This window comes from Variovorax sp. PEI5, from assembly GCF_056679935.1.
This window is the reverse complement of record NZ_JBWXPH010000004.1, coordinates 340,127-393,750: the sequence shown is the minus strand read 5'-3', so window position 1 is coordinate 393,750 and position 53,624 is coordinate 340,127. Positions and strand designations below refer to the sequence as shown.

Here is a 53,624-nt window from a genome sequence, read left to right as displayed (position 1 = left end):
CGACGGCGACGTGCCACAGCGCCATGACGCCGACGAAGAAGGCCGCCATCAGCAGGCGGCGGCGCGTCGGCGTGAGGCCGGCCGGGCCGGGCGCCGGCGCCGCGGGCGCCATCGGGGCGGCGGCCGACGTGGCGCGGGAGGGGACGGCCGCCGGCTCCGGCGCGCCGGGCCGCAGGGCGAGGGTGGGGGTGTCGTTCATCAGTCGAGTCCTCCGGCCGCGTTCAGGTTGGCGCGGATGCCCGAGACATAGGTGCCGAAGCGGTCGGTGTTGATCATGGCCAGCGAGCGCGGATGGGGCAGGTCGACCTCGACGATCTGCGTCACCCGGCCCGGGCGCGGCGACATCACCACCACGCGGTCGCCCAGGAACACCGCCTCCGGGATGCTGTGGGTCACCAGCATGATGGTGGCGCCGGTGCGTTCCTTGAGCTTGTGGAGTTCGAGGTTCAGGGTCTCGCGCGTCATGGCGTCGAGCGCGCCGAAGGGCTCGTCCATCAGCAGCAGCATGGGATCGTTGACGAAGGCGCGTGCGATGCCCACGCGCTGCTGCATGCCGCCGGAGAGCTCGCCCGGGTACTTGGTGGCGAACTTCTCCAGGCCGACCAGCGCCAGGTAGTGCAGGGCGCGCTCGGTGGCGGCCTGGCGGTCGCGGCCCTGGATCTCGGCGGGCACCAGCACGTTCTGCAGCACGGTGCGCCAGGGCAGCAGCACCGGCGCCTGGAACACCACGCCGATGTCGCGGCTCGGCCCGGTGACCTGGCGGCCGCCGAGCGACACGGTGCCGCCGCTGGCGCGCTCCAGTCCCGCCAGGATGCGCAGCAGCGTGCTCTTGCCGCAGCCGCTCGGCCCGACCACGGTGACGAACTCGCCGCGCCGGACCTCGAAGCCGACATCCTGCAGGGCGACGACGTCGACGCCGTCCTTGGCGCGGAACAGCTTGTGCACGCCGTCGAAGGCGAAGGCCGGGGTCCCGTCCGGGGCCGTGGCCGTGGCGGGGGCACGGGCCGCGACCGGCGCGCGTTCCAGGGTCGAGGGGCTGTTCATGCGGTCTCCAGTTGCGTGAATTCCTGCTTCAGCGTCTCGATGAAGACGGCGGCGATCGGGCTGGGGGTGCGGCCCTCGCAGGTGCAGAGGGTCAGGCGCTGGTGCTTGACGCGCGAGTCGCGGATCGGCACGTAGCGGAAGCCCGGCATGTCCGCGCTGTCGCCCGGCCGGGCATTGACCAGCGCGACGGCCATGCCGGTCTCGGCCACCGAGCGCATCAGCTCGTAGGAGTTGGTGACCAGCACCTTGCGCGGCTCGATGCGCGCGCGGGCGAACATCTCGTCCTGGTCGCGCTTGGCGCTGATGGTCTCGTCAGGCATGGCCAGGCCATAGGCGGCGCAGTCCGACAGCTTGAGCGTCTCCAGCCGCGCCAGCGGATGGTGGTGGGCCACCAGCACGCAGGTCTCCAGCGTGCGCTCGTAGACGTGCTTCACGCGCAGCGAGGGCGGCGGGTTGAAGGTGATGGCGACATCGAGCTCGTCCTGGCCGATCAGCTCGATCAGCCGCGTCGTCGGCGCCACCTCGACCTGGTAGGTGATGCCGGGGTAGCGCGCGTTGAAGCGCTGCAGCAGGTCCGGCACGACCTCGCGCACGAAGGTCTCGACCACGCCCAGTCGCACATGGCCCTTGCGCAGGCCCTTGAGCGCCTCGATCTCCGAGCGCACGCGGTCGACCTCGTGGTCGACGTGCCGCACGTGGCGCATCAGCAGTTCGCCGGCCGCTGTCAGCCGCAGCACCGTGCGGCCGGGACCGCGCTCCAGCAGGGGCGCGCCCAGCTCGTCCTCCAGCAGGCCGATCTGCCGGCTGATGGCGGAGGCGGCCACGAACAGGCGTTCGGCCGCGGCGCGGATCGAGCCGGCGCTGACGACCTCGGCGAAGTAGCGCAGCGAGACCGCGGTGATCATGGGCAAGCGGGGCTCGCCGGGGTCGTCCAGGCGGGGCTGTCGCGGTCGTAGGCGTCGATGGCGGCCAGCGCGGCGGCGCGCTGCGCCGAGGGGATGAAGGCGGCGACGAAGCTGTTGCGCGCCAGCGCCACCAGGCGTTCGCGCCCCAGGTCCAGCGCTTCCTGGCAGGCCAGGTAGTTGTCGTTGACATAGCCGCCGAAGAAGGACGGGTCGTCGGAGTTGACGGTGACGCAGAGTCCGGCATCCATCAGCCGCTTCAGCGGATGCGCCGCCATCGATGGCACGACCCGCAGCTTGAGGTTGGACAGCGGGCACACCGTCAGCGGGATCCGGCGCCGCGCCAGCAGTTCCATCAGCGCCGGATCGTCGAGGCTGGCATTGCCGTGGTCGATGCGCTGCACCCGCAGCAACTCGACCGCCTCGCGCACATAGGCGGCGGGGCCTTCCTCGCCGGCATGGGCCACGACCCGGAAGCCGCGCTCGCGGCAGCGGCGGAAGAAGGTGGCGAACTTCGATGGCGGGTTGCCGACCTCGGCGCCACCGAGTCCGAAGCCCAGCAGCCGGTCGGCCCAGGGCATGGCGGCCTCCAGCAGCGCCAGGGCCTCCTCCTCGCTGCGATGGCGCTGGGCCAGCAGGATCAGGCCGCTGGTGATGCCGTCCTCGCAGCGGGCCTCCTCCATGGCGGCGAAGGTGCCTTCGAGCACGGTCGCCAGCGCCACGCCGCGCGCGGTGTGGCCCTGTGGGCCGAGGAACAGCTCCGCGTGGAGCACGCGGTCGGCATGGGCGCGCGCCAGGTAGGCGCGCGTCACGTCGCGGAAGTCGGCCGCGCGCAGCAGCACGCGGCAGCCGTCGTAGTAGAGGTCGAGGAAGGACTGCAGGTCCTGGAAGTGGTAGGCCTCGCGCAGCGCGGCCTCCGAGCTCCAGCCGATCCGCACGTCGTTGCGCCGCGCCAGCTCCAGGAACAGGCCGGGCTCGATCGAGCCCTCGATGTGCATGTGCAGCTCGGCCTTGGGCAGGCCGGCGATGAAGGCGGCCGGGGTCATGCGCCGGCGCCGGCGCAGGCCTTGGCGGCGTCGACGACGGCCTGGTGGTCGAAGCGGTTGATGGCCTCGACGAAGCCCGGGCGGTCGATCAGCAGCGTCGCCGGGGGCACGGTGCGCTTGATGGTGCCGTCCTTGCGCATGAAGTCCTGCATGCGGCCATAGGCCGCCGGATCGAGCGCGCCGATCAGCTTGCCGCCGTTGAGCTCGAAGGCGCCCTTCATGGCCTGCAGCTGGGCCTCCAGCAGGCGCATGTCGGCGCGCACCAGCGTCGCCTCGTCGGCGCCGGTGGGCCTGGTCGAGGGATAGTTCTTCCAGTGCAGCCGCAGCGCGCACATGGGGTTGGTCTGCGCGAACAGCGTGGCCTTGGCGGCGCCGCGCGAGATCGCCTCGACCATGGCCGGATCGGCGTCGATGGTCTTCTGCAGCGTGCCGAAGGTGAAGTCCGGCAGGGTGCGCCAGGCCGGGTCGACCAGCACGCGCAGCCGGGCGCCGGCGTTCTCGAAGCCCGCCAGGGCGGAGCCCCAGAACATCAGGGCCTGCACGCGGTCGGACTTGAGCGCTTCCAGGGCCGGCGCGCCGGCGCCGGTGGCGATCAGCTGGACGTCGGTGTCGGGGTTGAGGCCATTGGCGCGCAGGTAGCCCTTGAGCAGCGAGACGCCGCCGGTGCCGAGGCTGAAGATGCCGATCCTCTTGCCCTTGAGATCGGCCACGCCCTTGATCGGGCCGTCCTGCATCACGCCCACGCCCCAGTCGATCACGCCGGTGCCCATCAGGCCGCGCACGGGGACGTTGTTCTCGGTGTTGGCCTGGATCAGGCCGGTCGAGTTGAGCTGCGCGAAGTCGACCGCGCCACCGACCATCTGCTGGATGCCCTGCAGCGAGCCGGCGACCGTGATGACCTTGACGTCGTAGCCCTCGTCACGCCAGTAGCCCAGCACCACCGGCAGCGTCAGCCAGGGATAGGTGACGTTGAGCACCTGCGTGCCCACCGCGATGGTCACGGGCCGCAGCGCCTTGGCCGGCGCCTGCGCGGCGGCCTGGCACGTGGCCACCAGGGCCAGGCAGAACAGGGCGAGCGCGCGCGCTCCGGGGAGGTTGAATGAGGGCATGGGGAGGCGGTCCGTGAGGGGCGAGACGAGGGGGAGCGGCAAAGCTAACAGGGGGTCGGTGATTCCTAAACCACCCATTTCAGCGGTCTATGTGCACCGGATTCGCACATCGGGCGGGAGGGCCGGCGGCCGGGGAGCCGAGCGGGGGTTTCAGCCGGGGTGGCCGGCATCGACGACCACGAGGATCGTCTCGTCGAGCACGAACTCCTCGAGGTTGGTGCCCGGTCCGCCCCGGTCGACGACGATGAAGTCGCGCACCTCGTCGAGCGCGAGCAGCGGGTGGTGCCAGATGCCGCGCGCGTAGTTGACGCCCTGCCAGCCCTGGCTGACGAAGGCGCGCGGCGGGCCGGGCCGGCCACCGGCATCCGGCGCCACCACCACCAGGTAGGGCGCCGCCACCAGCGGCACGAAGGCCTGGGAGCCCAGCGGATGGCGCTCCATCAGGCGCAGGCGCACCGGCGGCGCGTGGGGCTGCGCCCGGAACAGGTTGATCAGCGGCCGGCCACCCTCGGCCGCGACGTCGACCGTGGCCAGGTCGTGGAAGCGGATCGTGGTGCCGGCGTTGATCGGCAGCTGCGTCGCGCCGGCCAGTTCGATGACGTCGCCGAAGGGCGCGAAGGCGATGGCGTCGAGCGGCTCGGCGCGCAGGACCGTGGTGCCCGTCATGGCCGTGGCGACGCCGGCAGCGATCCGCCGGCACCGTCGCCATCGTCCTCGCGCTCGCGCACCGGACCGATCGAGGCGAAGCGCTGGCGCATGAAGTTGGCCACGTGCGGGGTGAATTCCATGAAGCCCTTGGCGGCGTGGAACTCCGGCGTGTCGTAGACCCAGTCGCCGGCGATCTCGTAGATCGCCGCATAGCGCGGGCCGCCTTCGAGCGAGACGAAGCGCCGCGCCGACAGCCAGCCCGGGCAGGCCAGCAGGGCCGGCAGGTGGACCTCGTCGTACCAGCGGTTGAAGGCCGCGTCGTGCGCCGGGTCGACGTCGACGCGCACCATGTGCAGTTGCACGGGGCGATCGGCGCTCATGCCGCCTCCCGCGCCGCGACGTCGACGCGCGGCTTGAGGCGCGGGAACTTCAAGGTCGCCTCGGCCTTGAGCACTTCCAGGCCGGCCTCGTTGGTGGCGCTGGCCTGCCAGACCACGCTGCGCGTCTGCGCGTTCATCTGGGCGATCCAGACCTTGAACTCGATGGTGTCGCCATAGAACACCGGGCCGGTGAACCAGAAGCGGTCCTCGATCGACACCCCCAGGGTGCCGGCCAGCTCGGCCGAGAGCACGCTGGTGCAGATGCCCGCGACCATGATGCCGGGCGCCAGGCGGCGGCCGAAGCGGGTGGTGGCGGCATAGGCATCGTCGACGTGCACCGGGCCGAAGTCGCCGGTGGCGGCGATGTAGAGCGCGCCGTCGGCTTCGGTGATGGTCTTGCGCACCGCCACCGTGTCGCCGAGGTGGAGGCTGTCAAAGGGCTTGAGTTCGTACATGGTGGATGGCTCTCCGGGGACTCAGTCGCGCGCCGGCAGCGGCGCCGGTCGCGCGGGCACGAGGGTGGCGCCGCCCTCGGCCACCACGGCGCCATCGGCGCGGGTGCAGCGCACGGCGCAGGCGACGTTCGCCGCGCCGATCTCCAGCACCTCGACGCGCGACTCGACGGTCTCGCCCACCAGCACCGGCAGCGCGAAGTCGATCCGCAACCCGCCCAGGCGCCAGGCCGGGCCGGCGATGCGGTTCAACGCCGTGGTGGCCAGCGCCACGGCATGGAGCTCGAAGGCCAGCATCTGCTCGAAGCCGGCCTCGGCGGCGGCGCGGCGGTCGACGTAGAGCGGCGCCATGTTGCCGCTGATGCCGGTGTACATCGCCTGCTCGGCGACGGTGAGGGTCTTGCGAAACGACATGCTGTCGCCGACCTGGAGCGGTGGGGTCATCGGGTGCGTCCGGACGATGGGAGGGCGGAAGGAGGGCGGAGCGACGCTCACAGCATCAGGCCATTCTTGATGACCGCCTTGGCGATCAGCATGCGGTGGATCTCGGAGGTGCCGTCGTACAGGCGCGTGACGCGGCTGTCGCGGTAGATGCGCTCGAGCGGCAGGTCCTTGCAGAAGCCCATGCCGCCGAAGACCTGGATGCCGAGATCGGCGACGCGGCCGATCATCTCGGAGGCCTGGAGCTTGACCATCGAGACCTTGTCGCGCGGCTCGCGGCCCTGGTCGAGCTCCCAGGCGGTGTTGAGCACCATCATCCGCGTGGCGAAGATCTCGGTGGCCGAGTCCGCGATCATCTGCTGCACCATCTGGAAGTCGCCGATCGGCTGGCCGAACTGGCGGCGCTCGCCGGCATGGACGCGCATCAGCTCCAGCACGCGCTGCGCCATGCCCACCGCGCGGGCGCCGATGTGCGCCAGCCGGATGCCCGCGACGCTGTTCATGATCAGCTTGAAGCCGCCACCGACCTCGCCGAGCACGGCATCGGCCGGGATGGCGCACTCGTCGAACGACAGCTCCGCGTGGCCATAGCCCCGGTGGCCCATCATCGACTGCACCCGCGTGACCTCGAAGCCCGGCGTGCCCTTGTCGACCAGGAACAGCGTGATGCCGCCGCGCGCGCGCTTCTCGCGGTCGGTCAGGGCCATGACGATGACATAGTCGGCGATGTCGCCGTCGCTGATGAAGTGCTTGCCGCCGTTGAGGATCCAGCGGTCGCCCTCCAGGCGGGCGGTGGTCGAGATCGACGCCGCGTCGGAGCCCGCGCCGGGCTCGGTGATGGCCATGGCGCAGATCTTGTCGCCGCGCACCGTGGGCCGCAGATAGCGCTCGGACTGGTCGGCGTTGCAGGCCAGCAGCATCGGATAGACCTGGCCGAAGACGCGGCGGATCAGGGCGTCGGAGGTCTTGCCGAACTCCTCCTCGACCAGGCACATGGTGACGTGGTCGAGCCCGCCGCCGCCGCAGGACTCGGGCATGTTCATGGCGAACAGGCCGAGCTCCTGCGCCTGGCCGCGCACGCGCGCCAGGGCCTCGGGCGGCACGTGGCCGAGCCGCTCGGTCTCGTTCTCGAGCGGCTGCACCTCCTGGGTGACGAAGCGGCGCACGGTGTCGACGAGCAGTTGCGTGTCGGAGGGGATGGAGAAATCGAACATGGCGGGGAGGGGGGTCAGAGGGAGGGAGCGGCCGCCGGGGCCGGGGCCGGGGCCTCGCCGACGGTCCGGTCGGCGAGCAGGGCATCGATGGCCGGGGTGTCGTAGCCGAGCTCGGCCAGCACCTCGCGCGTCTGCGCGCCCAGGCGCTGCGGTGCCCAGCGCACCGGCGGCGCCTGGCCGTCGTAGCGCAGCGGATGGTTCAGCAGCGTGATCGGCGCGCCCTCGACGCTCTGGGCATCGATGAACACGCCCAGGTGCGCCAGCTGGGCATCGTCGCGCAGCTGGTCGTAGTCCTGGACCGGCATGTGCCAGATGCCGTGCGCGGCCAGCAGGGGCAGCCACTGCGCGGTGGTGCGCGCGGGCAGGCGATCGGCGACGACGCGGGTGATCTCGGCGCTGCGCGAGAAGCTGTCGGCGGTGTCGAAGCCGGCGAGCTCGGGCAGGTCCAGGGCGCGCGCCAGATCGGCCGGCGCCGCCATCGAGATCGCCAGATGGCCATCGGCCGTCGCGTGGATGCCCGAGGGCCCCGAGCCGCACCAGCTGGCCAGCCCGTGCGGGCCGCGCGAGGTGGCCGAGCGCGCGCCATTCATCCAGGCCGTCATCGATTCGGCCTGCAAGTCGATCGCCGACTGCAGCAGGCTGCCCTCGACCCGGCGGCCTTCGCCGGTGCGCTCGCGCGAGAGCAGGGCCGCGAGGATGCCCATGGCCAGCAGCGAAGCCGCGTGCTGGTCGACGATCACCGGGCCGGCTGGCGTCGGCGGGCCGTCGGCGCGCCCGGTGCGGGCCGCGAAGCCGGAGCGCGCCTGCAGCAGCAGGTCCTGGCCGGGCAGGTCGCGGTCGGGTCCGCTGCTGCCATAGCCGCTGACCGAGGCATAGACGATGCCCGGGCGGAAGGCGCGGATCTGCTCGTAGCCCAGGCCCAGGCGCTCCATGGCGCCGGGGCGGAAGTTCTCCATCACGACATCGGCGCCTTCGATCAGGCGCCGCGCCACCTCCTTGCCGCTGGCGGACTTCATGTCCAGCGCCAGGCTGCGCTTGTTGCGCCCGGTGGTCAGCAGGTTGACGCTCTGCCCGGCGACGAAGTGGTTGGCCACCGCCCAGTTGCGGTGGAACGCGCCATCCAGGGGTTCCACCGCGATGACGTCGGCGCCCATGTCGGCCAGCAGCTGGGCCGCCATCGGCCCGGCGTGGAAGTGGTTGAAGCTGATGACCTTGAAGCCCGAGAGCATGCGTGTTCCTGAGTGAGCGTTGCGGCGCTTTCAGGATAGGTGCTGGGCTTGTCGCGCAGGGTGGCGCGGCCTATTCAATAACCGGGGGGCACTATCAGCGGGGTGTATAGGACGGCGGGACGCTGGCGCGCCGCGCCCTATTCGGCCCGCTTATAGTCCGCCCCCCAAAACGCATGGTCCATGGCGGCGACGCGCGGCTAAGGTGGTCGGCATCCCTTCCTCGCCGACCGCGCCATGTCCCCTGCTGCTTCCGTTGCATCCCATCCTTCGCCCGACGACCCCGACCGCTTCCGCGGCATCCATGCCGCCACCGTGTGCCCGCTCCTGGACGACGGCGCCATCGACGAGGACGCGCTGGCCGCGCACCTGTCGGCCGTCTCGCGCACCGAGGGCATCACCGGCCTGCTGATCAACGGCCACGCCGGCGAGAACTTCATGCTCGGCCGCGCCGACAAGCGCCGCGTGACCGAGATCGCGCGCGCGTCCTGTCCGCCATCCACGCTGCTGGTGTGCGGCATCAACGCCGAGGACAGCCTGGAGGCGCAGCGCCACGTCGACGATGCCCAGGCCGCCGGGGCCGATGCGGTGCTGGTCTTTCCGCCGTTCTCCTGGGCGCTGTCGCAGGATGCCGAGGTGGCGGTGCGCCACCACGCCATCGCCACGGCCCACAGCACGCTGCCGCTGTTCCTCTACCAGGCCGGCGTGCGCGCCGGTTCGCTCGGCTACACGGCCGACGTGCTGGAGCGCCTGGTGCGGCTGCCCCGCGTGATCGGCGTCAAGGAGGGCAGCTGGGAGAGTGCCGTCTACGAGGCCAACCTGCGCCTGGTCGCGCGCGTGGCGCCGCACGTGATGGTGATGGCGTCCGGCGACGAGCACCTGATGACCTGTTTCGCGGTCGGCACTACCGGCAGCCTGGTGAGCCTGGCCTGCGTCGCGCCGGCGTTGGTGGTGGGGCTGTATCGCGCCATGCAGGCCAACGACCTGCCGGCGGCGCGCGAGTTCAACGAGCGCATATATCCGCTGGCCAAGGCGATCTATGGCACCGCCCCCGGCGGCCATGCCAACGCGCGCCTGAAGACGTGCCTGAAGCTGCTCGGCCACATCCCCAGCGACGCCATGCGAGCGCCGATGGGGCCGCTGCCGGCGGACGAGGTCGCAATGCTGGCACGTGCCCTGCATGCCGCCGGCCTGGAAACCACCCACGGAGCCGCCGCATGAGCCACCGCACCCTGATCCGCAACGGCCGCATCGTCACGGCCGTGGACGACTACCACGCCGACGTGCTGCTCGAGGACGGCCAGATCGCCATGATCGGCAAGCGGCTCGACGTCGGCCCGGACACCCGGGTGATTGACGCCACCGGCCTGCTGGTGCTGCCCGGCGGCGTCGACTGCCACACCCACCTGGACAACACCTTCGGCGACTCGACCACCTGCGACGACTACGAGTCCGGCACGCGCGCGGCGGCCTTCGGCGGCACCACCACCATCATCGACTTCGCCTTCCAGGGCAAGCACGAGGGCCCGCTCGACGCCATCGCGCGCACGCAGGCCCGGGCGGCGGTCGGCGCCGGCATCGACTATGGCTTCCACGTCATCCTGACGCACGTCGACGAGACCGTCCTGGGCGACATGAAGCACGCCATCCGCCACGAGGGCGTGAGCAGCTTCAAGATGTTCATGGCCTATCCGGGCAGCGTGATGGTCGACGATGCCGCCATCTTCCAGGCCATGCGCCTGGTCGGCGAGCATGGCGGCATGGTGGCGCTGCATGCCGAGAACGGCAACGTCATCGAGCTGCTGATCCGCGAGGCGCTGGCGCAAGGCCACACCTCGCCGCGCCACCACGCATTGACGCGGCCGGCGATCCTGGAGGGCGAGGCCACGCATCGCGGCATCAAGCTGGCGGAGCTGGCCAACGCGCCGGTGTACTTCGTGCACCTGTCGGCGCGCGAGGCCCTCAAGCACGTGGTGGAGGCGCGCGACGCCGGCATCCCGGTCTTCGCCGAGACCTGCCCGCACTACCTGTTCTTCGACGACTCGGTCTACGACAGCGACGACTTCTCGATCGCCAAGTACGTCATGACGCCACCCCTGCGCGACAAGCGGTCGCAGGATGCGCTGTGGACCGCGCTGAAGACCGACGACCTGCAGATCGTCTCGACCGACCACTGCCCGTTCTGCATGAAGGAGGGCCACATGGGCCGCGTGCACCAGAAGGAGCACGGCCGCCACGACTTCTCCAAGATCCCCAATGGCGCCCCCGGCATCGAGACGCGCATGACGGTGATCTACGACGGCGGCGTGCGCACCCGGCGCATCTCGCTCAACCGCTTCGTCGAGCTGACGGCGACGGCGCCGGCCAAGTTGTTCGGCCTGTTCCCGAGGAAGGGCACCATCGCCGTCGGCAGCGATGCCGACATCGTGCTGTTCGACCCCGATGGCGAGCAGACGATCTCGGCCCACACGCACCACAGCAATGTCGACTACAGCCTGTTCGAGGGCCGCCACGTGCATGGCGTGGTGCGCCGGGTGTTCTCGCGCGGCGAGCTCATCGTCGATGGCGAGCAGTGGCTGGGCCGGCCCGGACGCGGCCAGTTCCAGCGGCGTGGCGAAGTGGGAGGCTTCTGATGACCACGACGATGGTGCGATCCAACGTGGCGCGACAGCGCATGGAGGCTGGCGAGACCGTGCTGGGCCTGGGCGTGCAGCAGGTCGCGGGAGCGATGGTGGCGGGGCTGGCGCGGCGCTGCGGTTTCGACTTCCTGTTCATCGACATCGAGCATTCGCCGATCGATGCCGCCGCCGCCGCCAACATCGCCGCCGCGGCATTGCCGCTGGGCATCGCGCCGCTGGTGCGGGTGCCGGGCAAGAACTCGCCCGACATCTCGCGCCTGCTCGACGGTGGCGCGCAGGGCATCGTGGTGCCGCACGTGGACGACGCGATCGAGGCCGCCGCCGCCGTGCGCGCCTGCAAGTACCCGCCACTGGGCCTGCGCTCGTTCTTCGGCTTGCAGCCGCACTTCGACTACCAGCGCCATCCGGCAGCCGAGGCCATGGCCGCCGCCAACGCGCAGCAGCTGTGCATCGTGATGCTGGAGTCGCCCCGGGCGATCGAGAACGCCGATGCCATCGCGGCGGTGCCGGGGGTGGACGTGCTGCTGGTGGGCAGCAACGACCTGTCGCTGGAACTGGGCATCCCGGGCCAGCTGCAGCATCCGGCGATGGAGGCGGCCTTCGCCGCCGTGATCGCGGCCTGCGGGGCGCATGGCAAGCATGCCGGGCTGGCCGGCATCGTCGACCCCGTGCTGCTGCGACGCCATGTCGACGCCGGCATGCGCTTCGTGCTGACGGCCAACGACATCGACCTGCTGCTGGCCGCCGGCGAGGCCCGCGTGGCCTCGCTGCGGGGCTGAGGAACCGGGGGCGATCCCCGGTCCTCGAGCGTCTCAGACCGGGCCGTTGCCGCGGATCGCGATGACGCGATCGGGCAGCTTGGTCATGCCGTACTGGTCGAGGATGCGGTCGTAGGTGCCATCCTTGATCATGTCGTTGAAGGCCTTGACCACGGCATCGGCGACCGGCCGCGAGCGGAAGCTCATCATGGTCGGCGAGGCGCCCTGGGCCGGCAGCAGCATGGTCGCCTGGCCGGCCTTGACGAAGGCGCCGCCGGCGTAGTTGGGGAAGGCGGCGAGGTCGAACTGGCCCGCGCGCAGGCCGGCCATGACCTCGCTGGCGGTCGGGAACGACAGGATGCGGATCGACTTGCGGCCCTTGGCCACGTTGTCCTTCTCGCGTTCCTTGAGCCAGCGCTCCTGGTAGGAGTCGGCCTCGACGCCGATGCTGAGGTCGCTCAAGGCATCGGCCGAGGCCAGCGTGCGCTTGCTGCCGGGCAGCGCGACGATATCGATCGCCGCCATGGCGTAGGGGATGGTCCACATGACCTTGGAGCGTTCCTCGGTGAAGAACATGCCGGTGTTGATGCCGTCGAAGCGCGCCGCCTTGAGCGCCGGGATCATGGCCGGGAAGTCCATGCGCACGGTCTCGGGCTTCAGGCACAGGCGCTTGCCCAGCTCGGCCGCGAGTTCGAGGTTCATACCCTTGAGCTCGCCACTGGCGTCGACGAACTGCAGCGGCGGCAGGGTCGGATTGGTCGACAGCATGATCCGGCCTTCGGAGATCAGCTCGCTCCTGGGGATGGTCGGCGTGCAGGCCTGGGCCGAGGCGAGCGTGGCGGACAGCGGGCCGGCGAGTGCGGCCGTGGCGAGTGCGATGCGCAGGAGGGCGAATGTCATGAGAGATTTCCGGGGTGTGGAGGCGACCGCGCGATGCGGACTTCGAGGGCTCGAAAAGACAGAATAGCGAGCGCGGCCCGGATGGCTCAATTCAGTTCAGGGGCCGGACTATAGCCCGCGCATATACGCCGTGATGGTGCGTCCGATGCACCTGGATCGACCGCTATCATGAAGCGTCACGTGGCCCTTTCCGGGCCCTCACCGACCCCGATGTCCGACCCGCAATTCCGCTCCCTGATCAACCTGCGCCAGCTCGAAGTCCTGCGCGCCGTGATGCGCTGCCGCACCACCATCGGCGCGGCCGAGGAGCTGGGCATGTCGCAGCCCGCCGTCAGCAACGCAATCAAGCTGGCCGAGACCAAGCTGGGCATCGCGCTGTTCGATCGCGTCAGCAACCGGCTGGTGCCCACCGCCGACGCGCGCATCCTGATGGCCGATGCCGAGCCGCTCTTCGTGGTGCACGAGGCGGTGCAGCGCAAGGCCTGGGACTTGCGCACCGGCCGCGCCGGCGTGCTGCGCATCCACGCCACGGCCGAGCTGTCGCAGCACCTGGTGCCGCCGGTGCTGGCGCTGTTCATGGCCGAGCACCCCGACGTGCAGGTGACGATCGAGTCGGTGCGCATGGATGCGCTGCTCGAGGGCGTGGAGAGCGGCAGCGCCGACATCGGCATCGCCATGAAGCCACCGGCGCGCCCCAACCTGATGCGCGAGGTGCTGATCGAGGCCGAGATGACCTGCATCACGCCCAAGGGCGATCCGCTGGGCCACTTGCCGGTGCTGACGCCGTTCGACCTGCGCGGGCGCCGCATCGTCGGGCCGGGGCCGGCGAGTCCGCTGGGCGCGATGCTCGCGCAGGCCTTCGAGCGCTCGTCGGACCACTATCACCCCGACATCGAGGCGCGCTTCGCCAACATCGTCAGCGCGCTGGTGGCACGCGGCCTGGGCATCGGCTTCGTCGACGAGATGACGGCGCGCCATGTCAAGGATCCGGGCTTCGACATCCACCGCTTCCGCCCGCGCGTGGCGGTGCCGGTGTGCGGGCTGTTCGTGCGCGACAAGCCGCGCGCCCGGCTGGCGCAGGTGTTCCTGCAGCGCGCGCTGCAGTACATGCAGGCGCAGATCGGGCGGCGCGGCGACGCCGACGACGGCGAGGCCGGGGCCTCGGGCGCCTAACCCGCCGGCGCGGTCAGGGCGCCCAGACCACCACCACGCGCTTGGCCGGCGCCGGCCCGGTGCCTCAGGCCGGCACCGGCACGCCGGCCGCCGGCGCCTTCTTCTGCATCGGCGCGTAGCCCTTGCCATAGTGGCGTTCGAGCTTGCGCTGCACCACGTCCCACAGCGAGGTCAGCACCAGGTAGAAGACCGCCGCCACGCAATACAGCTCCAGCACCTCGAACTTGGCCTGCATCAGCACCTGGCTGCGGCGCATCAGCTCCTCCATCGAGATGACGGAAGCCAGCGAGGTCGCCTTGAGCAGGCCGTTGACCGAGTTGCCCAGCGGCGGAATGATGATGCGGATGACCTGCGGCAGCGTGACCAGCCGCAGGGTCGCGAACTTCGACAGGCTGAGCGCCTTGGCGGCTTCGATCTGCCCCTTGGCGACGGCCGAGAAGCCGGCGCGGATGGTCTCCGACAGGTAGGCCGCCTCGTTCAGGCTCAGCGCCAGGATGGCCGAGGTCAGCACGTCGAAGCGCAGCCCCAGCTGCGGCAGGCCGGTGTAGATGATCACGATCTGCACCAGCAGCGGTGTGCCGCGGAAGACCCAGATGTAGAACTTGGCCGGCGCGCGCAGGAACCGGTTGTGCGACATGCTCGCCAGCGCCAGGGGCAGCGCCAGCGCCAGGCCGATGAGGATCGTGGTGATCGTCAACCCGATCGTGATGCCGACCCCGCCCAGCAGGTAGGGGTTGACCAGGTAGGACAGGAAGGCGTCGACATTGAACACGGCCTGGATCTCCTTGCGGCTGCTCGCTCGGTGGCGGGGTTACTTGGGGGCCGGGCCGGGACCGCGGATGGCGAACTGGGTGTCCTTCAGGCGCGTCATCTTGAACTTGTCGAACAGCTTGTCGTAGGTGCCGTCGGCCTTGAGTTCGTTGAGCGCCATGGCGGCGGCCGTGGCCGTGGCCTTGTCGCGGTAGGTGACCGTGATGTCGGTGCCGTTGATGCCGTTGACCCACACCTTGGCGATGCCGCGCTCGGCGAAGTTGGCGGCGGTCTCGTCGATGTTGACGCCGGCCTCCAGCTGGCCGGCGCGCAGCGCGGCCATGGTCTCGGAGGCGGTCGTGAAGGTGCGGAAGTCGATCGTCTTCAAGCCCCGGGCCACCATGTCGGCGTTGTACTCGCGCGACTTGCGCTCCTGGTAGGTGCCGGTCTCGATGCCCACGACGTGGCCGGAGAGATCGTCGAACTTGGTGATCTTCAGGCTGCTGTTGGGCAGCGTGTAGATGCTCATCGCCTGCTGGGCATAGGGGATCATGAACATCAGCTTGGCGCGTTCCTCGGTCCAGAACATGCCGGTGTTGATCATGTCGAAGCGGCCGGCCTGCAGCGCCGGGATCATCGGCGGCATGTCCATGCGGATGAACACCGGCTCGAGGCACAGCTTCCTCGCGATGGCCTTGCCGAGCTCGACGTTGAGGCCCTGCAGCTCGCCCTTGTCGTCGACGAACTGCTGCGGCGGCAGGGTCGGGTTGATCGACATCTGCAGCTTGCCGGCGGACACCAGGTGGTCGGCACCGACCTTGGGCGTGCAGGTCTGGGCCAGGGCGGAGGTCGACAGCGCGGTGCCCAGGAGGAGCGCGAGGGCCGTGAGGGAGAGTTGCATGGCGGGCTTTCGTGGAGACGGAGGAGGGGAACGGTTGGAACGGAAGGACGTGGTGCGCGGCGCTCAGTGCTGCGATGCGGCGTCGCGGCATGCCAGCAGGGCGCTGTGGCGGGCCTCGATGACGCATTCGTCGCGCTGGTTGAGCAGTCGCAGGGTCTCGGTCACGACGCCGCGACCGGGTCGCGAGGAGGCGCGCTTGTCGACGAACTCGAATTCCACGCGCACCACGTCGCCCGCCACCACCGGTCGCAAGAACCGTACCCCGTCCCAGCCGAGCGAGGCGATCGAGCTGTGGCGATACAGACCGAGCTCGGTCTTCAGCCCCTCCATCAGCGCCAGGCCATACAGACCGTGCGCGATGACGCCATCGAAGCCGCGCGCGCGGGCGTACTCGGGGTCCTGGTGCAGCGGGTGGTGGTCGCGCGTCAGGTCGCAGAAACGCGCGATGTCGGCCGCCGTGATGGCATGCGTCGCGCTGGTGAAGGAGGCCCCGGGAACGACATCCTCGAAGTGGATGTCGGGGGCGTCGGCCGGGTCGGCCGGGTCGGTGGGGAGGGTCATGGCGGGCGTGGCGTCGCTGGGGTGGGCGCGGACGTGGGCGCGGGTGTCGTCAGCCGGCCGGCACGTCGATGTGGCGCGGCGAGCGGGCCATGAAGGCCTCGCGCAGGCCCATCGGTCCGGGGCGGAAGATGCGCGCGTCCATGGTCCTCAGGGTCGGGCTGACGCGGACCTCGAAGCCGATGCGGTCAAGCACGTCCTCCCGCAGCCGGGCGCCGGGGGCGATCTCGGTCAGCACCAGGCCATCGGCCGCCATCTCCAGCACGGCGCGGTCGGTGATGAAGGTCACGTGCTGGCCGCGCGCGCGCGCCAGTTGGCCGGAGAAGCTGATCTGGTCGACCTCGGGCACGAACTTGTCGAAGCGGCCGTCGCGCCGGATCGCCAGCGCGCCATCGGCCACGCCGATGTCGAACTCGCCGCCAGTCAGCGAGCCGCTGAAGACCAGGTGCTTGGTGTTCTGCGTGATGTTGATGAAGCCACCGGCGCCGTCGTAGCGATTGCCGAAGCGCGTGACGTTGACATTGCCGTGGCGGTCGACCTGGGCGAAGGACAGGAAGGCGCAGGACAGGCCGCCGCCATCGTAGAAGTCGAACTGGTAGGCCTGGTCGAGGATCACGCGCGGATTGACCGAGGTGCCGAACTCGCGCGCGTGGCCGGGCACGCCGCCGACCGCGCCGGACTCGACCGTCAGGGTGATCATCTCGTCGATGCCTTCCTCGGCCGCGACGTTGGGGATCATGGCCGAGATGCCGACGCCGAGGTTGACGACGTCGCGCGGGCGCAGCTCGAAGGCGGCGCGGCGCGCCACCACGCGGCGGGCGTCGAGGCGGTCGGGCGCGATGCTGGAGCCGGGCACCGTGGTCTCGCCGCAGCGCGCCGGGTCGAACTGCGTCGCGTAGGTCTGCATCTGGTCGGGCTGGACCACGAAGTGGTCGATCAGGAAGCCCGGGATCTTCACCATGTGCGGGTGCAGCGTGCCGCGCCGCACGATGCGCTTGACCTGGCAGATCACGATGCCGCCGGCGTTGTGCACGGCCTGCGCCATCGACAGGTCCTCGCGCGCGGTGGCCTCGTGCTCCATGCTGACATAGCCGTCCTCGTCGGCCGAGGTGCCGCGGATCAGCGCCACCGAGGGCACGCCCGGCGCGCGGTAGAACAGGTAGTCCTTGCCGCCGATGGGCACCAGCTCGACCAGCGGCTCGGTGGTGCGGGCGTTCATGCGGCCGCCCTCCTGGCGCGGGTCCATGTAGGTCTCCAGGCCCACGTGCGTCAGCACGCCGGGCTGGCGTCCGGCCATGGCGCGGCACAGGTGCGTCATCACGCCCTGGGGGAAGTTGTAGGCCTCCAGCTGCTGCTCCAGCACCAGCTTCATGAACGGCAGCTGCATGCCGAAGTTGCCGCCGATCACGCGCCGCACCAGGCCCGGGTGGGCGAAGCGGCACAGCCCCTTCTCGGTCAGCGCGCCGACGCCGGTGATGTGGAACAGGGTGATGCCGTGCGGGCCGTCGCCGGCCAGGAAGCGGCGCTCGACGGCCTCGAACACCGCCTCGGGCACGCCCGAGCCGCCATTGCCGCCGGCCAGCACCATGTCGCCGTCCTTGAGCAGGGCGGCGGCGGCGTCGGGGGTAATGCAGTCGATCATGGTCGCGTCTCCCGTGCCTCAGGCCAGCTCGCGCTCGACCTGCTTGGCGATGATCAGGCGCTGGATCTGGTTGGTGCCCTCGTAGATCTGCGCCAGCCGGACGTCGCGGAAGATGCGCTCGATGCGGTACTCGCGCGAGTAGCCGTTGCCGCCATGCACCTGCAGCGCGTTGGAGACGTGCTTCATGGCCATGTCGGTGGTGAACAGCTTGGCCTGCGCGGCTTCCTTGGCGTAGGGCAGGCCGGCGTCGAAGACGCGCGCCGCGTGGTGGATCAGGAGCCGCGCGGCGGCGATATCGGTCGACATGTCGGCCACCATGAACTGGATCGCCTGGAATTCCATGATCGGCTGGCCGAACTGGCGGCGCGTGGTGGCGTAGGCCACCGCGTCCTCCATCGCGGCCTGCGCCATGCCCAGCGCCATCGACGACATCAGCAGGCGGCTGAAGTTGAAGTTGCCCATGGCGGTCTTGAAGGCCTGGTTCTCGGCGCCGATCAGCGCGGTCTGCGGCACCCACACGTCCTGCAGCACGATCTGGCAGTCCTCCAGGCCATGCATGCCCAGCAGTTCCTCGTTCTTGCCGCGGCCCACGCCCAGCGATGCGGCATCGACCAGGAAGCAGCTGATGGCGCGATGGCCGGCGCCCTCGCCGGTGCGCGCGAAGACCATGATGCGGTCGGCCACGCCGCCGAGCGTGACCCAGGCCTTGGTGCCGTTGAGCACCCAGCCATCGCCGCTGCGGCGCGCGGTGGTCTGGATGCTGGCCGCGTCGGAGCCGAAGTCGGGCTCGGTCATGGCGGTGGCGAAGACGATCGAGCCGTCCAGGATGCCGGGGATCAGCGCGCGCTGGCTCTCGTTGCCATGGTGGTGCAGGAACAGCGCCGCCTCGACGGGAATGGCGAAGGCGTTGCCGATGGCCGCCGAGCAGCGCGCCAGTTCCTCCATCACCAGGCAGACGCTGACCGTGTCCAGGCCCGAGCCACCGGCCGCCTCCGGCAGGCTGACGCCGAACAGGCCGAGTTCGGCCATGCCGCGGTAGAGGGTGCGGTCGAACATGTCCTCGCGGTCGATGGCGGCGGCGCGCGGCAGGATCTCGCTCTCGGCGAAGCGGCGCGCGGTGTCGCGCACCGAGGTCTGGTCTTCGGTCTGGAAATGGCTCATGGTGCGATGGCGTGGTCGGTGGTTTCGTCGCTGGCGAGGTGGCCCTCGTGGGCGACCTCGTCGCGCTCGCGATCGAGGAAATAGATGGCGACGTTGTGCGCCGGCGTGTCGAAGCAGGCCGCCAGGGCCGGCGTCATGGCCTCGGCGGCGGCGCGGCGCCGGTCGGCCGAGCGGCGATAGGCATGGACCTTGACGAAGACGCGGGCGCCACGTTCCGGCAGCCCGAAGATGCCTTCGTGGGCATAGTCGTCGGCCCCCAGCGGCACGAAGTAGATCGTCACGGTCGATGGCGCGACATCGAAGCCGCGCACGATGCCGTCGGTGACGGCGGGAACCAGGAGCGCCTTGCGCTCGGCGGCGGCGCGGGGCGCCAGGATCTCGACATAGGGCATGGGAGGCTCGATCTCAGGAGGTGGGCAGGGCGGCGCAGGAGGCGCGTTCGAGCAGCCGCGAGCCGATGCGGTACTCGCGCCCGCTGTTGGCGACGCCGCCGATGCGCGACATCAGGCGGTCGACCGCCAGGTTGGCCATGTCGGCCGCGCCGCTGTCGACCACGCTGAGGGCCGGGCGCTGCCACTCGAACCAGGGCGAGTCCTCGTAGAACAGCAGCGACAGGTCCGAGGGGATCGACAGCCCGCGCTCGGAGATCACGCGCAGCACGCCGAGCGAGGACTCGTGGTTGGCCACGAACAGCGCCGTCGGCGGCACGCCCAGGGCGAGCAGGGCATTGGCGCCGGCCACGCCGGTCTCCGGCAGGTAGCGGCCGCGGTGGATCAGCGCCGGATCGACGGTCAGGCCCGCTTCCTGCATGGCCCGGGTGTAGCCCGCCAGACGTTCCTTGCCGGAGGTGGTGTCGCCGGGGCCGACGATCAGGCCGATGCGCCGGTGGCCCAGCCCCAGCAGGTGCTGCGTGCCGGCATAGGCGCCCTCCATGTCGGCCGCCAGGATCGATTCGAGCGTGGCGCCGACGACGCGGCGCACGGCGCAGACGACCGGGATCCCGGCGTGCTCCATGGCCAGCAGCGCGGCGCCGTTGCCGCCGGTGGGCACGGCCACGAGGCCGTCGACGCCGTGGTCGACCAGGGTCTGCAGGATCTCGCGCTCCTGGGCGACGTCGTCGTTGCTGATGCTGAGGATGACCTGGTAGCCCAGCGCCTGCAGGCGGGCCTGGACGACCGAGGCGAGGACGCGGAAGGAGGCGTTCTCGAGGTTGTGAACGGTCAGGCCGACCAGGCGCGACTTGCGCGTCTTGAGGGCGCGGGCCACCGTGTTGGTGCGGTAGCCGATGGCCGCGGCGACCTGGACCACGTGCTTCTGCGTGGCCTGGTTGATCAGGCTGGAGCCGGCCAGGGCGCGCGAGGCGGTGGCGATGGAAACATCGGCGGCACGGGCCACGTCGCGCAGCGTGACGGTCATGGGGCTGCTTTCGGGAGAGGTTTGATTGCAAACGATTGCATTGATGGACTGTAGAGCAGTTGCCAATACAGAGTCAACACGTTGTTGAGAAGATCAGAAGGTTTGGAGATCCGATATTGCAAACGATTGCAATGATGTTGCATACTGCCGGCCATTCATCCGATCGAGCTCCCATGACATTTCCCATCACCGGCATCGGCGGCGTCTGGCCGGCCACGCTCACGCCCTTCGACCCCGACGGCGCCATCGACGACGCCGCGCTCGCCACCCACGTGCGGGAGGTCGCGGCGACGCCCGGCGTGCGCGCCGTGGTGGTCAACGGCCATGCCGGCGAGACCTCGTCGTTGAATCGCGCCGAGCGCGCCCGGGTGGTGCGGCTGGCGGTCGGCGCCGCCGGCCGGGTGCCGGTGGTGGCGGGCGTGGTGGCCGAGGACCCGCGCGATGCCCGCGACCTGGCCGCCGATGCCGCGGAGGCCGGCGCCTCGGGACTGCTGCTGTTCCCGCCACTGATGTTCGCCGGTGGCGCGGCGCTGCGCCCCGAGATGGTGCTGCGCTTCGTGCGGGACGTGGCGCGGGCCTCGGCCTTGCCGATCGTGCTGTTCCAGCTGTCGCGCGCCTCCGGCCTGGCGTTCTCGACCGAGCTGCTGGTGCGCCTGTGCGCCGAGGTGCCGGAGATCGTCGCCATCAAGGACGGCACCGACGTGCCCGAGGTCTACGAGGACAACCTGCGCGCCCTGCGCCGGCTGCCGCGTCCGCCGACCGTGCTGGCCACCAACAACACCTGGCTGATGGCCTCGCTGGTCTATGGCGCCAACGGCATCCTGTCGGGCCTGGGCAGCGTGGCGCCGCAACTGCTGGTCGAGCTGCACGATGCCGTCGCGGCCGGCGACCTGGCGGCGGCCCGCGCCGTCAACGACCGCCTGGTGCCGCTGTGCCGCGCCTTCTATCGCGCGCCCTACCTCGATGCCCACAACCGCATGAAGACCGCGCTGCACCTGCTCGGCCGCCTGCCGCATCCCGATCCGCGCGCGCCGCTGCTGCCGCCGGACGACGACGACCGGCGCCGCATCCAGGCCGCGCTGGTGGCCGCCGGCCTGCTGGCCGACGAGCGCTGAGGCGCCGCCCGCCCCTCCGATCCTCCCCTCGATCCACCGAACCCCATCCCCCCGACATGACCGACTTCCGCGGCACCTACACCATCATGGTCACGCCCTTCGACAGCGAGGGCGCCGTCGACGTGCCGACGCTCGAGCGCTATGTCGACTGGCAGATCGAGTCCGGCATCCACGGACTGATCCCGCTCGGCTCGACCGGCGAGTTCCTGTCGATGGACGACGACGAGATCGAGCTGGTCGCGCGCACCGTCGTCGAGCGCAGCGCCGAGCGCGTGCCGGTCATCATCGGCACCACGGCCGAGGACACCCGCGTGGCGGTGCGCAAGAGCCGCCTGGCCGAGTCGCTCGGCGCCGATGGCGTGATGGTGCTGCCGCCGTTCTACTGCACGCCCACCGACGACGAGATCGAGCGGCACTACCGCACCATCTCGGATGCCATCGGCATCCCCATCATGGTCTACAACAACCCGGCCGTGACCAATGTCGACCTGCGCCCGCCGATGCTGGCGCGGCTGTCGGAGATCGACAACTGCCGCTACGTCAAGGAGTCGACGATGGAGGTGACCCGGGTGCGCGACATCGCCCGGCTCACGGATGGGCGCATGGCGGTCTTCGGCGGCGTCATGGGCTTCGAGTCCTATGTCGAGGGCGCGGTGGGCTGGGCGGCGGTGCCATCGAATGGCGCCCCGGCCGAGATGGCGCGGCTCTACGACCTGGTGCAGGCCGGCGAGCTGGCGCAGGCCCGCGCGCTGTCGTTGAGGTACTTCCCGATGATCGATTTCGTCTTCGGTCAGGCCTACGTGGCCGGCACCAAGGCGATGCTCGCGGCCATGGGCCTGCCGGTCGGCGCGCCGCGTCCGCCGCGCCTGCCGATGGGCCCCGAGGGCCACGCCGCCGCCCGCCGCCTGGTCGACGACCTCGGCCTGCAGATCGTCCACCCCGCCTGAAGGAGTCCGCCATGAACGCCATCCCGTCGATGCCGCCGTCCGCCGCCCCCGAGGCCGGCGCCCCGAATCCCGAACTCGTCATCCGCATGGTCGACGTGCAGAAGTGGTATGGCGACTTCCAGGTGCTGCGCGACATCAACCTGGAGGTCCGGCGCGGCGAGCGCATCGTCATCTGCGGGCCCTCGGGCTCGGGCAAGTCGACGCTGCTGCGCTGCATCAACCGGCTGGAGGAGCACCAGAAGGGCCAGATCGTGGTCAACCGCGTCGAGCTCACCGACGACATGCGCCGCATCGATGCCGTGCGGCGCGATGTCGGCATGGTGTTCCAGCACTTCAACCTGTTCCCGCACCTGACCATCCTGGAGAACTGCACGCTGGCGCCGGTGTGGAGCAAGAAGTACTCGCCCAAGCAGGCCAAGGAGGTCGCCATGTCGTACCTGACCAAGGTCAAGATCCCCGACCAGGCGCACAAGTACCCGTCGCAACTCTCCGGCGGTCAGCAGCAGCGCGTGGCGATCGCGCGCGCGCTGTGCATGAGCCCCAAGGTCATGCTGTTCGACGAGCCGACCTCGGCGCTCGACCCGGAGATGGTCAAGGAGGTGCTCGACACCATGGTCTCGCTGGCCGAGGAGGGCACCACCATGCTGTCGGTCACGCACGAGATGGGCTTCGCGCGGCAGGTCGCCAACCGGGTGATCTTCATGGACCGGGGCACCATCGTCGAGGAAGCCGCGCCGGCCGACTTCTTCGGCGCGCCGAAGCACGAGCGCACGCGCCTGTTCCTGAGCCAGCTGCTGCACTGAGGCGGCGAGGGCGGCGCCGGACACCCGGCCGCCCGGTCCGCGTCAGCCCCGCGCCGTCGCCAGGATCGCGCGCGCCCGGTCGATGTCGATGTCGACATCGGCGCCGGCCCAGGCGATGAACTGGTCGGGCCGCACCAGCACCAGGCGCGCGGCATAGCGCGCGGCCTCGCTGCCATCGCCGGCCTCGTCGACCACCACGTGCAGCGGCAGTCCGACGGCCTCGGCGGCGGCGCGGAAGGCCGCGACGGCCGCCGCGTCGGCATCCAGCGCCAGCAGGGTGTAGCCGGCGTCGAAGGTGTCGTAGACGTCCCGGCCCGAGCCCAGCACCGCCGGCGCCAGGTGATGACCAGCGCGGGCCTCGAAGCGATGCGAGCCCATGGCGCTGGAGACGCGGGCGGCGCCGGCGGCCGGTGTCACCACCGGGGAGCCCTCGTAGTGGGGTTCGAAGGCATGCACCTCGCCGACGGCGCCCTGGGCGCGGGCCTGCCAGGCGGCTTCGAAGGCCGGCCGGTCGCGCGCCGGATCGAAGGTCTCCAGGAAGTCGCGGTCGGCCTCGATCGAGCGGGCGATGAAGTCGCGCATGGTCGAGGCGAACACCGGCCGGCGTTCGGCATCGTAGGAATCCAGCAGCGCCTCGCCGCCCCAGCCACGCAGGGTCGCGGCCAGCTTCCAGCCCAGGTTGCGCGCGTCCTCCAGGCCCGAGTTGACGCCATAGCCGCCATAGGGCGGATGGCTGTGCGCCGCGTCGCCGGCGACGAAGACGCGCCCGGCGCGATAGCGGTCGGCCATCATGAAGCGCAGGTCCCAGAAGCCGATGTGCTCGAACTCGACATCGAACGGCGCGCCGACGGCCTCGTGCAGGTAGGCCTTGAAATCGAAGTTGTCGCGCGTCGTGCCCGGCGGCACCGGCGCGTGGAAGAACCAGGTGGTGCCGAGGTCGACGCGGCCGAAGAACTTCCAGTAGCCCTGGAGGCCGGGCTGCAGCACGTTGTAGTAGGACTTGCCGGGATAGCGCTCCAGCAGCCGGTGCAGCTCGTGCGACCTGAACACCAGCAGCACCATCACGCGGTCGTGGTCGGTCTTGGTCTGGGTGATGCCGGCCTGCTCGCGCACCACCGAGCGGCTGCCGTCGCTGCCCACCGCATAGGCCGCCCGGACGACGCGCCGGCCGGCGCCGTGGCGCTCGCCGATGGTGACCGACACGCCGTCGTCGTCCTGCGTCAGCCCCAGCCCGTCCCAGCCGTAGATCGTCGTCACCGAGGGCAGCTCGGCCACGCGCTGGCGCAGCACGGCTTCCGTCGCGTACTGCGGCAGGCGCTCGTTGGCGGTGTGGTAGTAGGGCTTGACCAGGTCGCGCTGCAGCCAGTCGTAGGTGTAGGGTCCCAGCAGCGAGCCATGGGCCGTCAGGCCGCCGATGCCATAGTCGCGCGGGATGGTGCGCGCCGCGCGCAGGGCCGCCTCGGCGCCCCAGAAATGGAAGTGCTCCATGGTGCGCTGCGTCAGGTTCTGGCCCTTGGGGATGGGCTGGGGCTGCGGATAGCGCTCCACCACCACGGTGCGGATGCCGCGCTGTCCGAGTTCGATGGCCAGGCCCATGCCGACGGGGCCGCCGCCGACGATGAGCACTTCGGCCTGTTGCGGCGCGTTCGCGCCGGTGGTGGCGCTGTCTAAGTTGTCCGATGTCATGGATGGGTTCATTCCGCGGTGATGTTCTGGGCCTTGATGAGATCGGCCCAACGCCTGGCGTCGGTGGCCATGAGGCGCCCGAATTCCTCGGGCGTGCCGTGCGCGGGCGTCATGCCCTGCGACTCGAAGGCCTTGGCGACCTCGGGCTGGGCCAGGATGCCGCCGAGCGCCTGGTTCAGGCGGTCGATCGCGGGGCGGGGCGTGCCGGCCGGGGCGAGCACGCCGTACCACATGTCGACATTGAGGTTGCCCAGCTTGAGCGTCTGCAGCGACGGCACGTCCGGCAGCAGGGCGTTGGGCTGGTCGGAGCTGATGCCCAGCGCCTTGAGCTTGCCGGCCCTGACATGCTGCAGCGCGACGTGGATCGGCAGGAACATGACGTCGATCTGGCCGCCCAGCAGGTCGGTCACGGCCGGCGCGGTGCCGCGATAGCCGATGTGCGTGAGCGACACCTTCGCGCGGTTCTTCAGCAGTTCCATGGCCAGGTGGTGCGGCGTGCCGGTGCCCGGCGAGCCATAGTTGAGCGCACCCGGACGGGCCCGGGCGGCGCTCAGCAGCCCGGCCAGCGAATCGATGCCCGCGCGCGGACTGGCCACCAGGATCAGCTGCCCCCAGCTGGTCAGGCAGACCGGCGCCAGGTCGGTCAGCGGATTGAAGCCCAGCCTGGGGTAGAGCGCGGAGTTCATGACCAGCGTGTTCACGCTGACCAGCAGCGTGGTGCCATCGGGGGTCGCGCGGACCACCTCCTGGGTGCCGATGTTGCCGGCCGCGCCGGGCTTGTTGTCGACGAAGATCGGCCGCTTCAATTGCGCCGTCAGTCCCGGCGCGACCTGGCGGGCGATCAGGTCGATGCCGGTGCCGGGGGTGAAGGGCACCACCAGTCGGATCGGCGCCTCCGCGTTGCCCTGCGCCCAGCCCGTGGTCCAGGCCGCGGCGCCGAGCGCGCCCAGCACCAGGCCGCGGCGACGCGTGATGCGCGTCGATGCGATGTCATTGCTCATGGGTTGTCTCCGGATTCTTGAAAGAGAATTACAACCAAACGCCTGGCTTGCATCAAACGGAACTTATTGATGAACTCGTCAAGAAAGCTGATGAATCTCAGCGCTCGCCAGTTGCACGCCTTCCTGGAGATCGGTCGCCTCAAGAGCTTCGCCCGCGCCGCCGAGCAGGTCCACCTGTCGCCATCGGGCATGAGCATGCTGGTCAAGGAACTGGAGGAGCAGGTCGGCGCCCGGCTGTTCGACCGCACCACCCGCGCCGTCACGCTGACCGAGGTCGGCCTGCGGCTGCAGCCGGTGGCCGAGCGCATCGTGCAGGAACTGCGCGGTCTGGGCGACGTGGTCGAGGGCACGCAGGCGGCGGTGCGCCAGCGGCTGCAGATCGCCGCCACGCCGATGGTCTCGGCCAGCCTGCTGCCGGCGGTCCTGCACGACTTCGCCATCGCCCATCCGCAGGTCCGCATCGGCATCACCGATGTCGATGTCAACCAGGTCCGGCAGGACGTCATGGCCGGCGAGGCCGATCTCGGGCTGGGCTTCTTCGTCCGGCCGGCGGTCGGACTGCTGCGCCAGCCGCTGTGCCGGTTCCGGCTGATGAGCATCCGGCCGCCTGGCGCGGAGGGCGGAGGGCGGTGGCCGGCGGCCCAGCCAGTCCTGGCAGGCGCTGGCCGAGGTGCCGCTGATCAGCCTGCCGGCCGACAACCCGATGCAGGTCGTGATCGAGAAGCACCTCGCCGCCGCCGGACGCCCGGCGGGCGAGCGCCAGCGGGTCAACCTGATCGGCACCATCATCGCGCTGGTGCGCGCCGGGCACGGGTGCGCCGTGGTCCCGTCCTTCGTCCTGGACGACTGTCTGCGCCTGGGACTGGACGTGCGGATGCTGCGCGATCCGGTGGCCCCGCTGGACCTGTTCCTGGTCTCGCGCCGGGGCCAGAAGCCCGGCGCCGCGGCGCTCGCCTTCACCGCCGCGCTGCGGGCCGCGGCGGCGCGGTTGGCGCACTAGGGGCGCAGCGCCGCCGGGCCCGGCACCCTCAGCCCGGCGCCGCCGGCAGGATGCCCGCGTGGCGCAGGTGATTGGCGCGCACCCGCTCCAGGTGCTCGACCATGGCACGGCGCGCGCCATCGGCGTCGCGCGCCTGCAGCGCGCGCACCACCGCCAGGTGTTCCTCGCGCGCCGGCACCAGGCGCTCGGGCGCGTGGGAGAGGTCGCGCATGCGCAGGCGACGATGGATGTCGGTGATCAGCGCGCCCAGCGAGCGGTTGCCGCAGTGGGCCACCACCAGTTCGTGGATCTCCTCGTCGAGCCGGGCCTCGGCGTGCGGGTCGGCCCGAGAGGGGTCGAGCTGCTCGCGCAGGCCCTGCTCGATGCGCGCCAGGACGGCGGCCGGCGCGCGCGTCGCGGCCAGGGATGCCGCCTCGCCCTCGAGCAGCACGCGCAGCGAGAGCAGCTCCAGGTACTCCGTCAGGCCCACCTCGCGCACCACCAGCATGCCATTGGGGCGTTGCTGCAGCACGCCTTCGCCCAGCAGGCGGCTGATGGCGGCGCGCATGGGTGTGCGCGAGACCTCGAAGCGTTCGGCCAGGCGCCGCTCCTCGATGGCGTCGCCGGGCTCCAGCGCGCGTTCGGCGATCAGCGCCAGCAGGGCCTGGTAGGTCTGTTCGGAGACGCTGTCGGTCGCGCGCCGGCCGGCCGCGACGAGGGCTTTCGCGCGCGGCGGGCGCGGATCGGTCGGCATGTGGATGTCGCTCATGCGGCCATCCATCCGCCATCGACCAGCAGGTTCTCGCCGGTGATGAAGCTGGCTTCGTCCGAGGCCAGGAACAGCGCCGCGCTGGCGACGTCCTCGGGTTGGCCCAGGCGCGGCATCGGGGTGCGGGAGCGCGAGTAGTCGAGCCAGCGCGGCTCGACCGCGCGCCCGCTCTTGCCGGTCAGGATCTTGCCCGGCGCCACCGCGTTGCAGACGATGCCCTGGGCCGCGTAGTCGGCCGCGATCTGGCGCGTGATGTAGGCCACGCCGGCCTTCGAGGTGCCATACGACACGTCCTGCGGCGCGGCGATCATGCCGTGCTGGGACGAGATGTTGACCAGCCGGCCGCGCGTGCCGTCGGCGCGCGGGTCCTGCGCCAGCATGGCCCGCACGGCGGCGCGCGCCATCAGGAACACGCCCCCCAGGTTGACCGCCATGACGCGGTTCCAGTCGGCCAGGCTGAGTTCGGTCAGCGGCCGGCCGACGCTGATGGCGGCATCGTTGACCAGCACGTCGATACGGCCGTCGCGCGCCAGCAGGAAGTCGACCGCCGCCTGGGCCGCGGCCTCGTCGGCGACATCGGTGAGCACCAGGTCGGCCACGGCGCCGCTCGCGCGCAGCAGCTCCAGTGTCGGCGTGCCGCCCTCGCGCGGCGTGGCGGTGACGTCGGCCAGCACCAGGCGGGCGCCCTCGGCGGCGAAGCGCAGGGCGATGGCGCGGCCGATGCCCGAGGCGGCGCCGGTGACGAGGATGGATTTGCCTTCGAGGCGATTCATGCGGGATTCCCGGGCAGGTCGGTCGACGCAGCGGTGGCGGTGGTGGCGGTGTGGCCTGACGGCCGGGCGTAGTCGCCTTGCAGTTCGGCCACGGCGGCGCGCAGGGTCTGCAGCGGTCGCCAGCCGGTGTCCTCGCGCAGGCGCCGGGTGTCCAGCGCCGCGCGGTCCACCGGCAGGCCATAGCGTACCGTCGGCGCGTCGCCGGGACCAGCCAGTCGCCATTCGAAGGCCGGATCGGTCTCCGCCAGCAGGGCGCACCATTGCGCGAGGTCGCTCGGCGTCTCGCCGCCGACGTGGTAGAGCGCATGGCGCAGGTCCGGGGCGCGCAGCAGGGCGACCAGGGCGGCGGCGGCATCGCGCGAGTGGATCCAGTCGGCGCGCATCGGCCGCGGCAGCACCACCGCCTCGCCCCGGTGCATCGATTCCAGTGCCTGGGTGTGCGGGCTGAGCGCGTCGCGCACGCCGGTGCCGTATTCCCAGGGCCCGTAGACCGGGCCCAGCCGCGCGACGCGCGCGTCCAGCCCGCGCAGCCCGGCCAGCCGCAGCGCCGCCTGCTCGGCCGCCAGCTTGGTGATGCCGTAGAGGGCGGCGGGCGCTGGGGTCGCGGTGGCTTCCTCGTAGCGCTCGCCCGGTGGCGGCGTCACGCCATAGACGGCGACCGAGCTCAGCACCAGCAGCCGCCGCACGCCGCTCTCCAATGCCGCGCAGCGCTGCAGCAGGTTGACGGTGCCGCCGATGTTGACCTCCACCACCGCCTCCGGTTCGCGCGCCTCGCGCTCGGCATCGGGCGTGATGGCGGCGGCGTGGATCACGTGCGTGACATCGGCGCGATGCAGTGCGGCATCGACATCGGCCGCCGAGCGGATGTCGCCCGTCACCAGCATCGGCCCCGGGCTCGGCATGCGATCGAGCAGGGCTTCGGGCGGGGGGTGGCGGTCGAACAGCACCACCGGCTCGCCGTGTCGCAGCAGGCATTCGGCCAGCGCCAGGCCGACGAAGCCGCAGCCGCCGGTGATGAGGGTCGTCGTCATGGAATGGTCCTTCTCAACGCGAGACGAGCATGCGGCGCTCGAGCCGGGCGACCCAGCGCGCCATGGGCCACAGCCCGATGAAGAAGATGACGGCCGCGGCCATCAGCGGGGTGGGGTTGTAGGTCTGCTCCTGGGCCACGCGCGCCGAGCGCAGCAGCTCCGGCAGCGCCACCATGGCGGCGATGGAGGTGGTCTTGACGAGCTCGAGCGAGTTGCTCGCCAGTGGCGCCATCACGTTGCGGATCGCCTGCGGCAGCACCACGGTGAGGATCAGCGGCAGCGGCCGGAAGCCCAGCGCCCGCGCCGCGTCGCGCTGGCCCTGCGGCACCGAGCGGATGCCGGCGCGTAAGATCTCGCCGAAGTAGCCCGAGTTGTTGAGCACCAGCGCCAGCACCACGGCGGCGAAACCGCCCAGCTTGAGGCCGAAGAACGGCAGCCCGAAATAGATCAGCACCAGCAGCACCACCACCGGGAACGAGCGGAACAGGTCAATGTAGACCAGCAGCGCGGCCTGCACGCCGCGATGCTCGAAGCTGTAGAGCACGGCGATCAGCAGTCCGGTGGCCAGGGCCAGCGGCAGCGACACCAGCGACAGCAGCACCGACAGCTCGATGCCCTGCAGCAGCAGCGGATAGATCTGGCGCAGCGAGTCCAGGTTGGCGAAGTTCTCGAGGAAGAGTTCCATGGCGGGGGTGTTCCTTCAGCGGCCGGGGGCGCTGGCGTGCTCGATCCAGCGGCTGGCGACGACCAGCGGCAGGAACAGCACCAGGTAGAAGGCCGCCGCCAGGGTCAGCGGCGACGGGTTGGCGACGATCGACATGAAGCTCTGCGCCTGGCCCAGGGTCTCGGGCAGGGAGACCGCCGTGCCCAGCGCGGTGCCCTTGCTGATCGAGATGGCGCGGTTGGTCAGCATCGGGATGGCGAGCCGGAAGGCCTGCGGCAGGATGATCTCGAACAGCATGCGCAGGGGCTTGAAGCCCAGCGCCCGCGCGGCGTCGCGCTGGCCGCGCGGCACGGCCTGCATCGCCGACCAGAAGATCTCGCAGGCGAAGGCCGACAGCACCGCCCCCAGGGCCATGACGGTGGTGGCGAAGGGCGACGGCGTGAAGCCGACATAGGGCATGCCGAAGTACAGGAAGATGATGATCACCAGCTGCGGCAGTGTGCGGAAGAGGTCGACCCAGGCGACGATCGCGGCATTCACCAGCCGGCTCTCGAAGGTGCGGATCACCGCCAGCGCCAGCCCGGCGGCCAGCCCGAGCGCGATGACCAGCACCGATACCACCACCGTCGTGCCGAAGCCGCGCAGCACCATCGGCAGCGCGTCGGCCATGACCTGGAGGTTGAGGAAGTTCTCGAGCAGGCGGTCCATGTCGTCGTGACTCGCGGCCGCCTACTGGGCGCAGACCGGCGCGGGCGACTTCTCGACGTAGCCCTTGAAGCCCGGGGCGCCATAGCCGTCGTGCACGGTGACCAGCGCCGAGCCCTTCTCGGGCGCCGAGCCATACCACTTCTCGTGCAGGCGGGCCACGGTGCCGTCCTGCTTCAGGCACTTCAGGATGTCGTCGACCCGGTTGCGATAGGCCACGCTCTCCGGGCGGAAGGCATAGCCGAAGTTGCGGCTGCTGCTGAAGTCCTTGTAGGCGACCTTGATGGCCTTGTTGCGGCTGGCCGCGTAGATGGTGGTGGGCACCTCGTTGATGGCGGCGAAGGCGCGGTTGGTCAGGATCGCCTGCACCGTGTCGGGGAAGGTGTCGTAGCGCTGGACCTCGAAGCCGTAGGTGCCGGCATTGGCGGTCGCCCAGGTGTCCGACAGCGTGCCGCGATTGACGGCGATGGCCTTGCCCTTGAGGTCCTCGAAGGACTTCATGTCGTTGCTGGCCTTGACCAGGAAGCCGTTGCCGGTCGACATGATCGGCTGCGTGAAGATCATCCGCTCGGCGCGCTCGGTGGTGATGTTCAGCGGATTGACGGTGAATTCGATGCGCTTGGCGAACAGCGAGGCGAACAGGGCCGAGAAGTTGACGTCGACGATCTCGACGCCCGGGCGCCGCAGCCGCTTGCCGACCTCGTTGATGAGGTCGACGCCGAAGCCCTCGGGGCCGTTGGCGCCGCGCACGATCCACGGCGCGACGCCGAAGTCGCTGCCCACCACCAGGGGCTTGTCGGCCGGGTGGTCGGCGTCCTGGGCGTGGGCCGGGACGGCGGCGCCGGCGAGGAGGGCCAGCGCGGCGAGGGCGGCGAGCGCCGGCCGGCGCGGGCGGAGGGAAGCGGGGACTGCGTGGGCCATGGGGGGGAAACTCCTGGGAATGCGTGATGGATGGGGAAGGTGGGAGGCGGAGGCGTAGGCGGATGCGGGAGGGCGGGGCGCCTCAGGCGCAGGGGTGGTGCCGGTGCCAGTGGCGCGCGATGTCGGCGCGCCCGCAGATCCAGACGTCGTCGTGGCGCCGCACGTGGTCGAGGAAGCGCTCCAGGCCGGCGGCGCGACCCGGGTGCCCGGCCACGCGCATGTGCAGGCCGACCGACATCATTCGCGGCGCTTCGGCGCCCTCGCGCAGCAGCAGGTCGAAGCTGTCGCGCAGGAACTCGAAGAACTGCTGCGCCGTGGCCAGGCTGCCGCGCATGAACTTGGCGTCGTTGATGGCCAGGCCATAGGGCACCACCAGGTGCGGCCGGGCCTCGGGCGCGCGGCGCAGCCAGTAGGGCAGTTCGTCGTTGTAGGCGTCGGAGTCGTAGAGGAAGCCGCCTTCCTCCTCGATCAGCCCGCGGGTGTTCAGGCTCGGTCCGTAGCGGCAGTACCAGCCCTCCGGGCGCCGGCCTACGCTGCGCTCGATGCTCTCGACGGTGCGCCGGATGCGCTCGCGCTCCTCCTCCCGCGTGAGCGTCTGGTGGCGCTCCCAGCGCCAGCCGTGCGCGCAGATGTCGTAGCCGAGCTCGCGGATGGCGGCGCAGACCGCCGGATTGCGCTCCAGCGCCAGCGCGCAGCCGAACACGGTGGCGGTCATGCCGCGCTCCGACAGCAGCCGCGCGAGACGCCAGAAGCCGACGCGGCTGCCGTACTCGAACATCGACTCGGCGGCCAGGTCGCGGCCCTCGAAGGCGCCGGCGCCGCCCTCGGTCAGGCCGGCCTCGCTGACGCCGTCGCCGTCGGGGAAGGAAGGCTCCGAGCCTTCCTCGTAGTTGAGGCAGAAGTTCAGCGCCAGCCGGGCGCCACCGGGCCAGCGCGGGTGCGGCGGCCGGGCACCGTAGCCGACGAAGTCGCGCGGATGCGCGGCGGTGGTGTCGGTCATGCGCCCTCCATCGGCAGCAGGGTGATCGGCCGGGCCAGCGGCACGAAGACGTCGTCCTCCTGGCCGGAGAAGCTCATGCAGACCACGAACCGGGCCGGCGCGTCCAGCGCCGCTAGGCCGTGGTGCCAGACGCCCATCGCATAGGTCACGCCCTGGTCCGGCGCGGCCTCGAAGGCCCGCAGCGTCGAGGAATCGGGCGCGCCATCGGCGGCCGCGCCGCAGACCACCACCAGGTAGGGGCGGCCATTGAGCGGGATGAAGGTCTGGGCCGACAACGGATGGCGTTCCATGGTCGTCACCGCCAGCGGCAGCGTCACCGCCTGCAGCAATGTCGCCACCCACAGGCGCGGTTCGGCGGCTTCGGGCCGGCGCTCGAAGGCGCCCTGGGCCCGCACGCGGCGCGCTTCGTCGCCCAGCCGGATCACCTCGCCGAAAGGCGCGAAGGCCTCGGCCGTCAGGGGCTGGACGCGCACGGCGGACGGGTCGTCGGAGTCGATAGGATTCATCGTAGATACCAGTGGTATCCCACCCGCGTCCGAAACGGTGCGGGGCCGGGATGGTTGCACGGTCCCACGCACGATCCATACCAGCCCGGCGCGCGCGGCCGGGTCGCCGCCGTCCTCAGGGCTCGATGCCGGGGCGCTCCGGCGCCTGGGCCGGGAAGTGCTCCTTCAGGAACTGCAGGAAGGCCGTGACGCGCGGCGCCAGCACCCGGCCGCGCGGATAGAGCACGTGGATGACGTCGGTGTTCGGGTCCTGGAAGTCCCGCAGCAGCGCGACCAGGGCGCCGCTGCGCAGGTCGGCGGCGATGTTGAACTCGGCCAGCCGCACGATGCCCAGGCCGACCAGCGCCAGCGTGCGCAGCAGCTCGCCCTGGTTGGCGCCGATGTGGGCCGGGATGTCGATGGTCTTGAGCGCGCCGTCCTCGCGGAAGGTCCAGCGGTTCCAGTGCGTGCGGATGGTGAAGTTCAGGCAGCGGTGGCGCAGCAGGTCGTCGGGCCGCGCCGGCGTGCCGTGCCGCGCCAGGTAGGCCGGCGCGGCCGCGATGACCCAGGGCCTGGGCACCAGCGGCCAGCCGATCAGCGACAGCTCGGTCGGCCGGCCGCTGTGCAGCGCGACGTCGATGCCCTGCTTCATGAAGTCGCCGCGATCGGTGCCGATGATGAATTCCAGCCGCAGCCGGGGATGGCGCTCCAGCAGCGCCGGCAGCAATGGCGCCAGCAGGTACTTGGCGGTGGTCAGCGGCGTGTGGATGTGCAGGGTGCCGGCGATCCCGCGCTCGTCCGACACCGCCAGGTTCTCCGCCTCGTCCATGGCGTCGACCACGCGCTGGCCGGCGGCGCGGTACTGCCGGCCCTCCTGCGTCAGGCGGATGGCGCCGCCGATGCGCTCGAACAGCCGCACGTCCAGGCGCGTCTCCAGCCGCGCGATCAGCTTGCTCACCGCCGAGGGCGACAGGCCGAGCCGGCGCCCGGCGCCCGAGAAGCTGCCCTCGGCCACGACGCCGAGGAACACCTGCAGCTCGCCGAACTTGTCCATGCGGGTTTCCTTCTACCGTGAATCCGCGTCACAGGGGATGTGCGGCCGGAGCCGTTGTGGCGCCGGGGGGCACTGTACAAAATGTCCGCTCACATTGGAGACAAGACAAGCATGACCAAGACCCTCCGGATCGGTTCCGGCGCGGCGTGGTGGGGCGACCGTGTCGAGCCCGCAGCGCTGAACGCCGAGCGCGGCGAACTCGACTACCTGTGCTTCGAGACCATGGCCGAGGCCACCGTCTCGGCGGCGCAGGTGCGCATGCGCCGCGACCCCGGCTTCCCCGGCTACGACACCTACCTCGACGACCGCATGCGCGCCGTGCTGCCCGCCTGCATGCGCAACGGCACGCGCATCGTCTCCAACCAGGGCTGGGTCAACCCGGTGGCGGCGGCGAAGCGCATCGTCGAGCTGCTCCAGGAACTGGGCATCCATGGCGTCAAGGTGGCGGCCGTCGGCGGCAGCCTGATCACCGAGCGCGTGCTCGGGCTGGCCGACACCATCCTGGAGACCGGTGCGCCCACCGCCGGCCTGGCCTCGACCCTGATCTCGGCCGAGGCCTACCAGGGCGCCGAGCCGATCGTCGAGGCGCTGCGATCCGGCGCGCGCATCGTCGTCACCGGCCGGGTGGCCGATCCGTCGATCTTCATGGCGCCGATGATGTTCGAGTTCGGCTGGGATCCGCTGGACCACGCGAAGCTCGGCGCCGGCAATGGCATCGGCCACCTGATGGAGTGCGGCGCCCAGGTGACCGGCGGCTATTTCTCGGACCCCGGCTTCAAGGACGTGCCCGAGCCCTGGAACTTCGGCTTCCCGATCGCCGAGGTCGAGGCCAACGGCGATGTCGTCATCACCAAGGTCGCCGGCACCGGTGGCGCCGTGACGCTGCGCACGGTCAAGGAGCAGATGCTCTACGAGGTGCACGACCCGGCCAACTACATCACGCCCGATGCGGTGGTGGACTTCACCTCCGCCCGGCTGGAGCAGGTCGGCCCCGACCGCGTGCGCGTGACCGGCCTGACCGGCAAGCCGCGCACGCCGACGCTGAAGGTGTCGATCGGCTGCACCGAGGGCTACATCGGCGAGGACATGTTCTTCTATGCCGGCCCGGGCGCCTTGCGCCGCGCGCAGCTGGCGAAGAAGGTGCTGGAGGAGCGCTTCAGGATCGTCAGGCTCGATGCCGAAGACCTGCGCATCGACTTCCTGGGCCTGAACGCCATCCACGGCGATGCCACCCCGGCCGATGCGCCCGAGCCCTACGAGATCGCGGTGCGCGTGGCCGCCCGCACGAGGACGCGCGAGGAGGCGGTGAAGGTCGGCCGCGAGGTCGACGGCATGGCGGTCTCGGGCATCGCCCACACCGGCAAGCGCGTGCCGCACCAGGACCGCTTCCGCGAGGTGATCGGCGTCTGGTCGGCGCTGGTGCCGCGCGAATGCATCACCCCGACCGTCGACTACTTCGAAAGCTGAGGCGCGCCATGAAAGTCCTGCTGCAACACGTCGCCCACGCCCGCTCCGGCGACAAGGGCAACACCTCCAACATCGCCGTCTTCGCCTACGAACCCGAGTTCTATCCGCTGCTCAAGGCACAGCTCACGGCCGAGCGCTTCAAGGCCTTCTATCGCGGCGCCATCCAGGGCGAGGTGGTGCGCCACGAGGTCGACAACATCGAGGCCCTGAACTTCGTCTGCCAGGGCGCGCTGGGCGGTGGCGTCTCGCGCAGCCTGTGCCTGGACAACTACGGCAAGGCGCTGTCGGCGGCCGTGCTCGGCTTCGAGCTCGAGGTGCCCGAGGCGCTGGCATCGCGGCTGCACGGCCGGCATCTGCTCTGAGCGCGGACCCGCGCGCGAACACCGGAGACCGCACGATGAAACAGCTCCCGCATCGATCCGATGCCGGCACCGGCCTGGGCCGGCGCGCCGTGACCGGTGCCGCGCTGGCGGCGCTGGCCGCGCTGGCGCTGGCCCCGGCCGCCCGGGCGCAGCAGGCCTACCCGAACAGGCCGATCCGCCTGGTGGTGCCCTATCCGGCCGGCGGCACCACCGACATCCTGGCGCGGCTGGCCGCGATGCAGCTGGGCGAGCGCCTGGGCCAGTCGGTGGTGGTGGACAACCGCGCCGGGGCCAGTGGCGCCATCGGCGCCTCGGAGGTGGCACGCGCCGCGCCCGACGGCTATACGCTGCTGATGGCCACGGCCAGCTCGCACGGCATCAACTCGGCGCTCTACAGGAAGCTGCCCTACGACGCGGTGAAGGACTTCGCGCCGGTGACCCTGCTGGCCAGCACGCCCAACATCATCGTCGTCAATCCGGCGGTGCCGGCGAGGAACCTGCGCGAGCTGATCGCGCTGGCCAAGGCGCAGCCGGGCAGGCTGAACTTCGGCTCGACCAGCCTGGGCGGCTCGCCGCACATGAGCGCCGAGCTGCTGAAGATGCAGGCCGGCATCGACATCGTGCACGTGCCCTACAAGGGCGCCGCGCCGATGCTCGCGGACCTGCTGGGCGGCCAGGTGCAGATCGGCTTCGACAACCTGCCCTCGACCATCAACTTCGTCAACACCGGCAAGGTGCGCGCCATCGCGGTGACCACGCCGCAGCGCTGGCCGGGCGCGCCGGACATCCCCACCGTGGCCGAGAGCGGCGTGCCCGGCTACGAGGTCTCGGGCTGGTTCGGCCTGCTGGCGCCGGCCGGCACGCCGCAGGCGATCCGCGACACATTGCAGCAGGCGCTGGCCGCGGCGGTCAGGCAGCCCGATGTCGCCCAGCGCATGCTGGAACTCGGCGCCCAGCCGATCGCCAGCACGCCCGAGGACTTCGGCCGGCGCATCCCGCTCGAGGTGCGCAAGTGGCAGGACGTGGTCAAGGCCACCGGCCTGAGCCTGGAATGAGAAAAGGCCCGTCGATTCCTCGTGGGAGTCGACGGGCCGGGGGGGCGGGAGGAAGCGTGCAGTCCGCCCCGATGCGGGTTGATGGCGCCACTCGCATGAAGCAGCGTGTGTCTTGGGGTTTCACCAGGTTTCTCACCTGAACAGCCGGCGCTAACCCGGTCCTGGCGCCATCAGGGATGGGAATCCAGGCTCCTGGATTCCCAACCCCGAGGGCCCTCCTCGACCGGTTCCCCGACAAACTAATCAGAAGGTTTGCCTCCGGCCGTAGGACGCGCGCCTGTTCGTGGCGCCACGCCCATCAGGCTCCGGCGGATGGCCAGGCAACCGGCCATCCAGGCCGAGGAGGGATCGGCATAGGGGGTGCTGACGGTGCGCGGCACGTAGCACAGGGATTCGTCCGCGGCGGAGCTCGTCTCGTCCAGCCAGATCCAGTGGAATTCCCCCGGCTCCAGTTCCTTGACGGTCAGGGCCGTGACGGTGGCGGCGTTCATGGCGGGGGCCTTCCTTCGGCGCGGTGGTCGATGCCGGCTCAGTTGATGTTGGCCAGCGCCGCGTGGAAGGGCTTGCCCGGGACCTTGAAGGTGCCACCGTACTCGTAGGGCGCGCCGTTGAGCATCTGGCAGCCGCCCTTGGCCGGGGCGCAGGCCTTGGAGCTGTCGTAGGTGTGCCAGATGATCGGGCCGTAGAGGAAGCTGTGGATGCCCTTGCCGGCGTAGTCGGCGATGCTCACCATGTAGCTCTCGGTGCCGTGGTTCTCGCCGTCCTCGGTGGCGATGGGGTCGATCACGCGGCTCTCCTGGAAGGTGCGCACCACCGAGCCCGAGGCGATGTCGTTGTCGAAGCGCACCCACTGGACCTTGCGGTCGCCACGCGAGGTGACCAGGATCTCACGCTGGGGCGTGTTCGGGAAGATCGTCTTGACCGAGGAGTTGTTGCCCGTGGCGTGCTCCTTGAGGTAGCCCAGGTGGGTGGGGTTGCGACCGACGTCGACGGCGAACTTCTCCGCGATGTCCGAGGGGGATCCGCCACCGGCCTGGTTGAGGTAGCCCGTGCCGAGGTCGAACACGCGCAGCTTGCCCTCCTGGGTGGCGATGTAGGCGCGGTGCGGGGCGCTCAGGCTCAGGCGCACGGCCGTCGGGCGATTGGGCAGGTCGACGACCTTGATCACGCCGGGCTTCTGCGCCGGGGCGGCGTCGAAGGTGTAGGGCCACTGGCTCGGGCCGTCGCCACGGTTGGCGATCATGGCGTTGAAGTCCGATTGCGGCTGCACGAAGTACTGCTGCTTGTAGTAGGCGAACAGCGGGCGCAGGTCGACGAAGGCCGCGCGCTTCTCCGACTTGGAGATCACCACCGCCATGCCGGCGCGGGCATAGGCGTTCGAGAGGTTGCCGCTGGCGTAGCGGGCCCGCACGCTCGGGTTGTCCAGATCGGTGTTCCAGAAGTTCTGCACGTTCTCGTAGTCGCGCCAGAACAGGCCCGTCGATGCGGAGATCTCGGTGGGTGCCTTCAGGGTGTCGGGCAGGTCGACGAAGCCGATCAGCTTGGCGTAGTTGTAGTTGCCCAGGCCCGGAGCGCCCGGGTAGGTGCGCTTCCAGTTGCCCCAGTTGGCATACCAGGCGCTGCCCTCGTTGGCCGGGCTGCAGCCCTGGCAGCCGTCGCCCAGCGCCAGCACGGCGATCTGGCCACGCATCGCGGCGGTGTCCCAGACCGTCACCAGGGCGAACTCGCCGCTGTTGGTGATCGTGAGGGCCGTGGGCACCTTGCCCGCGGGCAGCTGGGTGGTGAAGAGGTTGTGCGAGGTGTTGCTGCCCACCCCGACGATGCGCCCGTCGGCATACACCGCCAGCGAGTTGGTGCACCAGCCGCCGCGACCGTAGCACTTGGCCAGCGCCACCGGCTTCTCCAGCGTCACCGGGTTGGCGAATCCCCCACGGCGACCAATGTAGCGTTCGATGTTGGAGTCGATCGTGCCGCCGTCGCTGGGCGCACCCTCGTAGCTCGTCCAGCTCGGCTCGGGCTCGATGGAGGTGGTGTTGTGGCCCACGTTGAGCGTCTGGATCGAGCCCACGGCCGCCGCGTAGGAGCGCTTGAAGAAGCTCGCCTCGGGCGTCGCGTCGGCGATGTAGGCGAAGTTCATGATGTTGGAGCTGTAGTCGCCCCAGTAGTACTCCAGCGCGCCGCCGACCTGCCAGTTGCCGCACCAGCTGGTCCAGCCGCAGCCGCGGTTGCCCTGGCCGTTGGGGTTCTGGATCGAGATCATGTTGAACGACTGGCTCGCCCGCTTGGCGTACGTGGGCAGGCCGCCCTGGGACGCCGTGCCGTACTCGGCCGAGGAGGGGCCGTAGCGGTAGGCGATCGACGCCTCGGTGCCCATCTGGCGCGCCATCGCCTGGTACTCGGCATTGGAGACCGCGCCATTGACCATCACGTCGCCCGAGATCGCCGCGACCGTGCCGCTCGGGGTCACCGGCGCCGGGCTGGTCACCGGCGCCGGGCTGGTCACCGGCGCCGTGGCCGACAGCACCGGCTTGGACACCGGCGCCTGCACCGGCGTGGGAGCCGCCACCACCGTCGAGCCCGTGTCCCCGGAGGTGGTGTAGCAGGCCTTGACCACGCCCCACAGCGGATCGCCGAAGAAGCCGTCGTCGCACGCGTAGGTGCCCGGCTGCAGCGTCTTCTTGACGAACACGCCATTGGCGCCATAGCTCACCACGCTGGCCGTCGCGAGCCTGAACGAGCTCGACTGGCCCACGATCTTGGTCATCACCGCGCTGTCGGCCGGCGCGTAGCAGGCCTTGACCACGCCCCAGATCGGGTCGCCGAAGAAGCCATCGGTGCAGCCATAGGTGCCCGCGGCGAGGGTCTTGCGGTTGAAGGCGTTGTTCGCGCCATAGCTCACCACCGTGGTCTTGGCCAGGGTGAAGGAGCCGTCCTGGCGCACCAGGGCCTGCAGCCCGGCGCTGGCGGCCGAATTGGCCGCGCTCGCCGAATTGGGCATGTAGCAGGCCTTGACCACGCCCCAGAGCGGGTCGCCGAAAAAGCCGTCGTCGCAGCTGTAATTGCCCGGCTGCAGGTTCTTTTGCGTGAAGACGTTATTGGCGCCGTAGCTGACGGTGGTGGGGGCGGTCAGCGTAAAGCCTTTGCCTTGCACGGTCAGCTGCATGAGATCGGTGGCCCAGGCGGGCGCGGAGGCGCAGGTGATCAGGCCCAGAAACAGACCCAAACGTTGAGCGGTGAGAACTTTCGTCACAGTTAAACCCCATTTGTAAGACAGTGCCGCAATTGTCACGGGCTGTCGTCCTACAGCATCTGGGGCATCGTCCTACGCACCGATGAGCGTGCGATTTGAGCCGATGTGTGGCAAAAGGCTCAAAAAGGGGTCAAAAAACTGCGACTTTTGGCTGAACTAATTAAGTTTCCATCGAGTGCAAAAGTAGTCAATTAATTAAAAGTCGACTAAATCGAAGGGATATGAAAATCGCAATTGAGGAGGCGTGGAATTAAGCCGAGGCCGGGCCTCAATTGCAAAAGTAAGCCATAAGCATTTAGCAGTTTATGCAAGTGAAAACTCACTCAACCTTCACGCCGGCGTCCTGGACCACCTGGGTCCACTTGGGCACTTCCTTGCGCAGCAACTGGCCGAAGGCCTCGGGCGTGCTGGCCACCACCTCCACGCCCTGGTCCTTGAACAGCTTGACGACCTCGGGCTCCTTCAGGATCTCGACGATGTCGCGGTTGGCGCGCTCGACGATCGCCTTGGGCGTGCCCGCCGGCATCTGCATGCCGAACCAGACGATCACCTCGTAGCCCGGCACGCCGCCCTCCTGGATGGTCGGCGTCTCGGGCAGCAGGGCGGCGCGCTGAATGCCGGTGACGCCGACCGGCTTGAGCTTGCCGGCGCGGATCTGCTGCATCAGGTTGGGCACGTTGTCGAACAGCACGTCGATCTCGCCGCCGAGCATGGCCATCACCGCCGGCGCGCTGCCCTTGTAGGGCACGTGCGTCATGCGGGTCCCGGTCATGGTCATGAACAGTTCCATCGACAGGTGGTTGGACGAGCCCGAGCCGGTGGAGCCGTAGTTCAGCTTGCCGGGATTCTTCTTCGCGAAGTCGATCAGCTCCCTGAGGTTGGTCACGCCCGGCAGGTCGGGGCGGACGACCAGCGCGTTCTGCGTGGAGCCGGCCCACACCAGCGGCTGGAAATCGGTCAGGGCGTTGTAGGGCAGGCGGCTGCCATAGAGCGCCGGCAGCGCCGAGAACGGCAATGGCGTGATCAGGATCGTGTAGCCGTCGGGCGGCGACTTGGCCGCCAGGTTGTTGCCCAGCACGGTGTTGCCGCCGGGCCGGTTGTCCACCACCACCGACTGCTTCCAGGCCCGGCCCAGGCGTTCGGCCACGGTGCGCGCCAGGGTGTCGTTGAAGCCCCCGGGCGGGTAGGGCACGATGATGCGCACCGGCTTGGACGGGTAGTCGTCGGCGGCCGCCGTGGCGCTGGCGAGGCCGAGCGCGAGGCCCAGGCCGAGGGGCGCCAGCAGGCGGGTGAAGTTTCGTCGGGTGGTCGGCATGTCGGGTCTCCTGGTGGATGGGGACCGGGGCGCCGCTGCATCGGCGGCGCCTCCGGTGGCTGCGCTAGAACTTCACGACATAGCCGGGGCCGTCGACCATCGGGTAGGCGTCGAAGATCGACTCGTCGACCTCGATGCCCAGCCCGTGGCCCTTCGGCGGCTCGACGCAGCCATCGGCGCCGATCTCGAAGGTGCGGCCGAACATGTCGCGAAACGGATTGAAGTGCGAGACGCAGGCCTCGAAGTAGCCGGCGTTCTCGGTCGCCGCCAGGAAGTGCAGCGTGGCGGCGTGGTTGAGGCCGGTGGCCGAGCTGTGCGCGTGCACCGGGATGCGGAAGGCCGAGGCCATGGCCGCGATGCGCACGCCCTCGGTGATGCCGCCGCTCTTGGACAGGTCGGGCTGCCAGACCTGGACCGCGCCGGCATCGAGCATCTGGCCGAACTCGAAGCGCGTGAAGTGGTTCTCGCCGGCGGCGATCGGCACCAGCGGCGTGATCTTCGCGGCCTCGCGATAGGAGGCGAAGTCGTTGCAGGCGAAGGGCTCCTCCAGCCAGCCGGCCTGGATGTCGGCCAGCGCCGGCAGCACGCGGCGCACGTCGGCGATGGTGTAGGCCGTGTTGGCGTCGGTCAGGATGTCGAGGTCGTCGCCCAGCACCTCGCGCACCTTGCGTACCCGGGCGATGTCGTCCTTCACGGTGTCGCCCACGCGCAGCTTGACGGCGCGATAGCCCTGCTCGACATACGACTGCGCCTCCTCGGCCATCTGCTGCGGCGGCTGGTAGCCCAGCGCGATGCCGCCGGCATAGGCCGGGATGCGCCGGTGGCTGCCGCCCAGCAGCTCGTAGAGCGGCATCTTCGCGGCCTTGCCACGGATGTCCCACAGCGCCATGTCGATGCCCGACAGCGCCAGGCAGGTGCCCGCGCCCAGTCCGTGGCTCGACAGCTGCATGCGGTGCACGCGCTGCCAGGCGCCCACCACGTCGGTCGCGTTCATGCCCACCAGCAGCGGCTGCAGCGTGTTGTGCACCAGGCTGACGATGGCGCCGGGACTGCGCCCCGGATGCGCCTCGCCATAGCCGGTGATGCCTTCGGAGGTCTCGACGCGGATGATGATGCAGTCGCGCTTGAGGGTGCTGCCGATGCCCATGGTGACGGTCTTGCCCTCGGGCAGGCGATAGGACAGCGGAACGGCGGTGATGCGGGTGATCTTCAAGGGGTGTCTCCGGGGGATGGATTCGAAAAGACTTCGGGATTGACGACCTGCGGCGGCCGCTCGCCGCGCAGCAGGGCCGCCAGCGTGTCGACCGCCAGCAGGCCCATGGCCTGCTCGGCCTCCCGCGTCAGGCCGGCCAGGTGCGGCGTCAGCAGCACGCCCGGATGGCGCCGCAGCGGGCTGTCGGCGGGCAGCGGCTGGGTCTCGAAGACATCGAGCACCGCGCCGGCCAGCCGACCGGTCTCGAGCGCGGCGCACAGCGCGTCCTCGCGCACCACCGGTCCGCGCCCGACATTGATCAGCAGCGCGCCCGGGCGGGCCCACGCCAGCACCCCGGCATCGACCATGCCGCGCGTGCGGGGCGTCAGCGGGCAGGCGACGACGACGATGTCGCTGGCCGCGAACAGGTCCGCCAGCGCCAGGGTCTCGATGTCCGCCGGCACCTTCGAGGGCGTGCCGGTGCATACCGCCAGCCGCATGCCGAAACCCAGCCGGGCGATCTCGCCGATGCGCTGTCCGATGGCGCCGAAGCCCACCAGCCCGAGCGCGAGGCCGCGCAATTCGAAGGTGTGGGCGCCGGCCCCGGCGCGCGCCGCCCAGTCGCCCGCGCGCACGCTGGCGTTGAAGGCGGCCAGCCGGCGGCTGTGGGCGAACAGGGCGGCGAACACATATTCGGCCACCGCGTTGGCATTCACGGCCGGCGTGTTGCCCACCGGGATGCCGCGCGCGGTGGCCCGCTCGACCGGGATGAAGTCGAGCCCGACGCCCTGGCGCATGACGCCGCGCAGCGCGGTCGGCCGGTCGAACAGGTCGTCGGGCAGCTGGCGCCGCACGATCAGGCCATGCACGCGCGCCATGGCGTCGCGCAGCGCGGTGTCGCTGGCCGCGCGCGACAGGCCGTCGGGCAGGCGCTCGACCTCGGCCCATGCCGCCAGCCGTTCGTGGGCCCGCGGATGCAGCGGATCGGTGAGGAGGACGCGGGGACGATGCATGGGACCAGGACCCTTGACGACCGGGGTCGTGTACTGAAGTTGTGTGATGAATCTATCACACAACTTTGCGCCAGCCGGGTTCGGTTCCCTCAGGTTTTCCCGGGGTCGGAGGCGCTGGAGAGGCCGGCGGATCCGGTCCCGAGCTTGACGCGCGCCACCCGCAGGGCCGTCGCGCGGCTGTCGGTGGTCCAGAAGTCCTGGCCCGCGCGCTCGATGCGCGATCCGGTGTTGCGCATGTGGCGGAAGGCGGCGGCGCGGGCCGCCTCGGCATCGCGCGCGCGGATCGCCTCGCACAGCGCGTCGTGCTCGGCCAGCACCTCGGCGGCCAGGTCGGCGCGGCGCGCCTCGTTGGCGCGCGTGAGGCGGATGGCATCGTGCAGCGCGCGCGTCAGCAGGCCCAGCAATTCGGTGTAGTGCGGGTTGTGCGCCGCGCGCGAGATCGCCAGGTGGAACGCCAGGTCCTCGGCGACGCCGTCGCCGCCGCGCGCCACGGCGATGCCGATGGCCTTGAGCGCGCGCTGGATCTGCGCCATCTCGGCCTGCGTGCGGCGCTGCGCCGCCAGGGCCGCCATCTCGGCCTCGATGCCGCGCCGCAGCTCCAGGATGCGCAGCACGCCCTGCGCCGGATCGACGTCGCCCGGGCGCTGCCCGAGCCGGAAGGCATCCGACGCCTGGGGATCGCGCACCACCGTGCCGCTGCCCTGGCGGGTCTCGACCAGGCCCTCGGACTTCAGGCGCGAGATCGCCTCGCGCACCACCGTGCGGCTGACCCCGTACTGCTCGGTCATGGCCTGCTCGGTCGGCAGCCGGGTATCGACCGGATAGACGCGGGCGCGGATGTCGGCCGCCAGCAGCTCGGTCATGCGGTCGGCCAGCGTGCCCTCGGCGCCGGGGCGTGGCGCGGTCTCGTCGTTCTTGTGGCTGGTGCCCATGGAATCCTTCGGGTGCGGGTGCGGGTGCGGGTGCGGGGGAGGGGCTGCGGAGGATAGCACCGGAGTTTCCACGGTTGACAAAGTCATATGACGTATTTGTAATATGAATCGGCATGCGGGATGAGCCGTCCGGTTCCATCCGCCCAGGCCTCCGTCCCGGTTCCCCCGGCCATCGTCCGCCGCTGCCGCATCCATCCGATCCCATGACCGCCTCGTCCTCCTCCCCGCCGTCGCCGCCGTTCCTGCCGCCGCGCCCGAGCGCCTTCCTGTGCCGTCGCTTCACCCCGGCGGTCGAGGCGGCATTGCGCGAGCGCTTCGCCCTGCGCGTCAACGAGGACGATTCGATCCTGGCGCCGGCCGAGATCGCGCGCCGCGCCGCCGGCTGCAGCATCCTGCTGGTGACGGCGACCGAGACGGTCGATGCCGGCGTGCTGGCGGCCCTGGCGCCGGCGCTGCGCGTCGTGGCGACGCTGTCGGTCGGCTTCGACCACATCGACCGGGCGGCGGCGCGCGCGGCCGGCGTGCGCGTGCTCCACACGCCCGACGTGCTGAGCGATGCCTGCGCCGAGATCGCCCTGATGCTGCTGCTCAATGCCTGCCGGCGCGGTCTCGAGGCCGACCGCCTGGTGCGCAGCGGCGCCTGGGCCGGCTGGGCGCCGACGCAGCTGCTGGGCCTGGGACTGGTCGGGCGGACGCTGGGCATCTTCGGCATGGGCCGCATCGGTCGCGCGATCGCGGTGCGCGCGCGCGGCTTCGGCCTGTCGATCCACTATCACAACCGCTCGCGGCTCGATCCCGCGCTGGAGCAGGGCGCCAGCTACCACGCCACGCTCGACGGCCTGCTCGGCCACAGCGACATCCTGATGATCGCGGCGCCGGGGGCCCCGGCCCTGCGCGGCACCTTCGACGCTGCCCGGCTGGCGCGGCTGCCGCGCGGCGCGGTGCTGGTCAACATCTCGCGCGGCGACCTGGTCGACGACGAGGCATTGATCGCGGCCCTGCGCGAAGGCCATCTGCGCGGCGCCGGGCTGGACGTGTTCGCCAACGAGCCGCATGTCCACCCGGGCTATCGTGCGCTCGACAACGTCTTCCTGTCGCCCCACATCGGCAGCGCCACGACCGAGACCCGCGATGCCATGGGCCTGCTGCTGATCGATGGCATCGAGATGCTGGCCGCGGGGCGGGTGCCGGCCAACCTGCTGCCCTGAGGACATCGCATCGGTCCGACCGGACCCGCCGCCTGCGCATGCGTTCCGCCGCCGTTGCTTCCTTTCCTCCTTCCTCTCTTCCTTTCCTCCCTCCACCGCCGCGCGCCTCGCCATGAACCTCCGACATCCCGACCTCTTCCGCCAGCAGTGCCACGTCGACGGCCGCTGGATCGACGCCAGCGATGGCGCCACGCTCGCCGTCGTCAACCCGGCCGACGACCGGACATTGGGCACCGTGCCGCGCCTGACGGCGGCCGACGTGCGCGAGGCCATCGCGGCGGCCGACCGCGCATTGCCGGCCTGGCGCGGGACCGGCGCCAAGGAGCGCTCGCGCCTGCTGCGCCGCTGGTTCGACCTGTGCATGGCCCACCAGGACGACCTGGCGCTGCTGCTGACGCTGGAGCAGGGCAAGCCGCTGGCCGAGGCGCGCGGCGAGATCGCCTATGGCTCGAGCTTCATCGAGTGGTTCGCCGAGGAGGCCAAGCGCATCTATGGCGATGTCATCCCGGCGGCCACCACCGACCGCCGCATCGTGGTGCTCAAGCAGCCGGTGGGCGTGGTCGCGGCCATCACGCCATGGAACTTCCCCAACGCCATGATCACGCGCAAGGCCGGGGCGGCGCTGGCCGCCGGCTGCACCATCGTCATCAAGCCGGCCTCGGCGACGCCCTACTCGGCGCTGGCCCTGGCGCAGCTGGCGGCCGAGGCCGGCATCCCGCCCGGCGTGCTCAACGTGGTGACCGGCGCCGCCTCGACCGTCGGCGGCGAGCTCACCGCCAGCCGCGTGGTGCGCAAGCTGTCCTTCACCGGCTCGACCGAGGTCGGCAAGCAGCTGATGGCGCAATGCGCCGGCACGGTCAAGAAGGTCTCGATGGAGCTGGGCGGCAACGCGCCCTTCATCGTCTTCGACGATGCCGATCTCGATGCCGCCGTGGCCGGCGTCATGGCCTCCAAGTTCCGCAACGCCGGGCAGACCTGCGTGTGCGCCAACCGGATCCTCGTGCAGTCCGGCATCCACGACCGCTTCGTCGACCGGCTGCGCGCCACGGTGGAGGCGCAGGTGGTGGGCAACGGTCTCGACGACGGCGTGAACCTGGGTCCGCTGATCGACGATGCCGCCATCGCCAAGGTGCGCGAGCACATCGACGACGCCCTGAGCCTGGGAGCGCGCATCGTCACCGGCGGCCAGGCCCATGCGTTGGGCGGGCGCTTCTTCACGCCGACCATCCTGGCCGATGTCTCGCCGGCCTCGCGCCTGATGCAGGAGGAGACCTTCGGTCCGGTGGCGCCGCTGATCCGCTTCGAGACCGAGGACGAGGCCGTCGCCATGGCCAACGACACCCCCTTCGGCCTGGCGGCGTACTTCTACACCCAGGACTACGCCCGGGCCTGGCGCGTGGCCGAGGCGCTGGAGGTTGGTATCGTCGGCCTCAACGAGGGGCTCATCTCGACCGAGCTGGCCCCCTTCGGCGGCATCAAGGAGTCGGGCGTCGGACGCGAGGGGTCCCGGTACGGCATCGACGACTATGTCGAGATCAAATACATCTGCGCCGGTGGCCTCGGCCGAGCGGCGCGGACTTCCTGAAGCAACCCGCACCCCTGAGATCGAACGGAGACCCGCACATGAACGTAAAGAGAATCGGATTGATCGGTGTCGGCCTGATGGGCCACGGCATCGCCAGCAACATCGTCAAGCATGGCCATCCGCTGGCGGTGCTCGAGCACATCGGCAACCAGCCGCTCGACACCCTGCGCGCCGCCGGCGTCGAGGTCCGACCGACGCCGCGCGCGCTGGCCGAGGAGGTCGACGTGCTGCTGCTGTGCGTCACCGGCTCGCCGCAGGTCGAGGCCGTGCTGCTGGGCGAGGACGGCGCGCTGCGCGGCCTGCGCGAGGGCGCCATCGTCATCGACTGCTCGACCGCCATCCCGGCCTCGACCGAGCGCCTGGCCGTCCAGGTGGCCGAGGCCGGCTGCCGTTTCATGGATGCCGCCATGACGCGCACGCCCAAGGAGGCCGCCGAGGGCCGGCTCAACCTGCTGGTGGGCGCGGACGAGGCGCTGTTCGCCGAGTGCCGGCCGCTGCTCGAATGCTTCGCCGAGAACATCACGCATGCCGGCCCGGTCGGCGCCGGCCACCGCATGAAGCTGCTGCACAACTACGTCTCGCTCGGCTCGGTGGCGCTGATCGCCGAGGCCGCCGCCTGCGCCGAGCGCGCCGGTGTCGATCCCCGGGTCTTCGTCGAGGTGCTGGGCAAGGGCGGCGGTGGTGGCACGGCGCTGGAGCGCCTGAAGCCCTTCCTGCTGGAGCGCGACCCGAACGGCCTGCGCTTCTCGCTGACCAACGCGCTCAAGGACCTGGGCTACTACACCGCGATGGCCCAGGACAGCCAGGCCGCCCGCGCCATCGCCGAGGGTGTGCGCCGCACACTGGAGGACGCCGTGGCGCAGGACGCCGGCGGGCAGGCGCTGGTGCCGGAACTGGTGGCGATGCTGGCGCGGCGCGGCGCCGGCGACGCCGCCGCCTGAACCCGTCGCGCGGGTCGACGTCGGCCGCGCGCCGCCGCCCTCAGCGCAGGCGGCTCGACCACAGCAGCGACAGCACCGCCGCCGCCACCGCCAGCAGGGCCGCCGCCAGGGCCAGCAGGCCGGCCAGTTCGGTCTCGCGCGTGAGCACCTGCAGGCGCGTGCCGAGCTGCTGGTAGACCACGCGCAGGTTGTCGGCGGTGCCGGCATGGTGGTACTCGCCGCCGGTCATCCGCGCCACTTCGCGCAAGGTCGGCTCGTCGAGCTTCATGTAGATCGCCATGCCATCGGGCGTGCTGGCCTCGCCATCGACCGTGCCGAGCCCGATGACATGGATCCGCACCCCCCGGTCGGCCGCCATGCGGGCCGCCTCCAGGGTGTCGATGCCGGCCGTGCGGCGGCCATCGCTCAGCAGGATGATGGCGGCGGCATCGTAGGAGCCCGGCGCCACCGGCTCGATGCGCGGCGGCGGCGGCTTCTCGCGCTCGTCCAGGCTGCGGCCCCGGGGCGCCGGCGTGGCGCCCATCATCATGCGGCCGAGGTCGATGCCCTGCTCCGGGAACAGCTCCGCCAGGCACTGCACGATGGCGTCGCCGACGGCGGTGCCCAGCTGCATCTGGAAGGCGTCGATGCTGGCGACCAGCGCCGCGCGGTCCAGGGTCGGGCGCTGGGCCACGTGGCTGCTGCCGGCGAAGGTGACCAGCCCGACCTCGATGGCCGGTGGCAGCTCGGCCAGGAAGGCCTTGGCGGCCCGCTGCGCGGCATCCATGCGGGTCGGCTGGACATCCCCCACGCGCATGCTGAGCGAGACATCCATGGCCAGCAGGATCGTCGAGCGGGCCCAGGGCAGCGGCACCCGCGCCACCGGCCGCGCGGCGGCCAGCAGGAGCAGCGTGCAGGCCAGCAGGAACAGCGCCGGCGGCACGTGGCGCCGCCAGCCGCGACGGGCCGCCCCGCGCGCCACGTCCAGGCTGCTGTAGGACAGCACGGCGCGCGTGCGCCGCCGCAGCAGCCAGACGTAGAGCGCGGGCAGCAGCGCCGGCAGGAGCAGCAACCAGAGCGAGTGGGGCCAAAGGAAGGAGAGTGGCGACACCGGGCGGTTCCTCGTCGGGGGTTCACCGCCAGCGCCGTGCCGGGGTGGACACGGACGATGTTGCGCAGTGCGGCCTCATCGTGCCCGTCCTCCCGGGCTTGCGCAACCACGTCGAAGGACGATTCTCCGAGTCAGCGCCCACCGGCCTCGTCCACCAGCCGGGCGATCTGCCGGGCCGACATCCGCAGTCGCTGGTGGTGCCGGTCGCCCAGCAGGGGCAGGGCGGTCAGACCGAGGCAGCACAGCGTGCCGTAGAGCGTGCCATCGCGCAGCCAGACCGGCGTCGCCATGTAGGCCCCGGGGGTGATCGGGGCCGTGGGCACGTCGTGCGTCGCGCGCAAGGCCGCCACGTCGGGCATGACCGCCGGCAGCCGCCCGTCGAGCACGCGCTGGCAGAAGCTGTGGTCGCGGTGGTGCGTCAGCTCGCGCAGGCCGGCCTCGTCGGTGTCGAGCGTGGCGTGGGCGATGACCACGTCCTCGCCGGCCAGCCGGGAGATGAAGACGATGTCCATCACCAGTTCCTCGCGCATCAGCGCCAGGATGGCGGAGATGGCGCGATCCAGCGAGAGCGTGCCGGCCTCCGGCTGGACGCGGATCACCGGGCCGGCGTCCTCCGGCGCGGGCACGCCGGGGGGGGACGGTCCGTCGATCCGGGGCCCGATCCCGGTCGCGCGCTCGTGCTGGCGGTCGCCCTTGCGCTCGCTGTTCTGATTCATGGCTTCCTTGATTCTTTGCAACAGGGAAGCACCTGCATCGTGGTCGCGGAGTAGGACAGGACGCCCTGAGGGCGCGTCGAGCCCGGGAGCGGAACGGCGCCGCAGGGGTCCGGTCAGTCGCTGGCGCTGAAGCCCGAGGCCTTCACCAGGCGGGCCCAGCGCTGCGTCTCGGCGGCGACGGCCCGCTCGAATGCCGGTCCGGCCTCGTTCGGCACGTCGAAGTTCTGCGCCTCCAGGCGGGCGCGCAATGCCGGATCGGCATGGGCCGCGACGGCCGAGGCGAGGATCGCGTCGAGCACCGGCCGCGGCGTCGCCGCCGGCGCCAGGACGCCGAACCAGATCGTCGTCGAGAGGGCCGGCGATCCGAGTTCGGCCAGCGTCGGCACCGCCGGCAGCGCCGGCGAGCGTCGCGGACCGGTCACGGCGATGGCGCGCAGCTTGCCGGCCGCGATGTGGGGCGCCGCCACCGCCAGCTGCGTGAAGCCGAGCGGCACCTGGCCCGCCAGCAGGTCGTTCACCTGCGGCGCCGAGCCCTTGTACGGCACGTGGACCAGGTCCGCCTTGAGCTGCTCGTTGAGCTGGAAGCCCAGGAAATGCGAGGGCGTGCCGGGACTGAAGGACGCATAGGCGGCTTCGCCCCGGTGGGCGCCGATCCAGCGGCCGAGTTCGGCGAAGGTGGTGGCGGGCACCGATGGATGCGTCACCAGCACCAGCGGCGCCTCGACGCCCTTGACGATCGGCTTGAAATCGGCCGCCTTCCAGCGCAGCCGGTCGTAGGCGGCCGGGTTGATGGTGACCATCGATTGCGTGCCGATCCACAGCGTGGCGCCATCCGGGGGAGCGCGCAGCACCGCCTCGGCGCTCAGGTTGCCATTGGCGCCGGGCTTGTTGTCGACGACGAAGGTGCCGCCGGTCTGCCGCGTCCACTGCTCGGCGAGGGCCCGCGCATACAGGTCGGGCGCGCTGCCGGCGGCGCTGCCCACCACCAGCGTGACGGTCCGGCCCGGCCAGGCCTGCGCCCAGACCGCCGTGCCCCAGCAGGAGGCGGCCGCGGCCAGCAGGAGGGCGATGGCATGTCGCCGCCGCTGCCCCGCGCCGGCCGCCGTCATGTCAGATCGCCTCGGGATCGGTGCGGATGCTGGTGCGGTCACGATGCCGCTTCTCCTTGCCGAGCACGCTGTCGAGCGCGCTGAGGACCTTGGTCTCGGCGCCACGGAAGGCCTGGTCGAGCGAGGGCGCCTGGTGCGAGACGGCGACCGGCGCGTGCTGCGGCACGTGGGCCTCGATCAGGCAGCGCTTGTCATCGGCGCCACCCTTGGCGCTGTTGACGTCCGACAGGTGCACCTCGACCCGCCGCACGTCCTCGGCGAAGCGCGCCAGCGTCTGGCGGATCTCGCCATCGGCCCAGCGTTCGAGATCCTCGCGGTTGTCCATGCCGTTGCCCGTGTTGATGTGGATTTCCATGTCGGTCCTGGTTGAAGTGGTCGAAACCCCAGTGGAACACCGGCTCCATTGACCCGTGGCGCCGCGGGGTCGACAGCGCGCGTCGGACATCGGCGCCACCGGGTCGCCACCGTGTCGCGATCGTGTCAGGGCAACGGGAAAACCCGCTCTTGCGCCGCCATCGGCGTCCCCAGAATCGCTTGTCCGACAAACCGGCAAACGACCGGTCCACGCCGCATCGCGCGGCCCCCGACAGGAGACACACCGTTGGCAGACCGCAGCATCGAACCGGGATCCAGGGCCGCGCGCGCGGCCGACGATGCCGCGGCCGGCGACGGCGCGGCCGGGATGTTCGACCGGCTGCATCTGACGCCCGCCTACAAGGTGGTGTCCTCCGAGATCGAGCGCAGCATCCTCGGCGGCCAGCTCAAGCCCGGCATGCCGCTGCCCACCGAGCAGAGCCTGGCCGAGCGTTTCGGCGTCCATCGCTCGACGGTGCGCGAGGCGATCCGCCAGGTCGAGCAGGAGGGGCTGGTGCAGCGCCGCGCGGGCCGGCGCCTGTTCGTCACCCTGCCCGGGCTCTACGACATGGCGCCGCGCGCCGCCCGGCTGCTGCTGCTGCAGCAGACCACCTTCGAGGAGCTGTGGCAGGTGGCCGCGACGCTGGAGCCGCTGGCCGCGCGACTGGCGGCGCTGCACGCCACGGCGGCCGACCTCGAGGCGCTGGAGGACAACACCACCCTGACCCGCCAGCTGCAGGGTCGGGGCGCCGCCACCGTCGAGGCGCACCAGCGCCTGGTCGAGCTCGACGTCGAGTTCCACGCGCTGGTCGGGCGCGCCAGCCACAACCGGGCGCTGATGCTGGCGCGCGAGCCGATCAGCCTGCTCTACAACCCGACGCTGCTGCGGATCCACCTGCACCTGCCGCAGTCCAAGGCGCGCAACCTCGACGCCCATCGCGCCATCATCGATGCGCTGCACCGGCGCGACGCCGATGCCGCCGCCGACTGGACGCGGCGGCACATGGACGATTTCCGGCGCGGCTTCCGCATGACCGGGCTCGACATGGGCGCGCCGGTCCAGGCCGCCACGGCGCGGGCCCCGGGCGGTTCGTAGCCCGCTCCGGGCGCACGCGCACGCACACGCATCCGCACAGACACACAACGAAGGAGACAAGCATGCAGAAGACATCCGCACGACGCACCTCGCCGGTCCACGCGCTGGCGCTGGCCATCGCCGGCCTCGCCGCGACGCTGGCCCCGGCCGCCCGGGCCCAGGCCCCGGCCGCGGCCGCCGGCACCGAGACCTTCAAGGTCGGCATCGTCAGCTTCCTCTCGGGCCAGGCGGCCGAGAGCTTCGGCATCCCGGCGGTCAATGGCGCCAAGGCCCTGGTCGAGGCCTTCAACAAGGGCGAGGCGCCGGCGCCCTACGACAAGGCCGGCATCGGCGGCATGCGCATCGAGGCCGTCTACATCGACGAGAACGGCGGCGCCACCAAGCAGGTGCAGGAACTGCGCAACCTCTACGACCGCGAGAAGGTCGACGCGGTGGTGGGCTACGTGAGCTCCGGCGACTGCCTGGCGGTGGCGCCGGTGGCCGAGGAGATGAAGAAGTTCCTGATCCTCTACGACTGCGGCACGCCGCGCATCTTCGAGGACGCCAAGTACAACTACGTCTTCCGCACCGCCTCGCACGCCACCATGGACAACGTCGCCCTGGCGCGCTACCTGAAGGCCCGCAACATCAAGGCCGAGTCCTTCAA

At 70.8% G+C, this 53,624-nt stretch carries 56 protein-coding genes and 1 pseudogene (2 of these 57 running past the window's edge); 17 read left to right on the top strand and 40 right to left on the bottom strand.

From position 1 onward, the window contains the following. The 11 genes from AC1MLT_RS23550 to AC1MLT_RS23500 all read right to left on the bottom strand — a co-directional run. A protein-coding gene (locus AC1MLT_RS23550; RefSeq protein WP_481036918.1) for an ABC transporter permease crosses the window boundary here: on the bottom strand, positions 1 to 199 show its 5' portion. 704 nt of this gene lie to the left of the window's left edge; 199 of the gene's 903 nt are visible here — the first part of the coding sequence; it begins with the start codon at positions 197 to 199; its stop codon lies beyond the left edge, outside the window. Further along, entirely contained in the window at positions 199 to 1,044 is an 846-nt protein-coding gene (locus AC1MLT_RS23545) for an ABC transporter ATP-binding protein (RefSeq protein WP_481036917.1), read from the bottom strand. Before AC1MLT_RS23545 ends, AC1MLT_RS23550 begins: the two co-directional genes overlap by 1 nt. Further along, on the bottom strand, positions 1,041 to 1,949 hold the full coding sequence (locus AC1MLT_RS23540; RefSeq protein ID WP_481036970.1) for a LysR family transcriptional regulator: 909 nt from the start codon (positions 1,947 to 1,949) through the stop codon (positions 1,041 to 1,043). The genes AC1MLT_RS23545 and AC1MLT_RS23540 overlap by 4 nt, the downstream gene beginning before the upstream one ends. Next, entirely contained in the window at positions 1,946 to 2,992 is a 1,047-nt protein-coding gene (locus AC1MLT_RS23535) for an adenosine deaminase (protein WP_481036916.1), read from the bottom strand. Before AC1MLT_RS23535 ends, AC1MLT_RS23540 begins: the two co-directional genes overlap by 4 nt. Further along, on the bottom strand, positions 2,989 to 4,101 hold the full coding sequence (locus AC1MLT_RS23530) for an ABC transporter substrate-binding protein (RefSeq protein WP_481036914.1): 1,113 nt from the start codon (positions 4,099 to 4,101) through the stop codon (positions 2,989 to 2,991). The genes AC1MLT_RS23535 and AC1MLT_RS23530 overlap by 4 nt, the downstream gene beginning before the upstream one ends. A gap of 150 nt (positions 4,102 to 4,251) precedes the next feature. Next, positions 4,252 to 4,767 carry an ureidoglycolate lyase gene (locus AC1MLT_RS23525; RefSeq protein WP_481036913.1) on the bottom strand — a complete coding sequence of 172 codons (516 nt, stop codon included), beginning with the start codon at positions 4,765 to 4,767 and terminating at the stop codon, positions 4,252 to 4,254. Next, positions 4,764 to 5,129 carry a hypothetical protein gene (locus AC1MLT_RS23520; RefSeq protein WP_481036911.1) on the bottom strand — a complete coding sequence of 122 codons (366 nt, stop codon included), beginning with the start codon at positions 5,127 to 5,129 and terminating at the stop codon, positions 4,764 to 4,766. Before AC1MLT_RS23520 ends, AC1MLT_RS23525 begins: the two co-directional genes overlap by 4 nt. Next, complete coding sequence (locus AC1MLT_RS23515) at positions 5,126 to 5,584, bottom strand: MaoC/PaaZ C-terminal domain-containing protein (protein WP_481036910.1); 459 nt, start codon at positions 5,582 to 5,584, stop codon at positions 5,126 to 5,128. The genes AC1MLT_RS23520 and AC1MLT_RS23515 overlap by 4 nt, the downstream gene beginning before the upstream one ends. 21 nt (positions 5,585 to 5,605) lie before the next feature. Next, positions 5,606 to 6,025 (bottom strand): MaoC family dehydratase, encoded by a 420-nt coding sequence (locus AC1MLT_RS23510; protein WP_481036908.1) that lies wholly within the window; start codon positions 6,023 to 6,025, stop codon positions 5,606 to 5,608. Between the two features lie 47 nt (positions 6,026 to 6,072). After that, the gene (locus tag AC1MLT_RS23505) at positions 6,073 to 7,236 is read right to left on the bottom strand and encodes an acyl-CoA dehydrogenase family protein (protein WP_481036907.1); all 1,164 of its coding nucleotides are present in this window, start codon (positions 7,234 to 7,236) and stop codon (positions 6,073 to 6,075) included. Positions 7,237 to 7,250: 14 nt separating this feature from the next. Further along, positions 7,251 to 8,465, bottom strand: coding sequence for a CaiB/BaiF CoA transferase family protein (locus AC1MLT_RS23500; RefSeq protein ID WP_481036905.1), 1,215 nt, complete (start codon positions 8,463 to 8,465; stop codon positions 7,251 to 7,253). 234 nt (positions 8,466 to 8,699) lie between these two features. On the opposite strand from AC1MLT_RS23500, the gene AC1MLT_RS23495 reads away from it, so the two are divergent. The 3 genes from AC1MLT_RS23495 to AC1MLT_RS23485 are packed head-to-tail and all read left to right on the top strand — an operon-like array spanning position 8,700 to position 11,880. Then, positions 8,700 to 9,683: a dihydrodipicolinate synthase family protein gene (locus AC1MLT_RS23495; RefSeq protein WP_481036904.1), complete on the top strand. Its 984-nt coding sequence runs from the start codon at positions 8,700 to 8,702 to the stop codon at positions 9,681 to 9,683. Beyond that, positions 9,680 to 11,095 (top strand): dihydropyrimidinase, encoded by a 1,416-nt coding sequence (hydA, locus tag AC1MLT_RS23490; protein ID WP_481036902.1) that lies wholly within the window; start codon positions 9,680 to 9,682, stop codon positions 11,093 to 11,095. Before AC1MLT_RS23495 ends, hydA begins: the two co-directional genes overlap by 4 nt. Continuing rightward, positions 11,095 to 11,880, top strand: coding sequence for an HpcH/HpaI aldolase family protein (locus AC1MLT_RS23485; RefSeq protein ID WP_481036901.1), 786 nt, complete (start codon positions 11,095 to 11,097; stop codon positions 11,878 to 11,880). Before hydA ends, AC1MLT_RS23485 begins: the two co-directional genes overlap by 1 nt. Positions 11,881 to 11,913: 33 nt before the next feature. On the opposite strand, the gene AC1MLT_RS23480 is transcribed toward AC1MLT_RS23485, so the two are convergent. Continuing rightward, positions 11,914 to 12,759, bottom strand: a complete 846-nt coding sequence (locus AC1MLT_RS23480) for a transporter substrate-binding domain-containing protein (protein WP_481036899.1) — start codon at positions 12,757 to 12,759, stop codon at positions 11,914 to 11,916. Positions 12,760 to 12,969: 210 nt separating this feature from the next. On the opposite strand from AC1MLT_RS23480, the gene AC1MLT_RS23475 reads away from it, so the two are divergent. After that, positions 12,970 to 13,932 carry a LysR family transcriptional regulator gene (locus AC1MLT_RS23475; protein WP_481036898.1) on the top strand — a complete coding sequence of 321 codons (963 nt, stop codon included), beginning with the start codon at positions 12,970 to 12,972 and terminating at the stop codon, positions 13,930 to 13,932. A 64-nt stretch (positions 13,933 to 13,996) separates the two neighbouring features. On the opposite strand, the gene AC1MLT_RS23470 is transcribed toward AC1MLT_RS23475, so the two are convergent. From AC1MLT_RS23470 to AC1MLT_RS23440, 7 genes are all read right to left on the bottom strand, one after another. Further along, on the bottom strand, positions 13,997 to 14,704 hold the full coding sequence (locus AC1MLT_RS23470; RefSeq protein ID WP_481036896.1) for an amino acid ABC transporter permease: 708 nt from the start codon (positions 14,702 to 14,704) through the stop codon (positions 13,997 to 13,999). Between the two features lie 39 nt (positions 14,705 to 14,743). Next, on the bottom strand, positions 14,744 to 15,583 hold the full coding sequence (locus AC1MLT_RS23465; protein ID WP_481036895.1) for an ABC transporter substrate-binding protein: 840 nt from the start codon (positions 15,581 to 15,583) through the stop codon (positions 14,744 to 14,746). 63 nt (positions 15,584 to 15,646) lie between these two features. Continuing rightward, positions 15,647 to 16,144, bottom strand: a complete 498-nt coding sequence (locus AC1MLT_RS23460) for a MaoC family dehydratase (RefSeq protein ID WP_481036893.1) — start codon at positions 16,142 to 16,144, stop codon at positions 15,647 to 15,649. Between the two features lie 49 nt (positions 16,145 to 16,193). Beyond that, positions 16,194 to 17,783, bottom strand: a complete 1,590-nt coding sequence (locus tag AC1MLT_RS23455; protein WP_481036891.1) for an acyl CoA:acetate/3-ketoacid CoA transferase — start codon at positions 17,781 to 17,783, stop codon at positions 16,194 to 16,196. 18 nt (positions 17,784 to 17,801) lie between these two features. After that, positions 17,802 to 18,944 carry an acyl-CoA dehydrogenase family protein gene (locus AC1MLT_RS23450; RefSeq protein WP_481036889.1) on the bottom strand — a complete coding sequence of 381 codons (1,143 nt, stop codon included), beginning with the start codon at positions 18,942 to 18,944 and terminating at the stop codon, positions 17,802 to 17,804. Continuing rightward, positions 18,941 to 19,336: a tautomerase family protein gene (locus tag AC1MLT_RS23445; protein WP_481036887.1), complete on the bottom strand. Its 396-nt coding sequence runs from the start codon at positions 19,334 to 19,336 to the stop codon at positions 18,941 to 18,943. The genes AC1MLT_RS23450 and AC1MLT_RS23445 overlap by 4 nt, the downstream gene beginning before the upstream one ends. 13 nt (positions 19,337 to 19,349) lie before the next feature. Further along, positions 19,350 to 20,360, bottom strand: a complete 1,011-nt coding sequence (locus AC1MLT_RS23440) for a LacI family DNA-binding transcriptional regulator (RefSeq protein WP_481036885.1) — start codon at positions 20,358 to 20,360, stop codon at positions 19,350 to 19,352. Positions 20,361 to 20,533: 173 nt separating this feature from the next. Between AC1MLT_RS23440 and AC1MLT_RS23435 the strand changes: the two genes are divergently transcribed. The 3 genes from AC1MLT_RS23435 (at position 20,534) to AC1MLT_RS23425 (ending at position 23,225) form a co-directional block, all read left to right on the top strand. Beyond that, entirely contained in the window at positions 20,534 to 21,475 is a 942-nt protein-coding gene (locus AC1MLT_RS23435; protein ID WP_481036884.1) for a dihydrodipicolinate synthase family protein, read from the top strand. Positions 21,476 to 21,531: 56 nt separating this feature from the next. Beyond that, positions 21,532 to 22,422, top strand: a complete 891-nt coding sequence (locus AC1MLT_RS23430; RefSeq protein WP_481036883.1) for a dihydrodipicolinate synthase family protein — start codon at positions 21,532 to 21,534, stop codon at positions 22,420 to 22,422. An 86-nt stretch (positions 22,423 to 22,508) separates the two neighbouring features. Continuing rightward, positions 22,509 to 23,225 (top strand): amino acid ABC transporter ATP-binding protein, encoded by a 717-nt coding sequence (locus AC1MLT_RS23425; protein WP_481036968.1) that lies wholly within the window; start codon positions 22,509 to 22,511, stop codon positions 23,223 to 23,225. A 42-nt stretch (positions 23,226 to 23,267) separates the two neighbouring features. Here the strand turns inward: AC1MLT_RS23425 and AC1MLT_RS23420 are convergent, their stop codons facing one another. Together AC1MLT_RS23420 and AC1MLT_RS23415 are read right to left on the bottom strand one after the other, a co-directional pair. Then, complete coding sequence (locus AC1MLT_RS23420; protein ID WP_481036882.1) at positions 23,268 to 24,911, bottom strand: FAD-dependent monooxygenase; 1,644 nt, start codon at positions 24,909 to 24,911, stop codon at positions 23,268 to 23,270. 8 nt (positions 24,912 to 24,919) lie between these two features. Further along, positions 24,920 to 25,912, bottom strand: coding sequence for a tripartite tricarboxylate transporter substrate binding protein (locus AC1MLT_RS23415; RefSeq protein WP_481036881.1), 993 nt, complete (start codon positions 25,910 to 25,912; stop codon positions 24,920 to 24,922). A 69-nt stretch (positions 25,913 to 25,981) separates the two neighbouring features. Here AC1MLT_RS23415 and AC1MLT_RS23410 point away from each other — a divergent pair. Further along, a pseudogene (locus AC1MLT_RS23410) lies at positions 25,982 to 26,464 on the top strand (LysR family transcriptional regulator); the annotation flags it as partial. A gap of 118 nt (positions 26,465 to 26,582) precedes the next feature. Further along, entirely contained in the window at positions 26,583 to 26,912 is a 330-nt protein-coding gene (locus tag AC1MLT_RS23405) for a LysR substrate-binding domain-containing protein (RefSeq protein WP_481036880.1), read from the top strand. A 28-nt stretch (positions 26,913 to 26,940) separates the two neighbouring features. Here the strand turns inward: AC1MLT_RS23405 and AC1MLT_RS23400 are convergent, their stop codons facing one another. The 9 genes from AC1MLT_RS23400 to AC1MLT_RS23360 all read right to left on the bottom strand — a co-directional run bounded on the left by AC1MLT_RS23400 (position 26,941) and on the right by AC1MLT_RS23360 (position 34,293). Next, on the bottom strand, positions 26,941 to 27,660 hold the full coding sequence (locus AC1MLT_RS23400; protein ID WP_481036878.1) for a GntR family transcriptional regulator: 720 nt from the start codon (positions 27,658 to 27,660) through the stop codon (positions 26,941 to 26,943). After that, complete coding sequence (locus AC1MLT_RS23395) at positions 27,657 to 28,433, bottom strand: SDR family NAD(P)-dependent oxidoreductase (RefSeq protein ID WP_481036876.1); 777 nt, start codon at positions 28,431 to 28,433, stop codon at positions 27,657 to 27,659. The genes AC1MLT_RS23400 and AC1MLT_RS23395 overlap by 4 nt, the downstream gene beginning before the upstream one ends. Next, entirely contained in the window at positions 28,430 to 29,464 is a 1,035-nt protein-coding gene (locus AC1MLT_RS23390; RefSeq protein WP_481036874.1) for an NAD-dependent epimerase/dehydratase family protein, read from the bottom strand. Before AC1MLT_RS23390 ends, AC1MLT_RS23395 begins: the two co-directional genes overlap by 4 nt. A gap of 13 nt (positions 29,465 to 29,477) precedes the next feature. Beyond that, positions 29,478 to 30,149, bottom strand: a complete 672-nt coding sequence (locus tag AC1MLT_RS23385; protein ID WP_481036872.1) for an amino acid ABC transporter permease — start codon at positions 30,147 to 30,149, stop codon at positions 29,478 to 29,480. Positions 30,150 to 30,164: 15 nt separating this feature from the next. Then, a complete protein-coding gene (locus AC1MLT_RS23380) occupies positions 30,165 to 30,836 on the bottom strand; it encodes an amino acid ABC transporter permease (RefSeq protein ID WP_481036871.1) in 672 nt (223 codons plus the stop codon). 21 nt (positions 30,837 to 30,857) lie between these two features. Further along, positions 30,858 to 31,754: a substrate-binding periplasmic protein gene (locus tag AC1MLT_RS23375; protein ID WP_481036870.1), complete on the bottom strand. Its 897-nt coding sequence runs from the start codon at positions 31,752 to 31,754 to the stop codon at positions 30,858 to 30,860. Positions 31,755 to 31,836: 82 nt separating this feature from the next. Next, positions 31,837 to 32,754: a polysaccharide deacetylase family protein gene (locus AC1MLT_RS23370; protein WP_481036869.1), complete on the bottom strand. Its 918-nt coding sequence runs from the start codon at positions 32,752 to 32,754 to the stop codon at positions 31,837 to 31,839. After that, positions 32,751 to 33,260, bottom strand: coding sequence for an ureidoglycolate lyase (locus AC1MLT_RS23365; protein ID WP_481036867.1), 510 nt, complete (start codon positions 33,258 to 33,260; stop codon positions 32,751 to 32,753). Before AC1MLT_RS23365 ends, AC1MLT_RS23370 begins: the two co-directional genes overlap by 4 nt. Before the next feature lie 115 nt (positions 33,261 to 33,375). Further along, positions 33,376 to 34,293 (bottom strand): LysR substrate-binding domain-containing protein, encoded by a 918-nt coding sequence (locus AC1MLT_RS23360; RefSeq protein WP_481036865.1) that lies wholly within the window; start codon positions 34,291 to 34,293, stop codon positions 33,376 to 33,378. 111 nt (positions 34,294 to 34,404) lie between these two features. Between AC1MLT_RS23360 and AC1MLT_RS23355 the strand changes: the two genes are divergently transcribed. The 3 genes from AC1MLT_RS23355 to AC1MLT_RS23345 are packed head-to-tail and all read left to right on the top strand — an operon-like array spanning position 34,405 to position 37,177. Further along, a complete protein-coding gene (locus tag AC1MLT_RS23355) occupies positions 34,405 to 35,760 on the top strand; it encodes an acyclic terpene utilization AtuA family protein (RefSeq protein ID WP_481036864.1) in 1,356 nt (451 codons plus the stop codon). A gap of 8 nt (positions 35,761 to 35,768) precedes the next feature. After that, on the top strand, positions 35,769 to 36,122 hold the full coding sequence (locus AC1MLT_RS23350; protein WP_481036863.1) for an AtuA-related protein: 354 nt from the start codon (positions 35,769 to 35,771) through the stop codon (positions 36,120 to 36,122). Between the two features lie 35 nt (positions 36,123 to 36,157). Beyond that, positions 36,158 to 37,177, top strand: a complete 1,020-nt coding sequence (locus tag AC1MLT_RS23345; protein WP_481036862.1) for a Bug family tripartite tricarboxylate transporter substrate binding protein — start codon at positions 36,158 to 36,160, stop codon at positions 37,175 to 37,177. 239 nt (positions 37,178 to 37,416) lie between these two features. Here AC1MLT_RS23345 and AC1MLT_RS23340 read toward each other — a convergent pair whose 3' ends face one another. From AC1MLT_RS23340 to AC1MLT_RS23315, 6 genes are all read right to left on the bottom strand, one after another. After that, positions 37,417 to 37,668: a hypothetical protein gene (locus AC1MLT_RS23340; protein WP_481036861.1), complete on the bottom strand. Its 252-nt coding sequence runs from the start codon at positions 37,666 to 37,668 to the stop codon at positions 37,417 to 37,419. A 38-nt stretch (positions 37,669 to 37,706) separates the two neighbouring features. Then, entirely contained in the window at positions 37,707 to 40,400 is a 2,694-nt protein-coding gene (locus AC1MLT_RS23335) for a hypothetical protein (protein WP_481036859.1), read from the bottom strand. Positions 40,401 to 40,746: 346 nt separating this feature from the next. Further along, positions 40,747 to 41,742 (bottom strand): tripartite tricarboxylate transporter substrate binding protein, encoded by a 996-nt coding sequence (locus AC1MLT_RS23330; RefSeq protein ID WP_481036858.1) that lies wholly within the window; start codon positions 41,740 to 41,742, stop codon positions 40,747 to 40,749. Positions 41,743 to 41,806: 64 nt separating this feature from the next. Further along, positions 41,807 to 42,955: a mandelate racemase/muconate lactonizing enzyme family protein gene (locus tag AC1MLT_RS23325; RefSeq protein ID WP_481036856.1), complete on the bottom strand. Its 1,149-nt coding sequence runs from the start codon at positions 42,953 to 42,955 to the stop codon at positions 41,807 to 41,809. Further along, complete coding sequence (locus AC1MLT_RS23320; protein ID WP_481036855.1) at positions 42,952 to 43,947, bottom strand: NAD(P)-dependent oxidoreductase; 996 nt, start codon at positions 43,945 to 43,947, stop codon at positions 42,952 to 42,954. The genes AC1MLT_RS23325 and AC1MLT_RS23320 overlap by 4 nt, the downstream gene beginning before the upstream one ends. Positions 43,948 to 44,036: 89 nt before the next feature. Continuing rightward, positions 44,037 to 44,879 (bottom strand): FadR/GntR family transcriptional regulator, encoded by an 843-nt coding sequence (locus tag AC1MLT_RS23315; protein WP_481036853.1) that lies wholly within the window; start codon positions 44,877 to 44,879, stop codon positions 44,037 to 44,039. A 203-nt stretch (positions 44,880 to 45,082) separates the two neighbouring features. Between AC1MLT_RS23315 and AC1MLT_RS23310 the strand changes: the two genes are divergently transcribed. From AC1MLT_RS23310 to AC1MLT_RS23300, 3 genes are all read left to right on the top strand, one after another. Then, entirely contained in the window at positions 45,083 to 46,087 is a 1,005-nt protein-coding gene (locus tag AC1MLT_RS23310) for a 2-hydroxyacid dehydrogenase (protein ID WP_481036852.1), read from the top strand. Between the two features lie 112 nt (positions 46,088 to 46,199). After that, positions 46,200 to 47,672, top strand: a complete 1,473-nt coding sequence (locus tag AC1MLT_RS23305) for an NAD-dependent succinate-semialdehyde dehydrogenase (RefSeq protein WP_481036851.1) — start codon at positions 46,200 to 46,202, stop codon at positions 47,670 to 47,672. A gap of 38 nt (positions 47,673 to 47,710) precedes the next feature. Further along, entirely contained in the window at positions 47,711 to 48,613 is a 903-nt protein-coding gene (locus AC1MLT_RS23300) for an NAD(P)-dependent oxidoreductase (protein WP_481036850.1), read from the top strand. 40 nt (positions 48,614 to 48,653) lie between these two features. Here the strand turns inward: AC1MLT_RS23300 and AC1MLT_RS23295 are convergent, their stop codons facing one another. The 4 genes from AC1MLT_RS23295 to AC1MLT_RS23280 form a co-directional block, all read right to left on the bottom strand. Next, positions 48,654 to 49,703 carry a VWA domain-containing protein gene (locus AC1MLT_RS23295; RefSeq protein WP_481036849.1) on the bottom strand — a complete coding sequence of 350 codons (1,050 nt, stop codon included), beginning with the start codon at positions 49,701 to 49,703 and terminating at the stop codon, positions 48,654 to 48,656. Positions 49,704 to 49,834: 131 nt separating this feature from the next. Beyond that, complete coding sequence (locus AC1MLT_RS23290; RefSeq protein WP_481036848.1) at positions 49,835 to 50,419, bottom strand: GAF domain-containing protein; 585 nt, start codon at positions 50,417 to 50,419, stop codon at positions 49,835 to 49,837. A gap of 113 nt (positions 50,420 to 50,532) precedes the next feature. Beyond that, positions 50,533 to 51,528, bottom strand: a complete 996-nt coding sequence (locus AC1MLT_RS23285; RefSeq protein WP_481036846.1) for a Bug family tripartite tricarboxylate transporter substrate binding protein — start codon at positions 51,526 to 51,528, stop codon at positions 50,533 to 50,535. Between the two features lies 1 nt (position 51,529). Continuing rightward, a complete protein-coding gene (locus tag AC1MLT_RS23280) occupies positions 51,530 to 51,883 on the bottom strand; it encodes an HPF/RaiA family ribosome-associated protein (protein ID WP_481036844.1) in 354 nt (117 codons plus the stop codon). Positions 51,884 to 52,129: 246 nt separating this feature from the next. Between AC1MLT_RS23280 and AC1MLT_RS23275 the strand changes: the two genes are divergently transcribed. Further along, positions 52,130 to 52,978: a FadR/GntR family transcriptional regulator gene (locus AC1MLT_RS23275; RefSeq protein WP_481036843.1), complete on the top strand. Its 849-nt coding sequence runs from the start codon at positions 52,130 to 52,132 to the stop codon at positions 52,976 to 52,978. Positions 52,979 to 53,040: 62 nt separating this feature from the next. Beyond that, positions 53,041 to 53,624, top strand: the 5' portion of a protein-coding gene (locus tag AC1MLT_RS23270) for an ABC transporter substrate-binding protein (RefSeq protein ID WP_481036841.1). Its footprint extends 757 nt past the window's final position; 584 of the gene's 1,341 nt are visible here — the first part of the coding sequence; the start codon lies at positions 53,041 to 53,043; the stop codon falls past the right edge of the window.

Excerpts from the sequence above, each read along its gene's own strand:
- AC1MLT_RS23450 (WP_481036889.1), bottom strand. The coding sequence starts at position 18,944 with ATGAGCCATTTCCAGACCGAAGACCAGACCTCGGTGCGCGACACCGCG.
- AC1MLT_RS23530 (WP_481036914.1), bottom strand. The coding sequence starts at position 4,101 with ATGCCCTCATTCAACCTCCCCGGAGCGCGCGCGCTCGCCCTGTTCTGC.
- AC1MLT_RS23345 (WP_481036862.1), top strand. The coding sequence starts at position 36,158 with ATGAAACAGCTCCCGCATCGATCCGATGCCGGCACCGGCCTGGGCCGG.
- AC1MLT_RS23385 (WP_481036872.1), bottom strand. The coding sequence starts at position 30,149 with ATGGAACTCTTCCTCGAGAACTTCGCCAACCTGGACTCGCTGCGCCAG.
- AC1MLT_RS23515 (WP_481036910.1), bottom strand. The coding sequence starts at position 5,584 with ATGTACGAACTCAAGCCCTTTGACAGCCTCCACCTCGGCGACACGGTG.
- AC1MLT_RS23480 (WP_481036899.1), bottom strand. The coding sequence starts at position 12,759 with ATGACATTCGCCCTCCTGCGCATCGCACTCGCCACGGCCGCACTCGCC.
- AC1MLT_RS23280 (WP_481036844.1), bottom strand. The coding sequence starts at position 51,883 with ATGGAAATCCACATCAACACGGGCAACGGCATGGACAACCGCGAGGAT.
- AC1MLT_RS23445 (WP_481036887.1), bottom strand. The coding sequence starts at position 19,336 with ATGCCCTATGTCGAGATCCTGGCGCCCCGCGCCGCCGCCGAGCGCAAG.
- hydA (WP_481036902.1), top strand. The coding sequence starts at position 9,680 with ATGAGCCACCGCACCCTGATCCGCAACGGCCGCATCGTCACGGCCGTG.
- AC1MLT_RS23340 (WP_481036861.1), bottom strand. The coding sequence starts at position 37,668 with ATGAACGCCGCCACCGTCACGGCCCTGACCGTCAAGGAACTGGAGCCG.
- AC1MLT_RS23495 (WP_481036904.1), top strand. The coding sequence starts at position 8,700 with ATGTCCCCTGCTGCTTCCGTTGCATCCCATCCTTCGCCCGACGACCCC.
- AC1MLT_RS23540 (WP_481036970.1), bottom strand. The coding sequence starts at position 1,949 with ATGATCACCGCGGTCTCGCTGCGCTACTTCGCCGAGGTCGTCAGCGCC.
- AC1MLT_RS23290 (WP_481036848.1), bottom strand. The coding sequence starts at position 50,419 with ATGAATCAGAACAGCGAGCGCAAGGGCGACCGCCAGCACGAGCGCGCG.
- AC1MLT_RS23475 (WP_481036898.1), top strand. The coding sequence starts at position 12,970 with ATGTCCGACCCGCAATTCCGCTCCCTGATCAACCTGCGCCAGCTCGAA.
- AC1MLT_RS23500 (WP_481036905.1), bottom strand. The coding sequence starts at position 8,465 with ATGCTCTCGGGCTTCAAGGTCATCAGCTTCAACCACTTCCACGCCGGG.
- AC1MLT_RS23415 (WP_481036881.1), bottom strand. The coding sequence starts at position 25,912 with ATGAGCAATGACATCGCATCGACGCGCATCACGCGTCGCCGCGGCCTG.
- AC1MLT_RS23400 (WP_481036878.1), bottom strand. The coding sequence starts at position 27,660 with ATGAGCGACATCCACATGCCGACCGATCCGCGCCCGCCGCGCGCGAAA.
- AC1MLT_RS23380 (WP_481036871.1), bottom strand. The coding sequence starts at position 30,836 with ATGGACCGCCTGCTCGAGAACTTCCTCAACCTCCAGGTCATGGCCGAC.
- AC1MLT_RS23285 (WP_481036846.1), bottom strand. The coding sequence starts at position 51,528 with ATGACGGCGGCCGGCGCGGGGCAGCGGCGGCGACATGCCATCGCCCTC.
- AC1MLT_RS23460 (WP_481036893.1), bottom strand. The coding sequence starts at position 16,144 with ATGACCCTCCCCACCGACCCGGCCGACCCGGCCGACGCCCCCGACATC.
- AC1MLT_RS23525 (WP_481036913.1), bottom strand. The coding sequence starts at position 4,767 with ATGACGGGCACCACGGTCCTGCGCGCCGAGCCGCTCGACGCCATCGCC.
- AC1MLT_RS23535 (WP_481036916.1), bottom strand. The coding sequence starts at position 2,992 with ATGACCCCGGCCGCCTTCATCGCCGGCCTGCCCAAGGCCGAGCTGCAC.
- AC1MLT_RS23305 (WP_481036851.1), top strand. The coding sequence starts at position 46,200 with ATGAACCTCCGACATCCCGACCTCTTCCGCCAGCAGTGCCACGTCGAC.
- AC1MLT_RS23320 (WP_481036855.1), bottom strand. The coding sequence starts at position 43,947 with ATGCATCGTCCCCGCGTCCTCCTCACCGATCCGCTGCATCCGCGGGCC.
- AC1MLT_RS23465 (WP_481036895.1), bottom strand. The coding sequence starts at position 15,583 with ATGCAACTCTCCCTCACGGCCCTCGCGCTCCTCCTGGGCACCGCGCTG.
- AC1MLT_RS23395 (WP_481036876.1), bottom strand. The coding sequence starts at position 28,433 with ATGAATCGCCTCGAAGGCAAATCCATCCTCGTCACCGGCGCCGCCTCG.
- AC1MLT_RS23360 (WP_481036865.1), bottom strand. The coding sequence starts at position 34,293 with ATGGACAAGTTCGGCGAGCTGCAGGTGTTCCTCGGCGTCGTGGCCGAG.
- AC1MLT_RS23545 (WP_481036917.1), bottom strand. The coding sequence starts at position 1,044 with ATGAACAGCCCCTCGACCCTGGAACGCGCGCCGGTCGCGGCCCGTGCC.
- AC1MLT_RS23350 (WP_481036863.1), top strand. The coding sequence starts at position 35,769 with ATGAAAGTCCTGCTGCAACACGTCGCCCACGCCCGCTCCGGCGACAAG.
- AC1MLT_RS23440 (WP_481036885.1), bottom strand. The coding sequence starts at position 20,360 with ATGACCGTCACGCTGCGCGACGTGGCCCGTGCCGCCGATGTTTCCATC.
- AC1MLT_RS23505 (WP_481036907.1), bottom strand. The coding sequence starts at position 7,236 with ATGTTCGATTTCTCCATCCCCTCCGACACGCAACTGCTCGTCGACACC.
- AC1MLT_RS23375 (WP_481036870.1), bottom strand. The coding sequence starts at position 31,754 with ATGGCCCACGCAGTCCCCGCTTCCCTCCGCCCGCGCCGGCCGGCGCTC.
- AC1MLT_RS23315 (WP_481036853.1), bottom strand. The coding sequence starts at position 44,879 with ATGGGCACCAGCCACAAGAACGACGAGACCGCGCCACGCCCCGGCGCC.
- AC1MLT_RS23355 (WP_481036864.1), top strand. The coding sequence starts at position 34,405 with ATGACCAAGACCCTCCGGATCGGTTCCGGCGCGGCGTGGTGGGGCGAC.
- AC1MLT_RS23520 (WP_481036911.1), bottom strand. The coding sequence starts at position 5,129 with ATGAGCGCCGATCGCCCCGTGCAACTGCACATGGTGCGCGTCGACGTC.
- AC1MLT_RS23510 (WP_481036908.1), bottom strand. The coding sequence starts at position 6,025 with ATGACCCCACCGCTCCAGGTCGGCGACAGCATGTCGTTTCGCAAGACC.
- AC1MLT_RS23310 (WP_481036852.1), top strand. The coding sequence starts at position 45,083 with ATGACCGCCTCGTCCTCCTCCCCGCCGTCGCCGCCGTTCCTGCCGCCG.
- AC1MLT_RS23430 (WP_481036883.1), top strand. The coding sequence starts at position 21,532 with ATGACCGACTTCCGCGGCACCTACACCATCATGGTCACGCCCTTCGAC.
- AC1MLT_RS23455 (WP_481036891.1), bottom strand. The coding sequence starts at position 17,783 with ATGATCGACTGCATTACCCCCGACGCCGCCGCCGCCCTGCTCAAGGAC.
- AC1MLT_RS23365 (WP_481036867.1), bottom strand. The coding sequence starts at position 33,260 with ATGAATCCTATCGACTCCGACGACCCGTCCGCCGTGCGCGTCCAGCCC.
- AC1MLT_RS23435 (WP_481036884.1), top strand. The coding sequence starts at position 20,534 with ATGACATTTCCCATCACCGGCATCGGCGGCGTCTGGCCGGCCACGCTC.
- AC1MLT_RS23330 (WP_481036858.1), bottom strand. The coding sequence starts at position 41,742 with ATGCCGACCACCCGACGAAACTTCACCCGCCTGCTGGCGCCCCTCGGC.
- AC1MLT_RS23390 (WP_481036874.1), bottom strand. The coding sequence starts at position 29,464 with ATGACGACGACCCTCATCACCGGCGGCTGCGGCTTCGTCGGCCTGGCG.
- AC1MLT_RS23370 (WP_481036869.1), bottom strand. The coding sequence starts at position 32,754 with ATGACCGACACCACCGCCGCGCATCCGCGCGACTTCGTCGGCTACGGT.
- AC1MLT_RS23485 (WP_481036901.1), top strand. The coding sequence starts at position 11,095 with ATGACCACGACGATGGTGCGATCCAACGTGGCGCGACAGCGCATGGAG.
- AC1MLT_RS23300 (WP_481036850.1), top strand. The coding sequence starts at position 47,711 with ATGAACGTAAAGAGAATCGGATTGATCGGTGTCGGCCTGATGGGCCAC.
- AC1MLT_RS23420 (WP_481036882.1), bottom strand. The coding sequence starts at position 24,911 with ATGACATCGGACAACTTAGACAGCGCCACCACCGGCGCGAACGCGCCG.
- AC1MLT_RS23425 (WP_481036968.1), top strand. The coding sequence starts at position 22,509 with ATGGTCGACGTGCAGAAGTGGTATGGCGACTTCCAGGTGCTGCGCGAC.